At 72.1% G+C, this 52,208-nt stretch carries 48 protein-coding genes and 2 pseudogenes; 14 read left to right on the top strand and 36 right to left on the bottom strand.

Features of this window, described 5'->3' with window-relative positions; all coding sequences use genetic code 11:
- Positions 1 to 242: pseudogene (locus ABT336_RS10240) on the top strand (hypothetical protein); the annotation flags it as partial.
- Positions 243 to 539: 297 nt separating this feature from the next.
- Positions 540 to 881: an RNA polymerase-binding protein RbpA gene (locus tag ABT336_RS10235; protein ID WP_350896208.1), complete on the top strand. Its 342-nt coding sequence runs from the start codon at positions 540 to 542 to the stop codon at positions 879 to 881.
- Positions 882 to 956: 75 nt separating this feature from the next.
- Here the strand turns inward: ABT336_RS10235 and ABT336_RS10230 are convergent, their stop codons facing one another.
- From ABT336_RS10230 to kdd, 9 genes and pseudogenes are all read right to left on the bottom strand, one after another.
- Positions 957 to 1,508, bottom strand: coding sequence for an FxsA family protein (locus ABT336_RS10230; protein ID WP_350896207.1), 552 nt, complete (start codon positions 1,506 to 1,508; stop codon positions 957 to 959).
- A gap of 57 nt (positions 1,509 to 1,565) precedes the next feature.
- A complete protein-coding gene (locus ABT336_RS10225) occupies positions 1,566 to 2,363 on the bottom strand; it encodes a polyprenol monophosphomannose synthase (RefSeq protein ID WP_350896206.1) in 798 nt (265 codons plus the stop codon).
- Between the two features lie 53 nt (positions 2,364 to 2,416).
- Positions 2,417 to 3,967: pseudogene (gene lnt, locus ABT336_RS10220) on the bottom strand (apolipoprotein N-acyltransferase).
- Positions 3,968 to 4,382: 415 nt separating this feature from the next.
- A complete protein-coding gene (locus ABT336_RS10215; protein ID WP_350896205.1) occupies positions 4,383 to 5,714 on the bottom strand; it encodes a glutamate mutase L in 1,332 nt (443 codons plus the stop codon).
- A complete protein-coding gene (gene kal, locus ABT336_RS10210; RefSeq protein WP_350896204.1) occupies positions 5,711 to 6,103 on the bottom strand; it encodes a 3-aminobutyryl-CoA ammonia lyase in 393 nt (130 codons plus the stop codon). Before kal ends, ABT336_RS10215 begins: the two co-directional genes overlap by 4 nt.
- On the bottom strand, positions 6,100 to 6,858 hold the full coding sequence (gene kamE / locus ABT336_RS10205; protein WP_350896203.1) for a lysine 5,6-aminomutase subunit beta: 759 nt from the start codon (positions 6,856 to 6,858) through the stop codon (positions 6,100 to 6,102). The genes kal and kamE overlap by 4 nt, the downstream gene beginning before the upstream one ends.
- Positions 6,858 to 8,420, bottom strand: a complete 1,563-nt coding sequence (gene kamD, locus ABT336_RS10200) for a lysine 5,6-aminomutase subunit alpha (RefSeq protein ID WP_350896211.1) — start codon at positions 8,418 to 8,420, stop codon at positions 6,858 to 6,860. Before kamD ends, kamE begins: the two co-directional genes overlap by 1 nt.
- 23 nt (positions 8,421 to 8,443) lie before the next feature.
- Positions 8,444 to 10,045, bottom strand: a complete 1,602-nt coding sequence (locus ABT336_RS10195) for an amidohydrolase (protein WP_350896202.1) — start codon at positions 10,043 to 10,045, stop codon at positions 8,444 to 8,446.
- A gap of 4 nt (positions 10,046 to 10,049) precedes the next feature.
- Positions 10,050 to 11,111: an L-erythro-3,5-diaminohexanoate dehydrogenase gene (gene kdd, locus ABT336_RS10190; RefSeq protein ID WP_350896201.1), complete on the bottom strand. Its 1,062-nt coding sequence runs from the start codon at positions 11,109 to 11,111 to the stop codon at positions 10,050 to 10,052.
- A 131-nt stretch (positions 11,112 to 11,242) separates the two neighbouring features.
- Here kdd and ABT336_RS10185 point away from each other — a divergent pair, with 131 nt between their 5' ends.
- Positions 11,243 to 12,628: a KamA family radical SAM protein gene (locus ABT336_RS10185; protein WP_350896200.1), complete on the top strand. Its 1,386-nt coding sequence runs from the start codon at positions 11,243 to 11,245 to the stop codon at positions 12,626 to 12,628.
- A 170-nt stretch (positions 12,629 to 12,798) separates the two neighbouring features.
- Here the strand turns inward: ABT336_RS10185 and ABT336_RS10180 are convergent, their stop codons facing one another.
- Positions 12,799 to 12,993 (bottom strand): CsbD family protein, encoded by a 195-nt coding sequence (locus ABT336_RS10180; RefSeq protein WP_350896199.1) that lies wholly within the window; start codon positions 12,991 to 12,993, stop codon positions 12,799 to 12,801.
- A 208-nt stretch (positions 12,994 to 13,201) separates the two neighbouring features.
- Between ABT336_RS10180 and ABT336_RS10175 the strand changes: the two genes are divergently transcribed.
- Complete coding sequence (locus ABT336_RS10175; protein WP_350896198.1) at positions 13,202 to 13,792, top strand: histidine phosphatase family protein; 591 nt, start codon at positions 13,202 to 13,204, stop codon at positions 13,790 to 13,792.
- Here ABT336_RS10175 and ABT336_RS10170 read toward each other — a convergent pair.
- Positions 13,743 to 14,243 (bottom strand): Lrp/AsnC family transcriptional regulator, encoded by a 501-nt coding sequence (locus tag ABT336_RS10170; RefSeq protein WP_350896196.1) that lies wholly within the window; start codon positions 14,241 to 14,243, stop codon positions 13,743 to 13,745. The two genes, ABT336_RS10175 and ABT336_RS10170, sit on opposite strands and share 50 nt — an antisense overlap.
- Positions 14,244 to 14,343: 100 nt before the next feature.
- Positions 14,344 to 15,486 carry an acyl-CoA dehydrogenase family protein gene (locus ABT336_RS10165; protein WP_350896195.1) on the bottom strand — a complete coding sequence of 381 codons (1,143 nt, stop codon included), beginning with the start codon at positions 15,484 to 15,486 and terminating at the stop codon, positions 14,344 to 14,346.
- Positions 15,487 to 15,594: 108 nt separating this feature from the next.
- Between ABT336_RS10165 and ABT336_RS10160 the strand changes: the two genes are divergently transcribed.
- On the top strand, positions 15,595 to 16,515 hold the full coding sequence (locus ABT336_RS10160; RefSeq protein WP_350896194.1) for a 5'-3' exonuclease: 921 nt from the start codon (positions 15,595 to 15,597) through the stop codon (positions 16,513 to 16,515).
- A gap of 43 nt (positions 16,516 to 16,558) precedes the next feature.
- On the opposite strand, the gene ABT336_RS10155 is transcribed toward ABT336_RS10160, so the two are convergent.
- Positions 16,559 to 17,455 carry an MHYT domain-containing protein gene (locus ABT336_RS10155; protein WP_350896193.1) on the bottom strand — a complete coding sequence of 299 codons (897 nt, stop codon included), beginning with the start codon at positions 17,453 to 17,455 and terminating at the stop codon, positions 16,559 to 16,561.
- A gap of 216 nt (positions 17,456 to 17,671) precedes the next feature.
- The gene (locus ABT336_RS10150) at positions 17,672 to 20,443 is read right to left on the bottom strand and encodes a DEAD/DEAH box helicase (RefSeq protein WP_350896192.1); all 2,772 of its coding nucleotides are present in this window, start codon (positions 20,441 to 20,443) and stop codon (positions 17,672 to 17,674) included.
- Between the two features lie 77 nt (positions 20,444 to 20,520).
- Between ABT336_RS10150 and ABT336_RS10145 the strand changes: the two genes are divergently transcribed.
- Complete coding sequence (locus ABT336_RS10145) at positions 20,521 to 21,288, top strand: HAD family hydrolase (RefSeq protein ID WP_350896191.1); 768 nt, start codon at positions 20,521 to 20,523, stop codon at positions 21,286 to 21,288.
- A gap of 69 nt (positions 21,289 to 21,357) precedes the next feature.
- A complete protein-coding gene (locus tag ABT336_RS10140) occupies positions 21,358 to 22,089 on the top strand; it encodes a TetR/AcrR family transcriptional regulator (protein WP_350896190.1) in 732 nt (243 codons plus the stop codon).
- A 16-nt stretch (positions 22,090 to 22,105) separates the two neighbouring features.
- Here the strand turns inward: ABT336_RS10140 and ABT336_RS10135 are convergent, their stop codons facing one another.
- The 7 genes from ABT336_RS10135 to ABT336_RS10105 form a co-directional block, all read right to left on the bottom strand.
- Entirely contained in the window at positions 22,106 to 23,029 is a 924-nt protein-coding gene (locus ABT336_RS10135; RefSeq protein WP_350896189.1) for a diacylglycerol kinase family protein, read from the bottom strand.
- 46 nt (positions 23,030 to 23,075) lie between these two features.
- Positions 23,076 to 24,200 (bottom strand): baeRF2 domain-containing protein, encoded by a 1,125-nt coding sequence (locus ABT336_RS10130; protein ID WP_350896188.1) that lies wholly within the window; start codon positions 24,198 to 24,200, stop codon positions 23,076 to 23,078.
- Between the two features lie 126 nt (positions 24,201 to 24,326).
- The gene (tatC, locus tag ABT336_RS10125; RefSeq protein WP_350896187.1) at positions 24,327 to 25,295 is read right to left on the bottom strand and encodes a twin-arginine translocase subunit TatC; all 969 of its coding nucleotides are present in this window, start codon (positions 25,293 to 25,295) and stop codon (positions 24,327 to 24,329) included.
- Between the two features lie 15 nt (positions 25,296 to 25,310).
- Positions 25,311 to 25,640, bottom strand: a complete 330-nt coding sequence (gene tatA, locus ABT336_RS10120; RefSeq protein WP_350896186.1) for a Sec-independent protein translocase subunit TatA — start codon at positions 25,638 to 25,640, stop codon at positions 25,311 to 25,313.
- Between the two features lie 196 nt (positions 25,641 to 25,836).
- Complete coding sequence (locus tag ABT336_RS10115) at positions 25,837 to 26,079, bottom strand: hypothetical protein (RefSeq protein ID WP_502891147.1); 243 nt, start codon at positions 26,077 to 26,079, stop codon at positions 25,837 to 25,839.
- Positions 26,080 to 26,140: 61 nt separating this feature from the next.
- Positions 26,141 to 27,133: a helix-turn-helix transcriptional regulator gene (locus tag ABT336_RS10110; protein ID WP_350896184.1), complete on the bottom strand. Its 993-nt coding sequence runs from the start codon at positions 27,131 to 27,133 to the stop codon at positions 26,141 to 26,143.
- Entirely contained in the window at positions 27,130 to 28,128 is a 999-nt protein-coding gene (locus tag ABT336_RS10105; RefSeq protein ID WP_350896183.1) for a helix-turn-helix transcriptional regulator, read from the bottom strand. The genes ABT336_RS10110 and ABT336_RS10105 overlap by 4 nt, the downstream gene beginning before the upstream one ends.
- Before the next feature lie 235 nt (positions 28,129 to 28,363).
- Between ABT336_RS10105 and ABT336_RS10100 the strand changes: the two genes are divergently transcribed.
- Complete coding sequence (locus tag ABT336_RS10100; protein ID WP_350896182.1) at positions 28,364 to 29,449, top strand: DUF3866 family protein; 1,086 nt, start codon at positions 28,364 to 28,366, stop codon at positions 29,447 to 29,449.
- A gap of 162 nt (positions 29,450 to 29,611) precedes the next feature.
- Here the strand turns inward: ABT336_RS10100 and ABT336_RS10095 are convergent, their stop codons facing one another.
- The 7 genes from ABT336_RS10095 to arc form a co-directional block, all read right to left on the bottom strand.
- Positions 29,612 to 29,806: a hypothetical protein gene (locus ABT336_RS10095; protein WP_350896181.1), complete on the bottom strand. Its 195-nt coding sequence runs from the start codon at positions 29,804 to 29,806 to the stop codon at positions 29,612 to 29,614.
- Between the two features lie 61 nt (positions 29,807 to 29,867).
- On the bottom strand, positions 29,868 to 31,226 hold the full coding sequence (pafA, locus tag ABT336_RS10090) for a Pup--protein ligase (RefSeq protein WP_350896180.1): 1,359 nt from the start codon (positions 31,224 to 31,226) through the stop codon (positions 29,868 to 29,870).
- 185 nt (positions 31,227 to 31,411) lie between these two features.
- Complete coding sequence (gene prcA / locus ABT336_RS10085; protein WP_350896179.1) at positions 31,412 to 32,236, bottom strand: proteasome subunit alpha; 825 nt, start codon at positions 32,234 to 32,236, stop codon at positions 31,412 to 31,414.
- Positions 32,237 to 32,297: 61 nt separating this feature from the next.
- Complete coding sequence (gene prcB / locus ABT336_RS10080) at positions 32,298 to 33,137, bottom strand: proteasome subunit beta (protein WP_350896178.1); 840 nt, start codon at positions 33,135 to 33,137, stop codon at positions 32,298 to 32,300.
- Positions 33,138 to 33,260: 123 nt separating this feature from the next.
- The gene (locus ABT336_RS10075; RefSeq protein WP_350896177.1) at positions 33,261 to 33,473 is read right to left on the bottom strand and encodes a ubiquitin-like protein Pup; all 213 of its coding nucleotides are present in this window, start codon (positions 33,471 to 33,473) and stop codon (positions 33,261 to 33,263) included.
- A gap of 102 nt (positions 33,474 to 33,575) precedes the next feature.
- Positions 33,576 to 35,093, bottom strand: a complete 1,518-nt coding sequence (gene dop, locus ABT336_RS10070) for a depupylase/deamidase Dop (protein ID WP_350896176.1) — start codon at positions 35,091 to 35,093, stop codon at positions 33,576 to 33,578.
- Between the two features lie 175 nt (positions 35,094 to 35,268).
- Positions 35,269 to 37,050 carry a proteasome ATPase gene (arc, locus tag ABT336_RS10065; protein WP_350896175.1) on the bottom strand — a complete coding sequence of 594 codons (1,782 nt, stop codon included), beginning with the start codon at positions 37,048 to 37,050 and terminating at the stop codon, positions 35,269 to 35,271.
- 391 nt (positions 37,051 to 37,441) lie between these two features.
- Between arc and ABT336_RS10060 the strand changes: the two genes are divergently transcribed.
- A complete protein-coding gene (locus ABT336_RS10060; RefSeq protein WP_350896174.1) occupies positions 37,442 to 37,735 on the top strand; it encodes a ferredoxin in 294 nt (97 codons plus the stop codon).
- 123 nt (positions 37,736 to 37,858) lie between these two features.
- On the opposite strand, the gene ABT336_RS10055 is transcribed toward ABT336_RS10060, so the two are convergent.
- From ABT336_RS10055 to ABT336_RS10045, 3 genes are all read right to left on the bottom strand, one after another.
- Positions 37,859 to 38,431 carry a hypothetical protein gene (locus ABT336_RS10055; protein ID WP_350896173.1) on the bottom strand — a complete coding sequence of 191 codons (573 nt, stop codon included), beginning with the start codon at positions 38,429 to 38,431 and terminating at the stop codon, positions 37,859 to 37,861.
- Positions 38,432 to 38,525: 94 nt separating this feature from the next.
- A complete protein-coding gene (locus ABT336_RS10050) occupies positions 38,526 to 39,548 on the bottom strand; it encodes a tRNA (adenine-N1)-methyltransferase (RefSeq protein WP_502891146.1) in 1,023 nt (340 codons plus the stop codon).
- A gap of 4 nt (positions 39,549 to 39,552) precedes the next feature.
- Positions 39,553 to 40,635: a site-2 protease family protein gene (locus tag ABT336_RS10045; RefSeq protein WP_350896209.1), complete on the bottom strand. Its 1,083-nt coding sequence runs from the start codon at positions 40,633 to 40,635 to the stop codon at positions 39,553 to 39,555.
- A 160-nt stretch (positions 40,636 to 40,795) separates the two neighbouring features.
- On the opposite strand from ABT336_RS10045, the gene ABT336_RS10040 reads away from it, so the two are divergent.
- The 5 genes from ABT336_RS10040 to ABT336_RS10020 all read left to right on the top strand — a co-directional run bounded on the left by ABT336_RS10040 (position 40,796) and on the right by ABT336_RS10020 (position 47,340).
- A complete protein-coding gene (locus tag ABT336_RS10040) occupies positions 40,796 to 41,710 on the top strand; it encodes a RecB family exonuclease (RefSeq protein WP_350896172.1) in 915 nt (304 codons plus the stop codon).
- A gap of 76 nt (positions 41,711 to 41,786) precedes the next feature.
- On the top strand, positions 41,787 to 43,007 hold the full coding sequence (locus tag ABT336_RS10035; RefSeq protein WP_350896171.1) for a sensor histidine kinase: 1,221 nt from the start codon (positions 41,787 to 41,789) through the stop codon (positions 43,005 to 43,007).
- Positions 43,004 to 43,690 (top strand): response regulator, encoded by a 687-nt coding sequence (locus ABT336_RS10030; protein WP_350896170.1) that lies wholly within the window; start codon positions 43,004 to 43,006, stop codon positions 43,688 to 43,690. The genes ABT336_RS10035 and ABT336_RS10030 overlap by 4 nt, the downstream gene beginning before the upstream one ends.
- A gap of 333 nt (positions 43,691 to 44,023) precedes the next feature.
- Positions 44,024 to 44,791, top strand: coding sequence for an ABC transporter ATP-binding protein (locus ABT336_RS10025; RefSeq protein ID WP_350896169.1), 768 nt, complete (start codon positions 44,024 to 44,026; stop codon positions 44,789 to 44,791).
- Positions 44,791 to 47,340, top strand: coding sequence for an ABC transporter permease (locus tag ABT336_RS10020; protein ID WP_350896168.1), 2,550 nt, complete (start codon positions 44,791 to 44,793; stop codon positions 47,338 to 47,340). The genes ABT336_RS10025 and ABT336_RS10020 overlap by 1 nt, the downstream gene beginning before the upstream one ends.
- A 179-nt stretch (positions 47,341 to 47,519) precedes the next feature.
- Here the strand turns inward: ABT336_RS10020 and ABT336_RS10015 are convergent, their stop codons facing one another.
- The 5 genes from ABT336_RS10015 to ABT336_RS09995 form a co-directional block, all read right to left on the bottom strand.
- Complete coding sequence (locus ABT336_RS10015; RefSeq protein WP_350896167.1) at positions 47,520 to 48,164, bottom strand: HAD family hydrolase; 645 nt, start codon at positions 48,162 to 48,164, stop codon at positions 47,520 to 47,522.
- Positions 48,165 to 48,330: 166 nt separating this feature from the next.
- The gene (locus tag ABT336_RS10010; RefSeq protein ID WP_350896166.1) at positions 48,331 to 49,092 is read right to left on the bottom strand and encodes a neutral zinc metallopeptidase; all 762 of its coding nucleotides are present in this window, start codon (positions 49,090 to 49,092) and stop codon (positions 48,331 to 48,333) included.
- Between the two features lie 206 nt (positions 49,093 to 49,298).
- Positions 49,299 to 50,429, bottom strand: a complete 1,131-nt coding sequence (locus ABT336_RS10005; RefSeq protein WP_350896165.1) for a calcium:cation antiporter — start codon at positions 50,427 to 50,429, stop codon at positions 49,299 to 49,301.
- Positions 50,430 to 50,479: 50 nt separating this feature from the next.
- Entirely contained in the window at positions 50,480 to 51,403 is a 924-nt protein-coding gene (locus tag ABT336_RS10000) for an ECF transporter S component (RefSeq protein ID WP_350896164.1), read from the bottom strand.
- On the bottom strand, positions 51,400 to 52,208 hold an 809-nt coding region (locus ABT336_RS09995; RefSeq protein ID WP_350896163.1), incomplete at its 5' end, for an ATP-binding cassette domain-containing protein. The genes ABT336_RS09995 and ABT336_RS10000, both read right to left, overlap by 4 nt.

The raw sequence follows: 52,208 nt of genomic DNA, 5'->3' as shown, positions 1-52,208 counted from the left end.
CGTCCGCCGCCCGCGCCGACGCCGACACCGCCGCCGCCCGCGCCGACGACCTCACCGCCCAGGTGGAGGCCGCCCGGGACGCCGTGGCCGCCGCCCAGGCCCGGCACGCCGACCTGGAGCAGCGGTTACGCGCCGCCCACGCCGACCGGGACGTCGCCGAGCGGCGGGCGACGCAGCTGGCCGACCAGGTCAGCAACCTCGCCTCGGCGTTGGCCCGGCTCGGCGCACCCCCACCCCGCTGACCCCACCCCGTGACCTGCGGCGCGTCGTCGGGGGATCCGCCCCGCACGGTACGGTCCAGCGGCTACGATGCGTCGACACCGAGGAACACCCGACCGGCCCCGTCAGCGACGACACCGGCGCGTCGGCGGTGTCGCACGAGCCCGGCCGGGGACGAGCCCGCCGGGCGACTCGCGCGGCCGGTTACCCTTGCGGGGGCGCGGTCCGTCGCGGCCACCACCACCCGGGGGCGGGAACAACCCGGCGACCACGGACCGTTACACGATAAGACCAGCACCACGAACGAGGGGAAGTCGATCATGGGCGAGCGCATGCTGCGCGGAAGCCGTCTGGGCGCGGTGAGCTACGAGTCCGACCGCAACACCGAGCTCGCGCCACGGCAGACCCGGGAATACCTGTGCGCCAAGGGCCACCAGTTCGAGGTGCCGTTCGCCGTCGACGCCGAGGTCCCGGTCACCTGGGAATGCAAGTTCGACGGCAGCGTCGCCCGACTGGTCGACGGCAACGAGCCGGAACAGAAGAAGGCAAAGCCCCCCCGCACCCACTGGGACATGCTGCTGGAACGCCGCTCCATCACCGAGCTGGAGGACATCCTCGCCGAACGGCTCCAGGAGGTCCGCACCCGCCGCGGCCGCGCCTGAGCGCACACACCACCGACGCGCCCCCCGGAAGGACGTTCTTCCGGGGGGCGCGTCGTCGTCAGCTGGTCCACCCGCTCACCGGCGGCGCGGCTCCACGATCTCACCCTCGATCGCCGCACCCGCGTCGACCACCGGCTCCGCCACCACCGTCGCCTCCGCCACAGGCCCCTGCCCCGAAGACGCCGGCTCCGGCTGCGGATCACCCCGGTACACCCGCACCTTCCGCGGACCGAACAGGTCACCGGCCACCATCGACGACACCCGCCGCTCCGCCGCCCGCTGCACCCCCGCCCGGGCCGCCGACCGCACCGGCGGCACCAACAACACCACCCCCACCAGCGACGTGAACAGACCCGGCACCGCCAACAACAGGGCACCCAACAACCCCAACAGCCCGTCGGTCACCTGCCGCCCCGGCGGCTGCCCCGACTCCGCAGCCACCCGGAAACCCCGCCACGCCCGCATACCCTCCCGCCGCAGCAACACCAGCCCGGCAAGTGACGCGGCGAACACCGACAACACCGCCCACCCGAAACCCAGCCACCGGCCCACCGCGACGAACACCGCCACCTCGGCCACCACGACCAACAGCAGCCCCAGCGGCACCAACCTCAGTCCCCGGCGCATGTCACCCCATCCGCTCCTCGGCGCGTCCCCGGCCCCTCCAGCATGACACGCCCGCGATCACGGCCACCGCACCTGACCGTCCGGCGTCCCGTGCAACCCCCGCCGCCACGCCGCCCGACGGTCCTGCACCGCCCACCCGGTGATCCGCCACAACGCCTCCACCACGATCCGGGGACTCATCTTGCTCGCCCCCCGCTCCCGCTCGGCGAACGTGATCGGCACCTCCACGATCCGCAGCCCCGCCCGATGCGCCAACCGCGACAACTCCACCTGGAACGAATACCCCTGCGAACACACCGACCCCAGATCCAACGCCGCCAACGCCGCCCCCCGATACACCCGATACCCGCCCGTCGCATCCGACACCGGCATCCCCAACGCCCACCGCGCGTACAGGTTCCCGCACCGCGACAGCAACAACCGGCGCACCGGCCAGTTCACCACCCGCGCACCGGCCGTCCACCGCGACCCGATCACCACGTCCGCGTCCCGGGCCGCCGCCAACAACCGCGGAAGATCCTCCGGGGCGTGCGACCCGTCGGCGTCCATCTCCACCACCGCGTCGTACCCGCGCCGCCGCGCCCACGCGAACCCCGCCAGGTACGCCGCCCCCAACCCCTCCTTACCGGGCCGGTGCAGCACGTGCACCCGCCCGTCGGCGGCGGCCAACCCGTCCGCCACCACCCCCGTACCGTCCGGACTGTTGTCGTCGGCCACCAACACGTGCACCGCCGGGTCGGCCCGCAGCACCCGGGCCACGATCGCCGCCACGTTGTCGGCCTCGTCGTAGGTGGGGATCACCACCAGCACCCGACCCGGCCGGCCACCCGCACCCCGTCGCACCGCCTCGGCCACCGTGCTCTCCTCCCGTCGACGCCGACCACCGGCCGGCCCGGGCACCACACGACCTAGTCGAGTCGACCGCGCCGCCGCGCCACCGCCGCGACCACCAGGACCGCACCGGCCACCACGACCAGCACCACCTCCGGCCACACCCCGACCCGAGTGGCCACGGTCCGCCCGTCACCCACCTGCATCTGCCGCGTCACCACCGCGGCGGTGTCGAACTCGGTGGCCTGGTGTACCCGCCCGTCGGGGGTCACGAACCCGGACACCCCCACCGTGGAGGCCATCAACCCCTCCCGGCCGTGCTCCACCGCCCGCAACCGCACCATCGCCAACTGCTGGCGGGCCTCGGCCACGTTGAACGTCGCATTGTTCGTCTGCACCGCCAACACCTGCGCCCCACCGGTCACCGTGTCCCGGACCAGCCCGTCGTAGGCCACCTCGAAACAGATCACGTCACCGAGGACCACCGGCCCCGACGCCACCACCCCCGGCCGGGTACCCGCCACGAAATCCGACCGCACCCGGTCGACCTGCGCACTGACCATCCGCGCCAGCTTCCGCATCGGCACGTACTCGGCGAACGGCACCGGATGCCGTTTCGTGTACAGCTGCGACATGTCGGCACCGGTGCCCGGCCGCCACAGGATCCCCGCGTTGTGCACCTGCCCGGCCTGCTCACCCAACAACACCGCACCCACCAGGATCGGCGCGCCGATCGCGTCGGCCGCCCGGGAGATCTCCGCCCCCGCCCCCGGGTTACGCAACGGGTCGATGTCACTGGAGTTCTCCGGCCACACCACCACGTCCGGTCGCGCCGCCCGCCCCGCCCGCACCTGCTCGGCCAGGTCGACGGTGGCCCGCACATGGTTGTCCAACACCGCCTGCCGCTGCGCGTTGAAATCCAACCCCAACCGCGGCACATTGCCCTGCACCACCGCCACCGTCACCCGCTCACCGGCACCCCGCCGCCACCACCAGCCCACCCACGACCGCCACCGCGAACGTCACCAACGGCGCCCCACCCACCGCCGCCAACCGCAGCATCGGCGAATCGTCCTGGCTGAACGCCAACCTCCCCCACGGGAAACCCCCGAACGGGAACCGGCCACGCACCGCCTCCTGCCCCACCCACAACACCCCGGTCACCAACGGCCAACTCCACCGCACCCGATCCACCACCGGCGACACCCACGCCACCGCCACCCCCAACACCGCCAGATAGACGGCCTGCACCACGGACAACAACACCCACGGCAGATAACCGGTGTGCAGGTTCGTCCACGACAGCAACGGCGCGAACAACGCCACCCCGGCCACGAACCCCACCGCCGCGCCCGCCCGCAACCGCCGCCGGTGCGCCGCCGCCGCGAACAACGCCACCCCCACCGGCGCCAACGGCCACCACCCGTACGGAGGGAACGCCACCAACAGCGCCACACCCGCCGCCACCGCCAACGGCACAGCCACCCGCAGCGGCAACGCCGCCCCCACGGGAAAGCCCCGACCAGGCCACCCCGCCCGCGTCCGCTCCCGATCCAGGGTAGTCACCGGCACCTCACCACGATCACCCGCCGAAGGCTACCCGCCGCCACCACCCACCGGCCCGCCACCACCCGGTGGCCACCACGACAAATCGGGGCGCGGCGTACGCCGCGCCCCGATGCTCCCAGGCCCTTCCCGGCCGGTGCGGCGAGAATGCGGCACGCCGACCTTCGGACCGACCCGACGGCAAACTGGCTGCCCCCGCCTGGCCGTTGTCTACTGGCCGTGCACCACACCCTGCCCGAACACCGGTAACCGCAGCCGGTCCGCGCCGCCCCGCCGACCCCCGTCCGCTGGACCTGGCCGCCGCAACACATCGCACCGTGTCACTCGGCCAGCGGACGAAGGGACGAAGCGAACAACAGCCGCTTCCCGTAGTAGGACTCAAAGACGGTACGTGCTGGACCCCCAGCCCTGTCAACCCGCCCCCGGCCAGTCGCACACCCGGTGCGGCGTGTCGCCCCCGCGCGTCGCCGACCATGCTCACACCGTGACGAACCGCCCCGCCACCAATGCCCGCGCCGCCCCCGGAAACTCCTGCGCCAACAACCCCGCAGCAGCCAACACACAGTCACCATCCACCACCGCCCGCGCCGCCCTCGGCACCGCCCAACCCCCCGCATGATCACCCAACACCGACCCCACCACCCCCACACCCCCCGACACACACCGCAACACCCCACCCGACCCCACCACCAACCGCACATCCCGCAGATCCCGCCCCGCCCACTCCCCCGACCCCACCCCCCGGGCATGCCGACGCACCGCCACCGTCACCGCCAACTCCGCGATCCGCCGATCCACCCCCACCTCCACCCCGTCCACCGCCAACCACCCCGGATCCGCCGCCCGCCCCCGCGCCGCCACCCCCAACACCTCCTCCTCACCCGCACCCAACAACCGCTCCCGCGCCGCCGCCCGCACCACCCCCGGCGCACTCCACCGCACCCCCAGATCCCCCTCCACCGTCCGCGCCCGCCACCACCCACCCGCCACCTGCCGCCCCGGCCCCACCGCCCGCTCGTCAGGAGTCAACACCGAATACACGTCAGTCGTCGCCCCACCCACATCCACCACCAACAGATCCCCACCCACCACCTCCGCCAACACCTCCACCCCCGACAACACCGCATCCGGCGTCGCCGCCCGCACCAACCGCACGAACCGCGACCCCCGCGACAACCCCTTCCCCCCGATCACATGCCGCAGGAACACCTCCCGGATCACCCCCCGCGCCGACGCCGGCACCAACTCCCCGATCCGCGGCAACACGTTGTCGGCCACCGACACCGGCACCCCCGCCCCCGCCAACACCCCCCGCACCTCGTCCCGCACCTCCACATTCCCCGCCACCACCGTCGGCACCCGCCACCGCGCCCGCGCCAACCGCACCGCGTTGTGCGTCAACACCTCCGCATCCCCACCATCGGTCCCCCCCACCAGCAACACCACATCCGGACGAGCCGCCCGCAACGCCGCCACCCCCGCCCCACCCAACCGCCCCGCCGCCACATGCACCACATCCGCACCCGCCGACAACCCCACCCGCCGCCCCGCCTGCGCCGTCACCAACATCTCGTAACCCACCACCGCCAACCGCAACCCACCCCCCGCCGACGAACACACCCGCCACGGCACCCCCGCCACCGGCAGACCCTCCCCCGCCACCCCCACCGCCGCCTCCAGACCAGCCATCACATCCGTACCGACCGACGTCCGCGCCGACCCCACCCCCACCACCACACCCCCGTCGACGTCGACCACCGCCGCCTTCGTGAACGTCGACCCCACATCGGCGCAGACCACCAGACTCACGACACCACCGGCACGACCACAGTGCCCGTCGCCGTCACCGCCACCACCGGCACCGCCAACACCTCAGCCGCCGACCCACCCCGATCCGGCCGCCCCCGACACACCACCCGCGCCTCGAAATCCACAGTCCGACTCCGCGACCCCACCCGCGTCACCGTCCCCACCACCTCCACCACGTCCCCCGCCCGAATCGGCGCCCGGAACTGCACCTGCGCGTACGACGCGAACAACCCCTCGTCACCGTCCAACCGGATACACACCTCCGTCGCCACATCCCCGAACAACCCCAACGCGTACGCCCCGTCCACCAGACTCCCCGCATAGTGCGCAGCCGAATACGGCACATACCGCCGATGCGTCACCGACACCCCCACCCGAGGATCCGTCACCGCCCCACCCCCCGACCCGTCACCAACGCATGCACCAGATACGACGCCACCTCACCCGGCGTCGTCCCCCGACCGAAAATCCGATCCACCCCCAACTCCCCCGCCATCGACTCGTCGAACCGAGGCCCACCCACCACCAACAACGGCCGCCGCCCCGCCGGCATCGCCTCCCGAAACGCCGCCGCCATCTCCCGCGTGTTGTGCAGATGCGCGTCCCGCTGCGTCACCACCTGCGACACCAACACCGCATCCGCCCGCTCCCGACGCGCCGCCTCCACCAACTCCGGCACACTCACCTGCGCCCCCAGATTCGTCACCGCCAACTCCCGGTAATACTCCAACCCCTTCTCCCCCGCCACCCCCTTCACATTGAGGATCGCGTCGATCCCCACCGTGTGCGCGTCAGTACCGATACACGCCCCCACCACCGACAACTTCCGCCGCAACCCCCGCCGCACCACAGCATTGACCTCCGACGCCGACAACGTCGGGAAATCCCGCTCCACCACCCGCACCGCCGACAGATCCACCAGATGACTCACCCGCCCATACACCACAAAGAACGTGAACCCGTCCCCCATCTGCCGGGCATGCACCAACATCGCCGGATCCACACCCATCCGATTCGCCAACTGCACCGCCGCACCCTCAGCCCGCTTGTCATGCGGCACCGGCAACGTGAACGACACCTGCACCATCCCGTCACCGGTCGTGTCCCCGTACGGCCGCACCACCGAACCCGCCCCCACACCCATCACACCCGCCCCCCTTCCAGAAGCTCCGTCGCCGGATTGAAATAACCCTCCTCCTGCCGCGCCACCCCGTCCAGACCCTTCCCCCGATCCGCCGGCCGCCGCATGATCCCGAACGTCCCCTCACCGATAGCCGTCAACAACGACCGCTCACCGATCCGCTCCAACAACTCCACCGCCTCCGACAACACCCGATGCGCCCGCCGCTGAACGAACCCACCCGGCGCCGGCACGAAATCCTCATGCAACCCACCCGCCGCCCCCAACACGTACCGCACGTTCTGCAAAGCGATGTCCCGATCCGACAACCACGGCGTCACCACCGCCTCCGTCATCATCCCCACCAGCAGAATCCCCTGCCCCGTCATCGCCCCCACCAAATTGAAGAACCCATCCAACAGATTCCCCCGAAACACATCCCCCGTCATGTGCTTCGTCGGCGGCATCCACTTCAACGGCGCCCCCGGAAACAACTCCCGAGCCAACAACGCATGCGCCAACTCCAACCGCAAAGAATCCGGAACATCCGGATCGATCTCGAACGCGTGCCCCAACCCCAACTGCCAGTCCTGCAAACCCGCCTCATGCGCGAAATACTCGTTCAACAACTGCGACACCGTCACCGTGTGCGCCTCACCCACCGCATCAGCAGTGGTCAGATAATTATCCTCACCCGTGTTGATGATGATCCCCGCCCGCGCATGCACCTGCCGCGAAAAACGCTGATCCACAAAAGTCCGAATCGGATTGATATCCCGAAACAAAATCCCGTACATAGAATCATTGAGCATCATGTCCAACCGCTCAAGACCCGCCAGAACAGCCATCTCCGGCATACACAACCCCGACGCGTAATTCGTCAACCGCACATACCGACCCAACTCCCGCGACGACTCGTCCAACGCCGCCCGCATCAACCGGAAGTTCTCCTGCGTCGCATACGTACCCGCGAAACCCTCCCGCGTCGCCCCCTCCGGCACATAATCCAACAACGACTGCCCCGTCGACCGGATCACCGCAATCACATCCGCACCCGCCCGCGCCGCCGCCTGCGCCTGCGGAATGTCCTCATAGATGTCACCCGTCGCCACGATCAGATACACCCACGGCCGCCGCACCGGATCCCCATGCCGCCGCACCAACCGATCCCGCTCCACCCGACGCCGATCCACCCGACGCACCCCCACCCCCACCGCCCGACGCGCCGCCCGACGCGCCACCCCCGCCGCCCGCCCCACCGGCACCTCGAACCGCACCCCACCACCCGCCGTTCGCTGCGCCAACCCCGTCACATCCCCGACCCCCTCCCGCACCAACGCATCGAACACCGGCAACGCCACCCCATGCCCCAACCCCACATCCGCCACCACCGCATCCACCAACCGGTTCACCCACGGAATCCCATCCGGATCCGCCCCCGACACCCCCGCCAACCGCAACACCGCCCGCTCCACCGACACCGTCGTATGACTCCGCGCCAACTCCACCACCGGCAGACCCACCCGACCCGCCAACTCCCGCGCCCGCCCCACCACCACCGGATCCAAACCCAACTTCCCCACCACGCCCCCCTCACCACCACGCCCGCTCACGACGCCCCCTCCCCGAAAATCACCTCACCACGCAACACCGTCCGCCGACACACCGGCAACGGCGTCGGATCCCCCACCCCCCGCAACTCCGGATCCGCCGCCACCAACACCGGCAACCCCCGCTCCACCCCCGCCGGCGTCGACCACACCGCAAACGTCGCCGGCGCACCCAACGCGATCACCCCCTCGTTGTCCAACCGCACCGCCCGCCACCCACCCCGCGAATGCGCCGCAAACGCCGCCCGCACACTCATCCGCTGCCCCGGACTGTGATGCCACACCGCCGCCCGCACCGAACCCCACGGATCCAACGGCGTCACCGGCGAATCCGACCCGAACGCCAACGCCACCCCCACCCCGTGCATCGCCCCCATCGGATTCGACGCCAACGCCCGCTCCGACCCCAACCGCGCCGCATACATCCCACCCTCCCCACCCCACAACCGATCGAACGCCGGCTGCATCGACGCCACGATCCCGAACTCCACGAACCCCGCAATCAACCGCCTACTCATCACCTCCGCATGCTCCACCCGATGCCGCGCCGCCCGCACCCGCTCCACACCCAACCGCCGCGCCGCACCCGCGAACCCCTCCAACACCGTCGAGATCGCCGCATCCCCGATCGCGTGAAAACCCCCCTGCAACCCGTACGCCGCACAATCCACCAGGTGATCCCGCACCTCATCCGCCGTCACGTACCCATGCCCACACCCACCCGGCTCACCATCCCGATAAGCCACCGACACATGCGCCGTCCGCGACCCCAACGCCCCATCCGCAAACAGGTCACCACCCGCCCCCACCGCACCCAACTCCCGCGCCCGCGCCGCACCACCCAACTCACCCCAATAGCCGTACACCTCCGGCAACCCCACACCCGACAACCCCAACACACCGGTGAAATCCTCCTCATCCGAAATCACCGGACCACCACACTCGTGCACCGCCGCGATCCCCAACGACGCCGCCCGCCGCAACGCCACCCGCTGCGCCGCCACCCGCTGCGCCCGCGACACCGACCCCCGCGCCGCCACCCGCACCACATGATGCGCGTCCCGCCGCACCCACCCCGACCCGTCGAACCCCGCCGCCGACACCACCTCCGGACACGCCGCCAACAACGACCGCGACACCAACGCCGAATGAATCGACGCCTGCGACAGATACACCCGACGGCCACCCGCCGCCCGACCCACCTCGTCGGCATCCGGCAACACCGGATCCGCCCACCGCGACTCGTCCCACCCGTGCCCCAACACCACCGCATCCGACGGCAACCCACCGGCGAACCCCGCCACCGCCGCCAACAACTCCCCCGCCGACCGCACCCCCGACAGATCCAACCCCGACAACGCCAGACCGGTGTCCGACGTGTGCACGTGCGCGTCCACGAAAGCAGGCGTCACCAACCCACCCTCCACATCCACCACCCGATCCGCCGCCGGCGCGTCCGCGTCCACCCCCAACCAGGCGATCCGCCCGTCCCGCACCAACAACGCCGTCGCACCCGGCACCGCCGGACAGTGCAACACCCCACCCCGGTACAACGTCGCAGGACCCGGGCCCGACTTCGAAAGGTTCGAGGCGTTCGTCATCACGTCAGTGTGCCGCCAAACGAGCCGCGAAGAGGGCCCGCACCCCCGGCTCCGAACGCACCAACTCCAACGCCGACTCCGCATGCCCCGGCACGTAACCGTTACCCACCAGCATCGTCACGTCCGCCGCCAGGCCCTCCGCCCCCAACGCCGCCGACGCGAAACTCGTCGCCATCGAGAAGAACACCACCGTCCCACCGTCGGCAGTGCCCAACACCGCCCCGTGCTCACACCCCGACACGTCCACACACACCACAGTCACGTCCGCCGGCACCCCCAACGCCGTCGTCACCGCCGTCGACACCCCCACCGGATCCCGCGCATCCGCCACCACCACCGCATCCGCCACCCCCGCCCGCTCCAACGCCTCCCGCTCCGCCGACACCGGCACCACCCCGACCGTACGACCGGCACCCGCCCGCCGCGCCGCCACCAACGACAACGACCCGCTCTTACCCGCCCCACCGAGCACCGCCACCGTCACCGGCCGCCCGTCACCCTCCCGACTCCGCCGCTGCACCTGCTCGGCCACCACCCGCCCCGTCAACGCCGGCGCCCCGCACACGTCCAACACCGCCAGGGACAACTCCGGATCCAGATCCGTCGGCAACGCCACCGCGATCGACCGGGCGAACAGGATCGCGTACCCCTCACACGGCACCTGCTCGCTGCGCCCGTCCCACCGGACCAACCCGTCGGTGACCGCCAACGGCGTCAACGTCAACGACACCAACGTGGCCACCCGGTCCCCGACCCGCAGCCCCAGGGGCGACCGTCGACCCGCCTCGGCGACGGTGCCGATCAACATCCCACCCGAACCCGTCACCGGGTTCTGCATCTTGCCCCGAGTCTCGATGATCTCCAGCACCTCGGCGCGGACCTTCTCCCCGTCACCACCGTGCTTGTCCCGCAACTGACGCAGGCTCGCCGCGTCCAGAGTCAACCGCTCCACCCGCAACCGCACCTCGTTCGGCCCGATCCGCGGATCCGGATCCAACCGCCAGGCCGCCTGAGGCAACACCCCCGCCGGCTCCACGACGCGGTGCAAACCCACCGGTGACGTCATGCCAACCTCCCCTGTTGCCGACGAACTGCCGCCCCGCGCTCGCGCAACGGGAAAACTTACGGCAGAATAATTCCAACGCCGAATAATTTCCAGTAGCCTACGGGCCCAGCCACGAGATCCGAGGAGGGGCCGTGACCCGGACACACCCCACCGAGACCATCCCCGGCCCCCGCGCCACCGCCCAACCCTACGAATACCGACGCACCCCGCTGATCGAACCGGACTGGACCCGCTTCCCCGGCTGGCGCGACGTCACCCGCGAGCAGTGGGAGTCCGCCCAGTGGCAACGGGTCAACTGCGTCCGCAACACCAAACAGCTCCGCACCGTCCTCGCAGACCTCGTCGACGACGCCTTCTACGCCGACGTCGACGCCGACCAACGCCGCCTGGCCACCATGTCCATGCTGGTGACACCACAAATGATCAACACGATGGTGCCCTTCGCCCCGGTCGACACCGACGCCCTCCGCGCCGACCCGGTACGCCGCTACATGATCCCGGTCGCCTCCGACCGACGCACCGACTGGCCGTCACACCCGTACGCCAGCCGCGACTCCCTGCACGAGCACGACATGTGGGTGGCCGAAGGGCTGACCCACCGCTACCCCACGAAGGTCCTCGCCGAACTCCTCTCCACCTGCCCGCAGTACTGCGGGCACTGCACCCGGATGGACCTCGTCGGCAACTCCACCCCCGCCGTCGACAAACTGAAGCTCACCCTCAAGCCCGTCGACCGCTACGACGCCCACATCGACTACCTCAAGGCGCACCCCGGCGTCCGGGACGTGGTCGTCTCCGGCGGAGACGTGGCGAACGTGCCCTGGCGCAACCTCGAGTCGTACCTCATGCGCCTGCTCGGGATCGAGACCGTCCGGGACGTCCGGCTGGCCACCAAGGCGCTGATGGGACTTCCCCAGCACTGGCTCCAGCCCGACGTCGTCGAGGGACTGGAACGGGTCGCCCGGACGGCGGCGCGGCGCGGAGTCAACCTGGCCATCCACACCCACGTCAACCACGCCCAGTCGCTCACCCCGCTGGTCGCCCGGGCCGCCCAGACCGCCCTCGACGTCGGCGTCCGCGACGTCCGCAACCAGGGCGTCCTGCTCCGTGGGGTCAACGCCACCGGCCGGGACCTGCTCGACCTCTGCTTCGCGCTCCAGGGCGAGGCGGGGATCCTGCCGTACTACTTCTACCTGTGCGACATGATCCCGCACGCCGAACACTGGCGGGTCCCCGTCGGGTACGCCCAGCAGCTGCAACACGACATCATGGGCTACCTGCCCGGATACGCCACCCCGAGGATCGTCTGCGACGTCCCCTTCGTCGGCAAACGGTGGGTGCACATGCTCACCGACTACGACCGGGAACGTGGGATCTCCTACTGGACCAAGAACTACCGCACCTCCATCGAGTCCGACGACCTGGTCGCCCTGGAGAAGCGGTACGCCTACTACGACCCGATCGACACCCTGCCCGAGGCGGGCCGACGGTGGTGGCAGCAGCACCGCGACAACTGACCTGATCCTCGAACAAAGCCCTTCGGCGTAGCCGGAGGGCTTTGAGGTTTTTCTGGGTGACCCGGAGGGTCACACCCCCTAGGCCTTCCTAGGACACTAGGGGATGGGAGGTGTGCGGGACGGCAGCGGGGCCCGGAGGATGTCCTCCGGGCCCCGCTGGTGCGCTCGGGTCAGCTCTTGAAGGCGTCCCGGACGTTGCGGCCGGCGTCCTTGACGTGCTCGCCCGCCTGCTTGGCCCGGGCCTCGCTCTGCTGGGCGGCACCCTCGGCCTGCATGCCCTCGTTGTCGGTCGCCTTGCCGATCCGCTCCTTGGCGGCGCCCGTCAGCTCCTCCGCCTTGTTCTTCGCCTTGTCGGTGAAGCTCATGTCGCCTCCTACGGTCCGCCCGCATCGGGGATCAGATGTCGATGCACCACAGGTTCCCCGGCGGGGGGTCACCGGAAACCTGCCGTTCGTCCCCCGGGCGGTGCGAGGGTGGCCACGCCCACGGGGGACGGTGCGGACAAGCACAGGTCGTCCCGCGTCCTAGGAGACTGGATCGATTCCCGTCCCGGGGGCTGGTTAGCCTGGGCCCATGGGGCAGATCCTGTTGATCCGGCACGGGGAGACCGCCTGGAGCGCCACCCGCCGGCACACCTCGTACACCGACCTGGACCTGACCGAGGAGGGCCGACGGCAGGCCCGCGCCCTGCGGACCCTGCTCGCCGGACGCCCCTTCGCCGCCGTGCTGGCGAGCCCCCGCCGACGGGCGCTGCACACCGCCGACCTGGCCGGACTGACGGTCGACGAGGTCGACGAGGACCTCACCGAGTGGAACTACGGCGCGTACGAGGGTCGCACCACCGCCGACATCCGCGAGGAACGCCCCGACTGGGACCTCTGGACCGACGGATGTCCCGGCGGAGAGTCACCCGCACAGGTCGGCCGTCGCCTGGACCAGGTCCTCACCCGGGCCGTCGGTCACCTGGGTCGTGGCGACGTCGCGCTGGTGGCACACGCCCACAGCCTGCGGGTGGCCGGTGCCCGGTGGATCGGCCTGTCACCCCGGGAGGGCTGTCGGCTCCGGCTGGACACCGCCACCGTGAGCGTCCTCGGCCACGAACACGGCCGGCAGGTCATCCTGCGCTGGAACCACCCTCCACCGGACGGGGACGCGACCTGGTGACCGGTCCCCCGGTGATCCGGGGCGGGCGCCCCTCGTACGGGGTGGAGAGCACCACAGTGGTCCGGGTGGTCACGTTCGCCTTGGTACGGATCTCCTGCAGCACCCGCTCCAGGTCCACGGGGCTTGCCACCCGGACCAACAGGAGATAGAAGTCGTCCCCGGCCACCGAGTAGCACGAGTCGATCTCCGGCAGGTGGGCCAGCCGTTCCGGGGCGTCGTCGGGTTGGGAGGGGTCGAAGGGCCGGATCGCCACGAACGCCGTCAACGGCAGGTCCATGGCCTCGAACGAGACCCGGGCGGCGTACCCCTTGATCACCCCACGCTGCTCCAGCCGACGGACCCGCTGGTGCACCGCGGACACCGACAGCCCCACCCGTTCGGCCAGGTCGGTGTAGGACAGGCGGCCGTCGGCGGTCAGCGCGGTGACGATGGCGCGGTCGATCTCCTCCACGGCGTGCAACCTACCCGCAAAAGCGCTCCCACGCGACGGCCCGGGGCACCGACGGTGCCGGTGGGTGACCGGGGGCACCGTCGGCAGTCGCGGAGTGCTGTCAGTCCCGGGCCAGGGAACGGGCGATGACCAGGCGCTGGATCTGGTTGGTGCCCTCCACGATCTGGAGCACCTTGGCCTCCCGCATGTACCGCTCGACGGGGTGGTCGAGGACGTACCCGGCGCCGCCGAGCACCTGTACCGCGTCGGTGGTCACCCGCATCGCCACGTCGGTGGCGAAGAGCTTCGCCTTGGCCGCCTCGATCGAGTACGGGCGACCGGCGTCGCGCAGCCGGGCGGCTGACAACAGCAGGGCCCGGGCGGCGGAGATCTGGGTGGCGTGGTCGGCGAGGGTGAACCCCAGCCCCTGGAAGTCGATGATCGCCCTCCCGAACTGCTGTCGCTGCCGGGCGTAGCCGACGGCGTAGTCGAGGGCCGCCTGGGCGAGGCCGACGGCGCAGGCGGCGATGCCGAGCCGACCGGCGTCCAGGGCGGACATCGCGATGGTGAACCCGCTCCCCGCTCCACCGATCAGCCGGTCGGCGGGGACCCGGGCGGCGTCGAAGACCACCTGGGCCACCGGTGACGAGCGCAGGCCCATGGTCCTCTCGGCGGTCTGCGGGTACAGACCGTCGGTGGCCCGGTCGACGAGCAGGCAGGAGATCCCCTTGGGACCGGGCCCGCCGGTCCGGCAGAAGACGTTGTAGAAGTCGGCGACCCGGGCGTGGGTGATCCACGCCTTGGTGCCGGTGACGGTGTAGGTGTCGCCGTCCTGGACGGCCCGGGTGGTCAGGGCGGCGGCGTCGGACCCGCCCTGCGGCTCGGAGAGGCAGTACGCCCCGAGCAGTTCCCCGTCGAGCATGTCCGGCAGGAGTTTGCGCTGTTCGTCGGTGCCGAACCGGGCGAGCGGATAGCACGAGAGGGTGTGCACGCTGACCGCCTCGGCCACCGCGAGCCACCGGCCGGCCAGGATCTCCAGCACCTGGAGGTAGACCTCGTAGGGCTGGGCTGCGCCGCCGTGCTCCTGCGGGTACGGCAGACCGAGCAGGCCGGCGCGGCCCAGGGTCCGCAGCACCTCGCGGGGGAACTCGGCCCGCTCCTCGTACTGCGCGGCCCGGGGGGCGAGTTCCCGGTCGGCGAGTTCGGTGGTGAGGTCGAGCAGGTCGTGGGCTTCGTCGGTGGGCAGGATCCGGTCGACAGTCACCGCACGAGCTTAACGGCCGTTCGGGTGCCGGCCCACCCCCCGGGTACGCAGTCTGACGGGCCGTGCGCCGTGTCCGGCGGTGTCGGCGGGTTGTGCGAGGCTGACGGTGTGGCAGACCGACCCCTGTTGCTCGTCGACGCGCCGAGCCTGTACTTCCGCGCCTACTTCGGGATCCCCGAGTCGGCGGCCCGCACCGCCGACGGCCAGCCGGTCAACGCGGTACGCGGGTTCCTCGACATGCTCGCCCAGCTCGTCCGTACCCGCCGACCCGACCGGATGGTCTGCGCGTTCGACTACGACTGGCGACCCCGATGGCGGGTGGACCTGCTGCCCTCGTACAAGGCGCACCGGGTCGCCGAAGCCGGCGGTGAGGTGGTCCCGGACACGCTGAGCCCCCAGGTGCCGATGGTGACGGAGGTGCTCACCGCACTGGGGATCTGCGCCGTCGGGGCGGACGGTTACGAGGCCGACGACGTCCTGGGCACCCTGGCCACCACGCAACCGTCGCCGGTGGAGGTGGTCTCCGGGGACCGGGACCTGTTCCAGCTCGTCGACGACGCCCGGCGGGTGCGGCTGCTCTACGTGGGTCGTGGGGTGGCCAAGCTCGACGACTGCGACGACGCGGCGGTCCGTGCCCGGTACGGGGTGCCTGCGGCGGCGTACGCGGACTTCGCGGCGCTGCGCGGGGATCCCAGCGACGGCCTGCCCGGGGTGTCCGGGGTCGGCGAGAAGACCGCGGCCCGGCTGCTCGACAGATACGGCGACCTGGACGGGATCCTCGCCGCGCTCGACGACGCCGGGTCCGGATTCGCTCCGGGGCTGCGCGCCAAGCTCGTCGCCGCCCGGGGCTACCTGGCGGTGGCACCGACGGTGGTCCGGGTGGCCCGGGACGTGCCCCTGCCGGAGCTGGCCACCGCGCTGCCGGCGGAGCCGGCCGATCCGGATCGGCTGATGGAGCTGGCGCAGCTGTGGAATCTGGCCGGGTCGTGTCGCCGGCTGGTGGACGCGCTCACCGACGCCGCCCGGTGACCCCGGTGCGACCCCGGCACCGGTTGCCGGGGTCGCACCGGGGTCAGCTCTGCGGCGGGGGCGGGTTGCGGCGGGACGGGAACTGGGCGCCCGGGCGGGCCAGGCTGGACCGGTGGCGGAGCCCGACCGGGTCCGGTGCGGCCTGGGGCGGCTGGGCGGCTGCCTCCCGGGCCTGCGCCGAGCGGGCGTCCAGGTAAGCCGCGGCGGCCCGGTCCTCCTCGGTGGGCGCGGCGATCAGCGCGTACACCAGGCCGATCACCACGAAGATGACGGCGAGGACGATCGGGGCGAGCAGGGTGCTGACCGTGGTGCCGCTGACCTCGCCGGTACGCGGGTGCAGGTGCACCGACAGGGCGCTCATCCCGGTGAAGTGCATCCCGTTGACCGCCACCCCCATCACCAGCGCGGAGCCGAAGATGGCCAGCGGGCGCCGGACGGTCATCGCGAGCCAGAGCGCCGCCGTGGCGGCCACCACCGCGATCACCACCGACATGACCACCCGGGTGGTGTCGTAGCCGAAGGTGCCGTTGAGCTGCATGGCCGCCATGCCGGTGTAGTGCATCGCGGCGACCCCGGCGCCGGCGAAGAGCCCGCCGACGAGGACCTTCGGCACGGTCAGCCGGCCGGAGCCGACGATCAGCAGGCCGATCCCGACGGCGACGACGGCGATCACGGTGCTCGCCAGGGTGATCGGGATGTCGTACCGGATCCGGGTGCCGGGTACGGCGAACCCGAGCATCGCCATGAAGTGCATGGACCAGATGGCGGTGCCGCCGAGGGCCCATGCGCTCAGCAGGCCCCACCAGAGGCGTTCCCGGCTGGTGCGGGCGGTGCGGATGCGTCCCGCGCAGACGAGGCCCAGCACCGACCCCAACACCGACAGCGCGTAGCTGAGCGCCGGTGTGATCCACCCGTATTCGAAATGACTGATCTCCGCCACGACGGCCCTTTCCCACAATGACGGCACGTGTTTGCCGGCCGCGCGCACATATGATCGCCGCCGCCCCGACCAGGCACAACAGCACCCCCTCGGTTATCCGGGGGGTGCTGTTGTGGTGACGCAACGATGCGTCGATTCTGCGGTGGGCGGGGGTCAAGGACTTACTTATGGGGATGTGCCGGAAAAGCGTCGGGGCGAAATGTCGGTGCCGGTGCCTCAGGTGGCGGCGTGGTAGGCCAGGACCCCCCGGTTGACGGCCGCGATCGCCTGCCGGGCGGTGGCCCGCAACTGCGTCGAGGCGCCGCCGGAGTCGGAAATCTGACCGAGGAGGTCGACGACCTGCCGGGCCCAGCGGACGAAGTCCCCGGCGGGCATCTCGCCGTCGACCTGGTGGCCGCTGGCCAGTACCTTCGCCAGCGTCTCGCCTCGGGCCCACCGGTAGATCGGCCAGGCGAACCCCAGGTCGGGTTCGCGGGTCACGGCCAGCCCCCGTCCCGCCTCGTCGGCCTCGATGCCGCTCCACAGCTTGAGCGTCTCGTCCACGGCGTCGGCGACGCCGCCGCGTGGCAGCGACGCCCGCTCGTCGGTGTCGCGGCGGGCCTCGAAGACCACCACCGAGACGGCCGAGGCAAGCTCCGCGGGGGACAGTCCGTCCCACACCCCGGACCGGAGGCACTCGGCGACCAGCAGGTCCGCCTCGCTCCAGATCCGCCCCAGCATCCGTCCCGCGTCGGTGACCGTCCCGTCTGCGGTGAGGTACCCCCGCCCGGTCAGCAGGGCGACGATCAGGTCGAAGGTGCGGGCCAGCGAACCGGTCCGCCCGGCGACGCGCTGGCGCAGCTCGTCGGTGTCCCGTTCGAGGCGACGTCGGCGTTCCGCCCAGCGGGCGTGCTCCTCCCGGTCCGGGCAGGCGTGGCAGGGGTGTCGGCGCAGCTCGCCACGGAGCTGGGTGAGCCGGTGGTCCTCGCCGTTGCCCCGGCCCCGGCTGCGGCGGCTGCCCCGCCGGTCCAGACCGGTGGCGCTGATCTGCGCGGCGAGGTCGCGTCGGGCGGCCGGGAGGCGGTGGTTGAAGTGCTTGGGAACCCGGATCCGGGCGAGGACCTCGGCGGGGGTGGTGAAGTCGGCGGGGGTGACCCGTCCGGCCCACCGGTCCTGGGTGAGCACCAGCGGTCGCGGCTCACCGAAGCCCCCGGTGGCCGGGTCGAGGACCACTGCCAGGCCGGCCCGGCGTCCCGAGGGGACCCGGATCACGTCACCGACGCGCAGCCGTTCCAGGGCGGTGACCGCCTGGGCCCGGCGCTGGTGCTGTCCCTCCCGGGCCAGGGCCCGCTCCCGGTCACCGATGGCCACCCGGAGGGCGAAGTACTCGTCGAAGTTCCCGTGGTGGCACTCGGCTTCGACGCCGTACGCCTCGACGGTCTCGGCGTTGCGCTGCACCTGCCGGGCCAGGCCGACCACCGACCGGTCGGCCTGGAACTGGGCGAACGACGACTCCAGCAGCGCCCGGGCCGGCTGCGCCCCGACGCTGCCGACCAGGTTCACCGCCATGTTGTACGACGGCCGGAAGCTGGAGCGCAGCGGATAGGTCCGGGTGGAGGCGAGGCCTGCCACGTGCCGGGGGTCGGTCTCCGGGGACCACACCACCACCGCGTGTCCCTCGACGTCGATGCCGCGCCGCCCGGCCCGCCCGGTGAGCTGCGTGTACTCCCCCGGGGTCAGGTCGACGTGGGCCTCCCCGTTGTACTTGACCAGCCGTTCGAGTACGACGCAGCGGGCCGGCATGTTGATGCCCAGGGCCAGGGTCTCGGTGGCGAAGACCGCCTTGACGAGGCCCCGGACGAAGAGCTCCTCGACGATCTCCTTGAAGGCGGGCAGCATGCCGGCGTGGTGGGCGGCCAGGCCGCGTTCCAGGCCGTCGAGCCACTGCCAGTAGCCGAGCACCGTCAGGTCCTCGCCGGGGATGGCGGTGATCCGGGACTCGACGACCTGGCGGATCTCGGTGCGTTCCTCCGGGGACGTCAGGCGCAGCCCGGCGGCGAGGCACTGCTGCACGGCGGCGTCGCACCCGGCCCGGCTGAAGATGAACAGGATCGCCGGGAGCAGCCCCTCCCGGTCGAGGCGGTCGACGATGTCCGGGCGCAGCGGGCCCTTCCAGCGGGGGCCGCGCCGGCCCCAGCCTGCCCCCCGCCCGTCGGCGACCTCCAGTCGACGCAGCGTGTCGCGGGTGTAGCGGAGCAGTTCGGGGTGGACGTCGTGTTTGCGGGCCGCGTCGGCGTCGTGGAACAGGTCGAACATCCGCTTGCCGACGAGCATGTGCTGCCACAGGGGCACCGGGCGGTGCTCGCTGACCACCACGGTGGTCTCACCGCGTACGGTGACCAGCCAGTCGGCGAACTCCTCGGCGTTGGAGACGGTGGCCGACAGGGAGACCAGGGTGACCGACTCGGGCAGGTGGATGATCACCTCTTCCCAGACCCCGCCGCGGAACCGGTCGGCGAGGTAGTGCACCTCGTCCATCACCACGTACGCCAGGCCGTCCAGGGTGCTCGACGCGGCGTAGAGCATGTTGCGCAGCACCTCGGTGGTCATCACCACCACCGGAGCGTCGCCGTTGACGGCGTTGTCCCCGGTGAGGAGGCCGACCTGGTCGGCACCGTAGCGCTCCACCAGGTCGTGGTACTTCTGGTTGGACAACGCCTTGATCGGGGTGGTGTAGAAGCACTTGCGCCGTTGCCCGGCGGTCGCCTCCGCCGGGGCAGGCCCCGACAGCGCCAGGTGGACGGCGAACTCACCGACCACCGTCTTGCCCGCCCCGGTCGGGGCGCAGACCAGCACCCCGCTGCCCCGTTCCAGGGCCTGGCAGGCCTCCCGCTGGAAGTCGTCGAGGTCGAACCCCACCCCCAGGGCGAACTCGTGCAACGCCGGAAACTCGTTGGCCTGCGCGGCGCGACGGCGCGCGGCGGCGTACCGCTCGGCGGGGCTCGACATGGCACCAAGATTAGTGCGTCCCGTCTCCGGCGGCCCCTCAAGGCCGTCCGGCGGACCCCACGAAGGGGGTCGGTAGGGTGCACGGCGTGTCGGATCATGCCGAACCACCCTCGTCCCGCGCCACCGAGCCGTACCGTCGCCCCGTCGCGGCGGTGCTCTTCGACTTCCACGGCACCCTCGCCCAGGTGGAGGAGGCGCACGAGTGGGTGCTGGCCGCCGCACGGGAGTGCGGGGCGACCCTGGACCGGATCAAGGCCACCTCGCTGGCGGATCGGTTGGTGACGGCCGGACGTGCGGGCGGTCCCCTGCCCGCCCGGGTGCCGCCCCGACTGGCCGAACTCTGGGCCGACCGGGACCTCTACGAGCACGCGCACCGGGCCGCGTACACCGGGTTGGCCGAGACCGTCGACGCCGGGATCGAGGGGTTCGCCGAGGCGCTCTACGACCGGGTCCTGCGCCCCGACGGGTGGGTGCCGTATCCGGAGACCCGGCCGGTCCTGGCCGCGTTGCGGGAGGCCGGGGTGCGGGTCGGGGTGGTCAGCAACATCGGGTTCGACGTCCGCCCCCTGTTCGCCGCCTGGGACCTCGACGGCCTCGTCGACGCGTACGCGCTCTCCTACGAGGTGGGGCGCTGCAAGCCCGACCCGGGGATCTTCCTGCGCGCCTGCGGGATGCTCGGGGTGGACCCGGAGGAGACGGTGATGGTCGGGGACACCCCTGCCGACGCGGGGGCGGTGGCGGCCGGATGTGCGGTGCTGGTGCTGCCGGCCGTCGGGCCGGGCCGACGCAGCGGGCTCGGCGCAGTGCTCGACCTGGCCGTTCGCCCGCCGACGGCGGAGGGTTAGCGGCGCTAGCGTCCCCCTGTGAGCGGTGTTGGCCAGCACTGCTTTCATGATCGCGTTATCGTCGCTGTCATGATCAGCGCCGCTCCGTCACGGGACCGCATCGTCCGGGCCGCAGCCGCCCTGCTCGTCGAGGGTGGACGGGCTGCGGTCACCACCCGGGCGGTGGGGCGGGCCGCCGGTGCGCAGGCCCCGACCATCTACCGGCACTTCGGCGACATGCGGGGCCTGCTCGACGCGGCGGCCAGCTACCGGTTCGCCGAGTACCTGCACGCCGAGGCCGCCGACGGCCCCGCCGGGGACCCGGTGGACGACCTCCGCCGGGGGTGGGACGTCCAGGTCGGATTCGGGGTGGCGGAGCCGGCCTGCCACGCCCTGATGTACGGCGACCCCGACCCCGGGCGAACCTCCACCGCCGCCCGGGTGGCCGCCGACATCCTGCACCAGCTGGTGCAGCGGGTCGCCGAGGCGGGACGGCTGCGCACCGCCGTGACCGGGGCGACAGCCGTCCTGCACGCCGCCGCCTGCGGGATCACCCTGGCACTGATCCGCACCCCGCCGGTCGACCGGGACCACGGGCTGTCCACCCGTACCCGGGAGGCGCTGCTCGCCACCCTGGTCACCGACTCCGTCGCCGCCCGCGCGCTGGCCACCCGAGGGGCCGACCCGGCCCGACACGCCGTCGCCCTGCGCGCCGCGCTGCCCGGTCTCACCCCGCAGCGCTTCACCCCGGCCGAGGCCGGCCTGCTCACCGAGTGGCTCGACCGGCTCACCCACCCCGCCGACCCGCCCGCGTCCCCGTGACCGCCGCACCGCCCCCTCAGCACAGCAGGCGCAGGGCACCCGGGACGGCGGTCACCGTGACGGGCAGGTCGAGGGCGCGTTCCCCGTCGACGTAGGTGGTGATCCCCTCGGCGGCCAGCTCCACCGTCCGGGCCCGGTAGGTGTGCACCAGCTGATGCTCCACATGGGTGCCCCGGTACAGGCGCGGCTTGACCCGCAGCAGGGTCCTCCTGTCGAACCGGCCGCCGACGACGACGTCGAGCAGCCCGTCGGTCAGGTCGGCGTGCGGGCAGATCCGCATGCCGCCGCCGTAGGAGGTGCCGTTGCCCACCGCCACCAGCACCGCCTCCACCCGCTGTTGCACCCCGTCCAGGCGCAGTGTGTAGCGGCGGGGCCGGAGTCGGGCCAGCTCCGCGAGGATCGCCAGGTCGTACCGGCGGGGTCCGCTGGGGAACCGCATCCGGTTGGCCCGTTCGCTGACGATCGCGTCGAATCCGGCGGCGAGCACCGTCGCGAACCACCGACCCGCGCCGTCGGGGCACGTCATCCGGGCCAGGTCCACCGGCCGGGTCCGCCCGGCACGCAGCGCCGCGACGACAGCGTCCGCCGCCGCCCGGGGATCGGCCGGCACCCCCAGATCGGCGGCGAGGTCGTTGCCGGTCCCCGCCGGCACCATCCCGAAGGGCACCCCGGCTCCGGCGACCGCCTGCACCGCGCGGTGCACGGTGCCGTCCCCGCCGACAGCCACCACGGCACCGGCCCCGGCCGTGACGGCGGCCCGGCACTCGGCCTCGGCCGCCTCGGCGGTCCGGGCGGTGAGCACCCGCACCGGGCGGTCCACGGCACCCAACCGACGCACCAGGTCGGGTAACAGGTCACGATGTCGGCCCCGGCCGGCCGACGGGTTGAGCAGGACGGCCACCGGGGCGTCGGCGCGGGACAGTCGGTCGGCGTCGGTCACGGCCAGCACCGTACCGCCGACCGACCGTCCACGGGGGGGCCGGTGATCAGGCGGTGGGCGTACTCGCGTCGGCGTAGCGCAACACCGCGCCGATGTCGTCACGCAGCGGCACCTGCTCCCGGTCGACCAGGACCAGCTGGGTTCCGGTGCCGACCACTGCCCGCAGCAGCGCCGCGTCCGCGCGTACCTCGACCGGGTCCTGGACACCGGCGGCGCGCAGCTCGGCCGCCTCCACCGCCAGGGCCATCGGGTCGTCAGGGGCCACCCAGAGCCGCTCGGTCGAGTCGGGAACGTCGGCCATCAGCACGGTGTCGGCCTGCCCCCGGCGCAACACGTCCACCACCGCCGACAGGCCGGCGCTGGCCCCGTCGTCGGCGCGCTGCGCCCGGAACCTGTCGACCACAGCCCGGGTGTACCGTTCGGCGACCTCGGTGACGGCGGTGTCGGTCACCTCGTCGAGCCCCGCCGGGTCCGCCCCCGGACCCCGGGAACCCAGGTCGGTCCGGACGGTCCGCTCCTGCCAGCGGACCGGGAGCTGCTCGACCACCTGCTGGGCCGCCCGGACGTCACCACCGACCACGATCGCCTCGGCGTCGACGGTCTCGGCCAGGTCGGCCGCCGCTGCGGCGACGTCACCGGCGTTACGCCGCCACGACTCCTGCGCTGCCTGCTGGAAACGGCTGTGCGACCAGCCACCGGCGTTGACCTTGCGCAGCGGCCACTGTTCGCCGCCGTCGACGGTCTGCTCCCGGGGGGTCCCGCCGACGCACCGCCCGGACAGGTCGGCTCCGGTCCGGTCGGCGAGCACCTGGACGTAGGGCACCTGCCGGCCCCGCTGGGCGACCAGCGGCATGGCGTGGGGCAGCGGCCCGTACGCGGCCACGTCGACAGGGGGCGGCGCGGCCAACGGCTCGACGAGCACCACCTCACCGTCACGGGCGAACATCGCCAGTCCGTGCCGCCCGGCCAGGAAGGGAGGTTGCCGCAGCGTGGTGTCGAGCGCGTCCAGGGTGGCCTGGTCGGCCCCCTCGGCGGTCAACTGCTCACGTAGGGCCCGCCAGCGCAGGTCGACCTCGTGACCGGCGTTCTCACCGGTCCGGCTGGCGTCGAGGTAAACCGAGGCCCAGGGGCCCGGCTCGGCGAACAGGGGACGGAGGAAAGCAAGCTCCATGACACACCTTTCGTCGGGTCCGTGGATCACCTCCTACCCCGACAGGGGGCGATCATCACGGACCTGCCGAAAACCGCTACGACCCGCTCCGGTGTTCGCCGGCGGGTCGTAGCGGTACGCGGGCGGTCAGGTCACGTCGTCGTACCGGCGCTCGATCGACGTCGGTGGGGTGACCGGATCCGGTCGGGCGATCGACTCGGGCGCGGCGACCGGGGCCGAGGCCTCGACGCGCTGACCCGCCGCTACCGGCTCCCGGTCGACGTCCAGGGGCGAGGCCGCGTCGTCGTCGACACCGGCGTACATCTCCTTGCCGCGCCCCTTGCGTCGGTCGTTGAGGAACGCCACACCCACCGCGACGAAGTAGAGCAGGCACAGGCACAACGCCAACAGGATCATGCCGAACGGACCGGGGTCGGGGGTGGCCACCGCCGCGAAGGCGAAGCAGATGAACACCACGACCCGCCACCAGCTGAGCAGTCGGCGGGCGCTCACCACCCCGGTGAAGTTCAACATCAACAGGGTGAGGGGGAACTCGAAGGCCACCCCGAACAGCAGGATCATGTTGGTGACGAAGGAGATGTAACGGGTCACCTCCAGTTGGGAGTCGGTGCCTGTGACACCGGCCTCCAACAGGAACGCCAACCCCTTGTCGACAACGAAGTACGCCAGCAGCGACCCGGCGGCGAACAGCGGGGCCGCGATGGCCACGAAGACGTACGCCCACTTGCGTTCGTGGCGGTGCAGACCCGGGGCGATGAACGCCCACAGCTGGTAGAGCCAGACCGGCCCGCCGAGGATCAACCCGACCCAGAGGGCGATCTTGAGCTTGAGGACGAACCCGTCCGCCGGAGAGAGCATCAGGAAGTTCTGACACTCCCCGTCGACTGTCATCCCGGGGAGTCGGCAGTACGGCTGCGCCAGCAGGTCGAACACGTCCTGGGCCACGACGAACCCGGCGATCAGCCCGACCGCCACCGCCAGGGAGGCACGGAACAGGCGGGTGCGCAGCTCACGGATGTGCTCGATGAGGGTCATCGAGCCGTCGGAGGCCCGCTCGAAGGTGCTCGGGCCGCGCTTCTTCAGGGCGAAGGCCACGGTGAGGCCCTTCGGTCAGTTGTCGCGGGTGCGCTGCACCGGGTCGACGACCGGGGGCGCGTACGGCTGCTGCTGGGGGGCGGCGTACTGCTGCTGCTGCTGCGGATTCTGCGGGTGGAACGGCTGGCCCTGCGCGGGCGGCTGCTGCTGCAACGGCTGGTAGCCGGCCTGCGCGTCGGCCTTGTCGGCCAGGTTGTCGTCGTCACGCAGGCTCTTCGTCTCGGCCTTGATGATCCGCAGCGACCGGCCGAGCGACCGGGCCGCGTCCGGCAGCCGCTTCGCGCCGAAGAGAAGGATCAGCACAACCACGAGAACGGCGATGTGCCACGGCTTCAGGGCGTGCATCGGAAGCTCCAGTCGCTCTGTGTCTCCACCAGGGTGGCTCGGCGACCATCGTACGTGCGAAACGGGGCCGTGCCATCCGCCGGTCGGGGTGGTTCGTCCCGGCCGGTGAAGTCTCGACCACGGTGGGATCTCCCGTCAACCACCTGCACCGCCCGGTGGGCAGCGACGCCGACCCCGCCCGAGGGGGTGCCGACTGTCAGCCACCCCGCTTGGCGTTGATCACGGCGATGCGGCGCTGGGCGGTGACGACCTTGTCCTGGAGCACCTCGGCCCGCTGTTGGAGCGCCTCGGCCGACACACGCAGCGCCTCCGCCTCGGCCGCCCGTCCCTGCAGGGTCGTCGCCGCACGGCGCAACCCGTTCAACCGGAGCAGCACCGGACGGGCGACCAGGGCCAGCACGACCAACGCGAACAACACCACCGCGAGCACGATCCACATCACCACCGGGTCAGCCTACCGACCGACGGCGGTCGGCGCCCGGCAGGCCGGGGCCCGCGGTTCACCCGGCGGCGGGAGCGGGCAGGTCGGTGTACGCGTCGAGAGCCGCGACGGCCTGGGCGCGTACCTGCTCGACGAGCTCGTCGGGGGCTACCACCGTGACGTCCGACCCGAGGCCCAGCACGAACCGGCGGGCCCAGCCGAGGTCGGTGACGCGCATCGAGACCAGCCACCGGTCCCCGTCACCCCGCTCCACCCGCTCGCAGGGGTAGTACTCGGTGATCCACCGCCCGCCCCGACCCACCCGCAGGGTGATCAGCGGCAGGTCGGGGGCGGGGCGGAACACCCCGTCGGTGAGATCGGTGCGACGGGCCTGCGACGGGACGGCGGCCACCTCGTCGAGTTCGGTGAAGGCGTCGATCCGGTCGGCCCGGAACAGGCGTACCGCCTCGGCCCGACGGCACCACGCCTCCACGTAGGCCCGGCCCTCGACGGAGAGCATCCGCAGCGGGTCGATGACCCGTTCACTGGTCTCGTCCCGGGCGGCGGTGTAGTACGTGATGGTCAACGCCCGACCCCGCTGCACGGCGTCGCGCAGCTCACGGACCCGCTCGTTGTCACCGGCCAGCCGGACCGCCACCGGGGCGCCGGCCAGGTCACCGACCGCATTCTCGATCTTGGCGAGAGCGCGTTCCACAGCGTCCCGGTTGGCCACCCCGGGGGTCTCGGCGAGCATCCGCAACGCCACCACCAGGGCCAACGCCTCGTCGGGGGTCAACCGCAACGGCCGGTCGATGCCCGCGTCGTAGGTGATGGTGACCCGGTCACCGTCGAAGGCCATGTCGATGAGGTCACCGGGGCCGTAACCGGGCAGCCCGCACACCCAGAGCAGCTCCAGGTCCTCACGCAGCTGCCGCTCGGTGACGCCCAGGTCCCCGGCCGCCTCGGCGATCTCGATACCGGGCCGGGCCAGCAGGTAGGGCACCAGGTTCAGCAACCGGGCGAGCCGGTCGGCGGAGGCCCGGGAGCCACCCCGGGCGGACGGGCGGGTCACCGGACCCCTCCGGCGGGCGCCAACTCGGCGTGCCGGGCGACGATCTCCCGGAGCCGGTGCACGACAGCGTCGCGGACCTCGGGAGGGTCGAGCACCCGCACGTCCGGGCCGTACCCGACCAGCTGACCGGCGAGGGACTCCGGGTCGGCGTACGGCAGGACCAACCGGTCGCCCTCCGGGCCGCTGCCGGACTGCACCGCCCAGCGCCGCAGACCGGCGGCCCGTCCGGGGGCGACCAGCACCGTCGCCCGACCGGTCCGCTCCACCGGCCCCGACCAGCGGGCCACGTGACTGATCAGATCCACCCCGACGGGCGGCTGGTAGGCGTCCGCCTTCGCGGCAGTGCGGACCGCGCCGACCATCCGGGACAGCCGGAAACACCGGGTCGCGTCCCGGTCCAGGTCGTGTCCGACCACGTACCAGCGGCCCCGCCAGCAGACCACCCCCCACGGCTGCACCCGGCGGCGGGTCGGTGCGTCCCGGTCGGGCGCCCGGTAGTCGAAGCTCACCTCACGCCGGTCCCGGGCGGCGGTGGTCAACGGGGCGAACGCGGGGTCGACAGTCACCATCGGTTCCAGGCCGAGGGTGGCCTGCGGGTCCACGTCCACCCCGGCCGCGCGCAGCTTCGCCAACCCGGAGGAGGCGGCGGCGGAGAGCCCGGCGTGCTGCCACAGACGGGCGGCGATGCCGACGGCGGCGGCCTCACCCGGGTCCAGCGGGATGTCGGGCAGGGCGTACTCGCGGGGGGCGATCCGGTAGCCGGGCTCGGCGTCGAAGACGCTCGCCGTCCCGGTCTCCAGGGGTACGCCCAGCTCCCGCAGCTCGGCCTTGTCCCGCTCGAACTTGCGCTGGAAGGCCTCGTGGTCCTTCGGATCGTCGGGGTCGTGCTCGTATCCGGGCACTGTCGCGGCGATCTGCGCGGCGGTCAGGAACCGTCGCGTGGACAGCAGGCAGATCACCAGGTTGACCAGGCGTTCGGTGCGGCTCCGAGACACGGCCCAAACGCTAGCAGCCCACCCGCACCCCCCACACACCCCACCGCCCCCTCCCCACCCCCCTGCCGCCCCCCCTGCCCCCGCCCTGCCGCCCCCTGCCGCCGCCGTCCTGCTGCGTCGATCAAGGGGTTTGCGTCAGATCGGAGCACGTCTCTGACGCAAACCCCTTGATCAACTCTGGAAGGGTCCGCCCCGGGGCCGGTGTGGTGGGTGGGACCGGCTAGCGTGCCGGGCTATGGTGCGATGGCGGTCCGGTACGGTCACGACAGTCCGCCGGCAGTGGACCGGGGCGACGGAACTCGAGGTACGGCTGGCCGACGGGACCCCGATGCGGGCCCTGGCCTACCCCCACCTGGTGGGCCACCCCGAGCCCGGGGACCGGGTGCTGCTCAACGCCGCTGCACTGCTGATGGGGCTGGGCACCGGCGGGTACGCCCTGGTCGTCGCGCTGCCCGACCGACTGCCGGCCGACCCGCCGCAGGTGGTCGACTCCCGCGACGCCGGACACCTGGTCAAGGCCCGCTACACCCCGTTGCAGCCGATCCTGCTCGGGGTCGACGAGGAGGCCTCCCCGCACCGGGAGGTGCTGGCCGCCGCCGACAGCCTCGACGGGATGCCGGTGGTCACCGCCGACCTGCACTCGGCGCTGCCGGCCGTCCTCGCCGGCATCCGCGCCGACGCCCCCGACGCCCGGGTGGCGTACCTGCTCACCGACGGCGGGGCGCTGCCCGCCTGGTTCTCCCGCACCCTGGACGGACTCCGCGACCACCTCGTCGGCACTGTCAGCGTCGGGCAGGCGTTCGGCGGCGACCTGGAGGCCGCCACCCTGCACACCGGGCTGCTCGCCGCCCGACACGTGCTGCACGCCGACGTCGCGATCGTCGCCCAGGGGCCCGGCAACCTCGGCACCGGAACCCGGTGGGGATTCTCCGGCGTGGCCGTCGGGGAGGCGGTCAACGCCGTCGCCGTGCTCGGCGGCTGGGCCGTCGGCTCCCTGCGGATCTCCGACGCCGACCCGCGCCCCCGGCACCAGGGGGTGTCCCACCACAGCCTGACCGCGTACGGGCGGGTCGCCCTCGCCCCCGCCGACCTTGTCGTCCCCGAGGGGCTCGAACCGGCGCTGGCCGCGCAGGTCGACGCCGCGCTCGCCGGGCTGACCGACAGACACCATGTGGTACGCGTCCACACCGACGGGCTGGACGCCGCCCTGCGCGCCGTACCGGTGACCCTGTCCACCATGGGCCGGGGACTCGACGCCGACCACGCGTACTTTCTGGCCGCCGCTGCCGCCGGCCGCCACGCGGTGGGCCTGCTCGGCTGACCGGGACTGCCGACGGCGGCGCGGGCGCACACCGGGTAGGGCGGGACGGCGGCCGGCCCGGCGGCAACGGCAGGCGATCGGGGCCACGGCGAGGAGCCTGGGGCGACCACGACGGGGATCCGCCGGGCGGCTACCGCCGGGAGCCTGCGGCGGGCGGGCGGCTCAGACCAGGAAGACCAGTGCCAGCCACCCGCCGACCATCGCCGCCAGGGCGACCGCCAACACCCAGGTGGGGACCGTGTACTCACCACGGCGGTTACGGGCGATCTCGTCGCGGATCCGCTCCCGACGACGGTCCACCCAGTTGCGGGGCTCGACGTCGTCACCGGGGCGGTCCGGAGGCTCAACACTCGTCATGACCCGACCAGCGTACCGGTGGTCGGTACGACGTCCACCGGTACGCCCGCTCGTCGTCGGCTCACATGCTGGCGATCAGCCGCTCGACCCGCTCGTCGTACGCCCGGAACGGGTCCTTGCACAGGACGGTCCGCTGCGCCTGGTCGTTGAGCTTGAGGTGCACCCAGTCGACGGTGAAGTCCCGGCGCTTCTCCTGGGCGTGCCGGATGAACTCGCCCCGCAGCCGCGCCCGGGTCGTCTGCGGCGGGGTCTCCTTCGCCTCGAAGATCTCCGGGTCGGTGCTGACCCGGTCCACCTGACCGCGCCGCTCCAGCAGGCCGTACAGGCCCCGTCCCCGCCGCAGGTCGTGGTAGGCCAGGTCCATCTGGGCCACCCGGGGGTGCGACAGCGGCAGGTCGTGCTTGCGCTGGTACCGCTCGATCAGCTTCAGCTTGGAGACCCAGTCGATCTCCCGGGCCACCGGGTCCAGGTCGCCGGTCTCCACGGCGCGCAGCACCCGACCCCACAGCTCCACCACCCGCTTGGCGGTCTGGTCCCCGCCCCGCCGCTCGACGAACTCGGTCGCCTTGGCCAGGTACTCCTGCTGGATGTCCAGGGCGCTGACCTCCTTGCCGGAGGCCAGTCGCACCTTGCGTCGCCCGGTGATGTCGTGCGACACCTCCCGGATCGCCCGGATCGGGTTCTCCAGGGAGAGGTCCCGCATCACCACCCCCGCCTCGATCATCCGCAGCACGATGTCGGCGGTGCCCACCTTCAGCAGGGTGGTGACCTCGTTCATGTTGGAGTCGCCGACGATCACGTGCAGTCGCCGGTACCGTTCGGCGTCGGCGTGCGGCTCGTCGCGGGTGTTGATGATCGGCCGGCTGCGGGTGGTCGCCGAGGAGACCCCCTCCCAGATGTGCTCCGCCCGCTGGGAGAGGCAGTACACCGCTCCCCGGGGGGTCTGGAGCACCTTGCCCGCCCCACAGATCAACTGGCGGGTCACCAGGAACGGGATCAGCACGTCGGCCAGCCGACCGAACTCGCCGTGCCGGGACACCAGGTAGTTCTCGTGGCAGCCGTACGAGTTGCCGGCCGAGTCGGTGTTGTTCTTGAACAGGTAGATCTCGCCCGCGATGCCCTCGTCGTGCAGCCGCTTCTCCGCGTCGACGAGCAGGCCCTCCAGGATCCGCTCACCGGCCCGGTCGTGGGTCACCAGGTCCACCACCGAGTCGCACTCCGGGGTCGCGTACTCCGGGTGCGACCCCACGTCCAGGTACAGCCGGGCCCCGTTACGCAGGAACACATTGCTCGACCGGCCCCACGAGACCACCCGCCGGAACAGGTACCGGGCGACCTCGTCGGGCGACAGCCGACGCTGCCCCCGGTAGGTGCAGGTGACGCCGTACTCGGTCTCGAGGCCGAAGATTCGCCGCTCCATGATGTGACACTAGCCGCCCGAGGCCCCGGATGGGCACTGCTCGCCCCCGGGGAAACCGCCCACACCGCCCGGACGACACCCCGAACGGGCGGCGTCGGCCCCGTCGACCGTCCACTTCGCCGCGACCGTCGGCGACGGCGACGGGCCGGAGGGGATCCCCTCCGGCCCGTCGTTCCCGCGACCTGCTACTTCTGCGGCGTCTCGCCGTCCTGCCCCTCCAGGTCGGCGGAGCCCGCCGACGAGGTCGGCTTCCCCGCCTCCTGAGTCGGCGTCGGCGGCGTGTCCGCCTTGCTCGACACCGTCGGCTCCGCGTCGCCGTCGAGCAGGGCGGTCAGCGCCGCCCCGGTGACCCGGCGGAAGGTCCGTCCCACCCGGCGTCGGTCCAGCACCGCCACCTCGAGCTGTTCGGCGGCGATGGTCCGGGCCGCGCCCTGCTCGCCCCCGACGCTGCTCAACGCCTGCACCGCCACCTTGACCGCCTCGCCGAGGGACATCTCCGGGCGGTGGTGGGACTTCAGCACCCCGGTGATCGCCTCGGCCTGACCGCCCATCGCCATCCGGCCCGGCTCGTCGTTGACCGACCCGTCGTAGGTGAGCCGGTAGAGCTCGTCGTCGGCGGCGCTGGCCCCGACCTGCGCCACGCAGATCTCCACCTCGAACGGCTTGGACTGCTCGGTGAAGATCGTGCCGAGGATCTGGGCGAAGGCGTTGGCCAGGGCGCGGCCCGTCACGTCCCGCCGGTCGTAGGCCAGGCCGTTGAGGTCGGCGGTACGGACCCCGAAGCGGCGCAGGTTCTCGAACTCGTTGTACCGGCCGACGGCGGCGAAGCCGATCCGGTCGTAGATCTCACTGACCTTGTGCAGGGCGCTGGAGAGGTTCTCCGCGACGAAGAGCACCCCGTCGTCGTAGCTCAGGACCACAGCGCTGCGGCCCCGGGCGATGCCCTTGCGGGCCAGCTCGGAGCGGTCGCGCATGATCTGCTCGGGCGAGGCGTAGAACTGCATGGCCACGGCGGCGGTTCTCCTTCAGGGCACGTGGGTGACGACTGGTTGCGGTGGACGGCGGCGGGCGTCAGCCGCCCGGGTTCTCCCGGCGGGCGGTGACCACGCTCTCGGCCAGCGCGGAGATCTCCTCCTCACCGAGGCGGTGGGTGCCCCCGGCCGTCGCGGTCATCACCACCGGGTAGATCCGGCGGATCAGGTCCGGCCCGCCGGTGGCCGTGTCGTCGTCGGCGGCGTCGTAGAGCGCGTCCACTGCCAGCCGGACTGCCTCGTCGACGGTGACGCCCGGCCGGTACCGCTTCTTCAGCGCCGACTTGGCGAAGATCGATCCGGAGCCGACCGCGTCGAAGCCGTACTCCTCGTAGGGGCCGCCGGTGACGTCGAAGCTGAAGATCCGGCCCGCCCGGGTCGGGTCGGTCGCGGCGAGGTCGTAGCCGGCGAAGAGCGGCACCACGGCGAGGCCCTGCATCGCCGCGCCCAGGTTGCCCCGGATCATCGCGGCCAGGCGGTTGGCCTTTCCGTCGAGGGAGAGCATCGCGCCCTCGATCTTTTCGTAGTGCTCCAGCTCCACCTGGAACAGTCGCATCATCTCCAGCCCGATCGCCGCCGAACCGGCGATACCGACCAGGGAGTACGCGTCGGCCGGGTGGACCTTCACCATGGTCCGCTGGGCGATCATGTTGCCCATGGTGGCCCGCCGGTCACCGGCCAGCACCACCCCGTCCGAGGCGGCGATGGCCACGATGGTGGTGGCGTGCGGCGACAGCTCGGCGGCCGTCCCGGGCGGTAGCGGCCGCCGTCCGGGCAGCATCTCGGGGGCGACCCGGCTCAGGAAGGTCGTGAAGGAGGACGTCCCCGAGTCGGTGAACGCAACTGGTAGACGCCCGGATGGATCGAAAGCCGCTGCCACGTGGTTCCTCTCAGGTACGTGATCGCCCCGGCCGGCCGCGCAGATCTGTCACGGCCCGGCCAGGACCACCGTTGCAGATGAAGCAGACTATCCCGCGCACCCGCCCGGCGCGATCATCGAGTCTCACTCGCCGCCTTTTTGGACGTAACCCCGCACGAACTCCTCGGCGTTCTCCTCCAGGACGGAGTCGATCTCGTCGAGGAGGTCGTCGACGTCCTCGGTGATCTCGGCGTGCCGCTCGGCGACCTCCGGGTTCGCCTCGGTGGTGACGTCCTCGATCTCCTCGGTCTCCCGGGACCGGCCCGACTGGGACTGCCCGCCGTCACGAGTGGCCATCTGGTGCCTCCTGCATGGTCGCTGTCACCTGCACGGTCTCCTGCGATGAACTTACCTCGCGGGAGCCGGTTGAAGACCCCCGCGAACGCCGCCGACGGGCCCTCAGCCGCCCGACAGCGACTCCAACAGGTCCTTGGCGCTCTCGCACCTGTCGAACAGCGCACCGACGTGCTGACGGGTGCCGCGCTCGGGCTCCATCATCGGAACCCGCACCAGCGACTCCCGCCCCACGTCGAAGATGACCGAGTCCCAGCTCGCGGCGACCACCTCGGAGGCGTACTGGCCCAGGCACCGGCCGCGGAAGTAGGCCCTGGTGTCCTCCGGGGGCTCGGTCATCGCGGTCCGGGTCAGCTCGGCGTCCAGCAGCGTCCTCATCGAACCGCGCTGCACCAGCCGGTGGTAGAGCCCCTTCTCCGGCCGGACGTCGGAGTACTGCAGGTCGACCAGTTGCAGCTTGTGCGAACCCCAGGAGAGGTTCTCCCGCTCCCGGTAGCCCTCCAGCAGACGCAGCTTCGCCACCCAGTCCAGCTCGTCGGCGCAGAGCATCACGTCGCGGCCGAGCCGGTCCAGGACCGCCTCCCAGCGGGCCAGGACGTCGAGGGTCTGCTCGTCGGCGTCCGCGCCGTACCGCTCGTCCACGAAGGAACGGACCCGCTCGTAGTACGCCCACTGCACGTCCAACGCTGTCAGTCGACGACCGTCGCGCATCCGCATCCGGTGGGTCAGCGACGGGTCGTGGCTGACCGCCCGCAACTCGCCCACCGGATCGGCGATGCCCAGGTCCGGGGTGAGGGCCTTCTCCTCGATCATGGTGAGGATCAGCGCGGTGGTGCCGAGCTTGAGGTACGTGGAGATCTCCGACAGGTTCGCGTCGCCGATGATGACGTGCAGGCGTCGGTACTTGTCGGCGTCGGCGTGCGGCTCGTCCCGGGTGTTGATGATGGGGCGCTTGAGGGTGGTCTCCAGCCCCACCTCCACCTCGAAGAAGTCGGCCCGCTGGGAGATCTGGAAACCGCTCTGCCCGCCGTCCTGACCGATGCCCACCCGCCCGGCACCGGCCACGATCTGCCGGGTGACGAAGAACGGCGTCAGGTACGCGACGATGTCGGCGAACGGCGTCTGGCGGCGCATCAGGTAGTTCTCGTGGGCACCGTAGCTGGCACCCTTGTTGTCGGTGTTGTTCTTGTAGAGGTGGATCGGTTGGGTGCCCGGGATGGTGGCGGCCCGCCGGGCGGCCTCGGCCATCACCCGCTCCCCCGCCTTGTCCCACCGGACCAGGTCGAGGGGGTTGGTCACCTCGGGCGTGGAGTACTCGGGGTGGGCGTGGTCGACGTAGAGCCGCGCACCGTTGGTGAGGATGACGTTGGCCAGCCCGAGGTCCTCGTCGGCGAGCGCCTCCGCCGGGTCGTACACGGCGCCCGAGTAGGTGAAGCCCCGGGCGTCGCGCAGCGGCGACTCCTCCTCGTAGTCCCAGCGGGCCCGGCCGCCACGGTTGAGTTCCGGGCGCGCCCCGTAGGCGTTGACCACCTGCGAGGAGGTGACCATCGGGTTGGCACCGACCTGACCGGGCACGGAGATGCCGTACTCGACCTCGGTGCCCATGATCCGTCTCACGCTCATCGAAATACCCGTTCCGCTCGCCCGACCGGTCCCCCGTCATGTCGAGCGTAGTCCGCGCGGGACGCGATGGTGAGGTGGCGGCCGGACGGCGGGTCGCCGCCGCCGGGGTCGGCCGGTCCTGCCGGTACGCGCGAGGCCCGCGACGCGATGCGTCGCGGGCCTCGTCGGTGTCGACTCAGAGGTACTGGCCGGTGTTGCTGGCGGTCTCGATCGACCGGCCGGCCTCCGCGCCCTTGCCCCCGGAGACCAGCGTACGGATGTAGACGATCCGTTCGCCCTTCTTGCCGGAGATCCGGGCCCAGTCGTCGGGGTTGGTGGTGTTGGGCAGGTCCTCGTTCTCCCGGAACTCGTCGACGCAGGCGTCGAGCAGGTGCTGCAGACGCAGCCCCTTGCGCCCGGAGGTGAGGAACTCCTTGATGGCCATCTTCTTGCCCCGGTCGACGATGTTCTGGATCATCGCGCCGGAGTTGAAGTCCTTGAAGTACAGGACCTCCTTGTCACCGTTGGCGTAGGTGACCTCGAGGAAGCGGTTCTCCTCGGTCTCCGAGTACATCCGCAGCACCACCGCGTCGATCATGGCCGCGACGGTGGCCTGCGAGTCGCCGCCGTGCTCGGTCAGGTCGTCGGGGTGCAGCGGCAGCCCGGAGAGGATGTACTTGGAGAAGATGTCCTTGGCCGCCTCGGCGTCCGGACGCTCGATCTTGATCTTGACGTCGAGCCGACCCGGACGCAGGATCGCCGGGTCGATCATGTCCTCCCGGTTGGAGGCGCCGATGACGATGACGTTCTCCAGCCCCTCCACCCCGTCGATCTCGCTGAGCAACTGGGGGACGATGGTGTTCTCCACGTCCGAGGAGACCCCGGATCCCCGGGTCCGGAAGATCGAGTCCATCTCGTCGAAGAACACGATCACCGGAGTGCCCTCACCGGCCTTCTCCCGAGCCCGCTGGAAGATCAACCGGATGTGCCGCTCGGTCTCGCCGACGTACTTGTTGAGCAGCTCGGGACCCTTGATGTTGAGGAAGAAGCTGGTGTGCCGCTCCTGACCCAGCCGCTCGGCGATCTTCTTGGCCAGCGAGTTGGCCACCGCCTTCGCGATCAGGGTCTTGCCGCAGCCCGGCGGGCCGTACAGCAGGATGCCCTTGGGCGGACGGAGCTGGTGCTCCCGGAAGAGATCGGCGTGCAGGAAGGGCAGCTCCACCGCGTCGCGGATCTGCTCGATCTGCGACTGGAGGCCACCGATGTCCTCGTAGTCGACGTCGGGCACCTCCTCTAGGACCAGCTCCTCGACCTCGCTCTTCGGGATCCGCTCGTAGGCGTACGCCGAGCGGGGCTCGATCATGAGCGAGTCACCGGCCCGGATCGCGCTCCCGATCAGGGTCTCGGCGAGGTGGACGATCCGCTCCTCGTCGGAGTGGGAGACCACCAGGGCCCGGTCGGACGAACCGCCGGAGGGGTTCTCCAGCAGCTCCTTGAGCATCACCACCTCGCCGACCCGTTCGTAGCCGAACGCGTCGACGACGTTGAGCGCGTCGTTGAGCAGGACCTCCTGCCCGCGTTGCAGCTCGGTGCCGTCCAGCGAGGGCGAGACGGCGACCCGGAGCTTGCGCCCACCGGTGAAGATGTCCACCGTGTCGTCGTCGTGCCGCGTCAGGAAGACGCCGTAGCCGCTCGGCGGCTGGGCGAGCCGGTCGATCTCCTCCTTGAGCGTCACGATCTGCGCGCGAGCCTCCTTGAGGGTGCTCACGAGCCGGTCGTTGTTCTCGGTCAGCCGCGCCAACTGCGCCTGGGTGGCCGTCAGCCGCTCTTCGAGCTGACGGACGTGTCGGGGGCTTTCGGTCAACTTGCGCCGCACCAGAGCGAGTTCCTCTTGGAGAAACGCGACCTGCGTGGAGAGATCGTGGGCCTCCTTCTCCCACCGTGCGGCGCGCGAGTCCGCGTCGTCACTGCGTGCCACGTCCCACCTCCCCGGGGGGCTTGAACGTACTTGCCTAACACTAGCCGCTGTGAGGCCGATTCGGTCCCACGCAACGCCCTCGTCACTGAACCTTGATCGCCACGACCCGTCCGGGGGCCGCCCGTCGGCACCCCGGCACCCGGGGACGGGCCGGGCGGACACCCGGCCCACCACCGGGGTTGACCTGGGGCGGGGCCGACCGGGACAGAGTCGCGGCGACGCCGGACCCCGACGGCCGGAGGCCACCGGGGGTGGCGAGGGAGGGAGTGACGGGTCCCCGTCACGACCGGGTCGACCGACCCCTCCCGGCGCGGGAAGGGGCCGACGGGGCGGGGGGCCGGGCTCGGGGTACGGTCGAAGTCGTGGAACGCGAGAAGATGGGGGTGCGCCGGTGACCGAGGTCGCTACCGACCAGTTGCAGGTCTGGGTGGACCAGGACCTCTGCACCGGCGACGGGCTCTGCGTGCAGTACGCGCCGGAGGTCTTCGAGTTCGACGTGGACGGCCTGGCCTACGTCAAGGGTCCCGACGGTGAGCTGCGGCAGGCTCCGCAGAGCCGGGTGGCCGTCCCCGAGCACCTCCGACTCGAGGTCATCGACTCGGCGAAGGAGTGCCCGGGCGAGTGCATCCACGTGGTCCGGGGCGGCGACGACGTCGAGGTGGCCGGCCCCGACGCCCAGGACTGACCCCCGACCCGTCCGACCGTCACCGGTCCCCGCCGACCCGGTCCCGTCCGCCCGAGGTGGTCACCCCGGGCGGACGTTCCCTCGGACGGGCCCCTACAGCAGTGGGCGGCCGTTCGACGGCCCCTACAGCAGTGGGCGGCCGACCACCGAGGCGACGAGCCGGGCGAAGTCCTCCAACCGGGCGATCTGCCCGGCTCCCCCGTCGTCGAGGGTCTTGCCGAACCGCAACGCGTCGTGCCGGGGCGTACCGACTGTCTCGTCCCCCGGTGGGGCCTCGTCGAGCGAGGTCAGCAACAGGTACACGTCGACGCTGTCGACCCGGATGGCACCGGTGTCGGTGCGGGTCAGCCGCCGACGGCAACCGACCTCGGTAACCGTGGAGACCGGCACCACCCGCAGGGAGGAGGTCATCGCACCGGCCGGACCCTCCCCGGGCGGGACGTCCTCGCCGTGCCACAGGATGAGTCGGCTGCCGTCGCAGACCACCACCTCCTGCCACACCCCGTTCACCTCGTTGACGAAGCGTTCCAGGGTGAAGCCCAGCACCGAGGCGCCCTGGAGCACCCCGCCGAGCGCCTCCAGTGCCACGTCGGGGTCGCGCAGGTAGGCCCGGGTCGCCGACTCCAGGTCCTGGTAGGGCGACCAGTCCGGGAACACCGCCGGCACCTCGCCGCCGTCGAAACCGGGCAGGTTCATCGGATGACCTCCGCCACGCCGGTGCGCGGGAAGTGCCCCTGCCCGCCGGGTCGGATGACTCGCTCGGTCGACACGTCGACGCCCAGGCTGGCGGTCACGGCCGGTCCAGCTCCACGGCGGGGTCGGTAGCGGTGTCGGCACCGTCGCGGGCGATCGCGGCCTGCCGGGCCGCGTCCGCCTCGCGCAACGCCTGACGCCGCTGGACGTACGCCTCGGTGCCCTTGCTCGGCTTGCGCCGCCGGGGCGGTGCGGTGACCCCGGGGGCGAGCTTGCGGGCGGACACCAGGAACGCGGTGTGGGCGATCATGCGGTGGTCGGGGCGGACGGCGAGCCCCTCGGCGTGCCAGTCCCGGACCATGGACTCCCAGGCCCGGGGCTCGGTCCAGCCACCCCGTTCCCGTAGCGCCTCCACCAGCTCGGACAGCTGGGGGGTGGTGGCGACGTACCCGATGAACACGCCGCCGGGCAGCAGCGCCCGCTCGACCATGTCGAGGGTCTCCCAGGGGGAGAGCATGTCCAGGATGATCCGGTCGAAGCCGGTCTCCGGGCAGTCGGCGACGTCCCCGACGTGCAGGTGCCACGCGGGGTGGGGCCCGGCGAAGAAGCTCTCGACGTTGCGGCGGGCGATCTGGGCGAAGTCCTCCCGGACCTCCCAGGAGTGCAGCTCCCCCTCGGCGCCGACGGCGCGCAGCAGGGAACAGCTCAACGCACCGGAACCGGCACCGGCCTCCAGGACCTTCGCCCCGGGGAAGATGTCGCCCATGGCGACGATCTGGGCGGAGTCCTTCGGGTAGATCACCTGGGCGCCGCGCGGCATGGAGAGCACGTAGTCCGACAGCAGCGGACGCAGGGCGAGGTACGCGGTGCCGCCGCCGGAGGTGGTGACCACGCTGCCGTCCGGCAGGCCGATCAACGCGTCGTGTTCCAGGATGCCGCGATGGGTGTGGAACGCCTTGCCCACCTCCAGGGTGACCGTGTGCATCCGCCCCTTCGGGTCGGTCAGCTGCACCCGGTCGCCGGGCCGGAAGGGGCCACGGTGCACCGGTGTCAACGCCGGGGCGGGGCCGGACACCGGGGTGCCCGGATCGGTCGGGGTCGCAGGGGGGTGAACGGTCACGTGTTCAACTTCCGTGAGGTTTCGGGTTCCGTCGTGGTTCGAGAAGCTGCGCGAGGTCGGCGATGTGCAGGATGCCGACGACATTTTCACCTGCCGTCACGACGTACTGTGCGGCCGGGTGGGTCTGCACGGTCTCCATCACCCGTTCGCCGTCGAGATCCACCGGCATCGTCGGCAGTCCGGACAGCGAACGGGCCACCGCGTCGACAGCCAGCCAGGGTCGACGCTCCGCCGGCACCGCGGCGGCGGCCACCGGGTCGACCACCGCCAACGGCCGACCGGCCGAGTCGGTGACGGTGAGCGCCGTCCCGGGGGACTGGGCGTCGCGGCGGCGCTGCGCCTCGGCCAGCGGGGTGCCGCTGGGGACCGGCAGCAGCGGCTGGGCCAGTCGGGTGAGGTCGATCAGCGGGAAGCGCCGACTGACCCGGGCCACCCGGATCGACTGCCCGGCGCCGCGCCAGAGGGTCAGGGCGACGAGCAGCATCAGGGGCAGCGCGAGGGGGGCGAGGACCCCGCCCACCACCAGCAGGGTCACCGCCACGGCGGTGCCCGCAGCGACCGCCCGTCCGATCCAGCCGGCGACCTCGGTGCCGACGTGCCGGTCCCTGGTGACCGCCCAGACCGCCGCCCGCAGCGCCCGGCCGCCGTCCAGCGGCAGGCCGGGCAGCAGGTTGAACACCGCGACGATGACGTTGCTCACCGCCAGCTGGAAGGCGAGCTGGTTGAGCACCGTCCGGTCGGGCAGGGCGATCGTGGCGGCGGTGGCGGCCACCCCGAGCACCGCCGAGACCGCCGGGCCGGCGAGGGAGACCAGCAGGTCGACCCGGGGGTTGGGGGCGTCGCGGTCCATCTCGGTGTAGCCGCCGAGCAGTTCGAGGGTGATCCCGCGTACGCCGATGTGGTAGCGGCGGGCGGTGAGGGCGTGGCCCAGTTCGTGCAGCAGCACCGAGCCGAGCAGCGAGACCACGAACCCGAACCCGATCAGGTAGCCGCTGAGCTGGGACAACCCGAGTTGGTGGCGGACGAACTCGCCGTACACGACGGTGACCAGCAGGGCCAGCAGCAGCACCGAGGCGTGGAGGTACAGCGGGACGCCGAGGACCCGGCCGACGCGGAGTCCGCTCTGGTGGTCACGACGGCGGGAGGTTTCCGATCTCTGCTGCACCTGCTCGATGCTACGGACCGACGCCCGGGGCCCGACGTCCACGGCGCGCCGCTGTCACACCCGTGCCCTACCCTTTGCGGACATGACGGCGGAACCGGTGATCATCGCCCAGCCCCCGGCCACGACGGAGGTCCCGGCCACGGTCCGGGCCTCGCTGTCGCCGTCGCGGGCTGCGGACTTCAAGACCTGTCCCCTGCTCTACCGGCTGCGCAGCATCGACCGGCTACCGGAGCGCACGACCGTGGAGCAGGCCCGCGGCACGCTGGTGCACGCCGTGTTGGAGCGGTTGTTCGACCTGCCGGCGGCCGACCGGACCCCGACGGCGGCCGGGGACCTGGTGGCCCCGCAGTGGGACCGGCTGGTCACCGAGGAACCGGAGCTGGCCGACCTGTTCGACGGTGCCGAACCGCAGGCCGGCGAGGATTTCCTCAGGTCGGCCACCGCACTGCTGGAGGGCTACTTCACCGTCGAGGACCCGCGTCGGTTGGAGCCGGCCGAGCGGGAGGCGTTGATCTCCGCCGTGGTCGACGACGAGCTGTTGATCAGGGGTTACCTGGACCGTCTCGACGTGGCACCCGACGGCGCGCTGCGGGTGGTCGACTACAAGACCGGCGGGGCGCCCCGGGAGGCGTTCGAGGCCCGGGCGTTGTTCCAGCTGAAGTTCTACGCGTTGGTGCTGTGGCGGACCCGGGGGGTGGTGCCCCGGGTCCTGCGCCTGCTCTACCTGCGCGACGCCGAGGTCTGCGACTACACCCCGGACGCCGAGGAGCTGGCCCGCTTCGAGCGGACCGTGGTGGCGTTGTGGCGGGCGATCGAGCAGGCCACCGAGCGGCAGGACTTCCGTCCCCGGCCGAGCCGGCTCTGCGACTGGTGCAGCCACCAGGCGCACTGCCCCAGTTTCGGCAACACCCCGCCGCCGTTCCCGGTGACGGCGGCCCCGGCGGGACCGCTGCCCGACGCCCGAACCGCTGCCACCGAGGCGGTTCCGGAGGAGTGAGTCTCCTTCTCACGGATGAGGACGGAGTCACCGTCGGCGACGATCACTTCGCGGTGTGGGCGGTTAGCGTCGCGGTATGACCGTCACGCCCCGGCAGTTCCTGCGCCGGCATCCGCTCGCCGCGGATGCCGGCCTCGCCGGGGCGTTGGTGCTGTTCGACGTGGTGTTCACCCTGGTCGGCCCCGAGGATCTGTGGGTGCGCCCGCTGTCGGAGAGCTGGCTGTGGAGCGTGCTGTGCGCCCTGCCGGTGGTGGTCCGGCGACGCCTGCCGGTGGTGGCGATCGGGTCGGCCCTGGCGTTCCTGGCCCTGCCGGTCTGGCTGGACCGGGTCCCGGGCACCCAGGGGCTCACCTTCGTGGTGCTGACCTACACGGTGGCGTCGAGCTGGCCGGCCCGGCGGGCGGCGGTGGCAGCGGTGGCGCTGTGGGTGCCGGTGCTGCTGCTCGTCGGGTTGGTGCCGCTCGCCAACCGGATGGGGGTCGGCAGCGCGTACCTGGTGATCAACAACCTGTTGACCGGGCTGGTGTCGTACACGGTCGGACGGGCGGTGCACGCCCGGCGGGCGACCCTGGCGGCGTTGCGCGAGAGGGCCCGGGTGGCGGAGGAGAACCAGCGGACCCTGGCCGAGCAGGCAGTGACGCAGGAGCGCGGCCGGATCGCCAGGGAACTGCACGACATGGTGGCCCACCAGGTGAGCGTGATGGGGGTGCTGGCCACCGGGGCGCGTCGGATGCTGCGTCGGGACCCGGACGCCGCGGACGAGGCGATCGCCACGATCGAGGGCACCAGCCGGGCCACACTGCGGGACATGCGTCGGCTGCTGGACGTGCTGCGCTCCGACGCGGAGCCGACCGCCGAGCTGAGCCCGCAGCCGGGTCTGGCCGGCATCGAGGCGCTCGTGGACCAGGCCCGCGAGACCGGGTTGCCGGTGACGCTGCGGGTGGAGGGCGACCCGGTGCCGGTGCCGGAGGGGGTCTCGTTGGCGGTGTACCGGATCGTCCAGGAGGCGCTCGCCAACGCCGTCCGCCACGCGGGTGCGGCCACCGCGCAGGCCCTGTTGACCTTCGGCGACGGCCACCTCACCGTCGAGGTGACCGACACCGGCCGGGGGGCGGCCCCGACGGCGATCGGGACGGGGCACGGGCTGGTGGGGATGCGGGAGTGGGTGGGGCTCTACGGTGGGACCCTGCACACCGGCCCCCGGACCGGCGGTGGCTTCCGGGTGTACGCACGGATCCCGGTGGAGCAGACGGACGAGGCTCCGGCAGGGGCGGGCAGGGACGGGGAGACGAGATGACCGATCAGGTGACGTCGGGGCGACCGGTCCGGATCCTGCTCGCCGACGACCAGCCGCTGTTGCGTACCGGGTTCCGGATGGTGTTGGGGACCGAGGACGACCTGGACATCGTCGCCGAGGCCGGCGACGGGGTCGAGGCGGTGGACCTGTCCCGTCGGCTGCTGCCGGACGTGGTGTTGATGGACATCCGGATGCCCCGGATGGACGGGGTGGCGGCCACCCGGGCGATCGTCGAGGCGAAGCTGCCGGTCCGGGTCCTCATCCTGACCACGTTCGACCTCGACGAGTACGTGGTGGGGGCGCTGCGGGCCGGGGCCAGCGGGTTCCTCGCCAAGGACGTACCCGCAGAGGACCTGGTGGCGGCGATCCGGACGGTGGCCGGGGGCGACGCGGTGGTCGCGCCGCGCATCCTGCGGCGGTTGTTGGACCGGTTCGCCGGGGCCCTGCCGGATCCGTCGTCGGGGCCACCGAAGACCCTCGACGGGCTGACCGAACGGGAACGGGAAGTGCTGGTGCAGGTCGCCCGTGGCCTGTCCAACGCCGAGATCGCCCGGGAGCTGTCGGTCAGCGAGACGACGATCAAGACCCACGTCGGACACGTGCTGACCAAGTTGGGGCTTCGTGACCGGGTCCAGGCTGTGGTGCTGGCGTACGAGTCGGGTCTGGTCCGGCCGAAGGCGTGACGGTGCCGCCGCAGCCGACGGCGGTGCGCGGCGGTGCCGGACCGGAACCGGCGTCGGAGGGTTGCCGGGCTGACCTACGGTGATCAAAGGCGGTCGAGGGAGGTGACTCTCCCCGGCTGCCGGGACGGCCGCACCACCGTGCGGCAGGCAGCGGGCGGCCGGACCGTCAGGGACAACCCTGAGCCGGCATCGGGGCCGACCCGCAGCGGAAAGTCCGCCCCGTTTCGGCCCTGGGTCGGACTTCTCGGCCGTCCGCAGGCCCGAGGATGAAACAGGCTGCGCCGCCCGGTGCGACGGCGCGGATGACCGTGAGGAACAGCAGAGGGAGATGACGTGACCGCGACGGTAGGGAGCCAGGCGCAGACCGCCGCCCGGGCGAACGACGTCTGGAAGGTGTACGGCAGCGGGGAGGCGCAGGTCGCCGCGCTACGGGGAGTCAGCGTCGAGTTCGAACGCGGTCGGTTCACCGCGATCATGGGGCCCTCCGGGTCCGGCAAGTCGACGTTGATGCACTGCCTGGCCGGGCTGGACTCGGTGAGCCGGGGCACGGTGACCATCGGGGACACCACGGTGACCGGGCTGAACGACGCCGGGCTGACGAAGCTCCGGCGCGACCAGGTCGGCTTCATCTTCCAACAGTTCAACCTGTTGCCCACCCTGACGGCCAGGGAGAACGTCCTGCTGCCGCTGTCGATCGCCGGGCGCAAGCCGGACCCGGACTGGTACGACACGGTGATCGCGACGGTGGGGCTCGCCAACCGGCTGGACCACCGACCGGCGCAGTTGTCCGGCGGTCAGCAGCAGCGGGTGGCGTGTGCGCGGGCGCTCGTGGGCCGCCCCGAGGTGATCTTCGCCGACGAGCCGACCGGCAACCTGGACTCCCGTTCCGGGGCGGAGGTGCTGCGGTTCCTGCGGAACTCGGTCCGTGAACACGGGCAGACGATCGTCATGGTCACCCACGACCCGACGGCCGCCGCGTACGCCGACCGGGTGGTCTTCCTGGCCGACGGACAGATCGTCACCGAGTTGATCGAGCCGACCGCGGACACCGTCCTGGACACGATGAAGAAGCTGGACACCCCCACCGAGGTGGACAGCTGATGCTGCGGGCGACTCTGAAGAGCCTCTTGGCCCGGAAGGTACGGCTGATCCTTTCCGGCCTTGCCGTGGTGCTGGGCGTCATGTTCGTCTCCGGTGCGTTCGTCCTGACCGACACCCTGAGCCGCACCTTCGACCAGGTCTTCGCCGACGCGTACGCCGAGGTGGACGTCAACGTGGCGAGCAAGCCCAACGTGCAGGTCTCCGAGGCGGAGGGGGCCCCGGTCAATCCGCCGTTCCCGGCCGAGACGGTGCAGGAGATCCGGGCGGTGCCGGGGGTGGCCGACGCGGTCGGGCTGGCGCTCGCCGACGGGGCCCGGCTGATCGGCGGCGACGGGAAGGTGGTCGGCTCGTTCGGGCCACCGCAGCTCGGGCAGAACTGGATCGGCGAGTCCGACGTGGTCCAGCTGCGGGAGGGGCGTGAGCCGCGCGCCGACGACGAGATCGTGATCAACGCCGGGTTGGCCCAGGCCGGGAAGGTGAACGTCGGCGACCGGGTCGGGGTGCTCACCCTGGAACCGAGGCGGGACTTCACGGTGGTGGGGGTCTTCGGCTACAGCGGCGGACGGGACTCCATCGGCGGATCCAGTGAGATCCACTTCACCACTGCGGTGGCGCAGGAGCTGATGCTCGGCGAGACCGGCACCTTCAACAGCGTCTCGGTCACCGCCGCCGACGGGGTGTCGGACACCACCCTGCGTGACGACCTGGCCGCCGCCCTCGGCGACCGGTTCGTGGTGAAGACCGGCGAGGAACTGTCGAAGGAGATGTCGGCGGCCTTCGAGGAGGGGCTGACCTTCTTCAACCGGATCCTGCTGGGGTTCGCGGCGGTGGCGCTGCTGGTCGGGACCTTCCTGATCCTCAACACGTTCTCGATCATCGTGGCTCAGCGCACCAAGGAGCTGGCGCTGCTGCGGGCGGTCGGGGCCAGCGGGAGACAGATCATCGGCTCGGTGGTGCTGGAGGCGGTGGCAGTGGGTCTGCTCGCCTCGGTGTTCGGCCTGGCGGCCGGGGTCGGCGTCGGTGCCCTCCTGGCGTACCTGTTCGGGCAGTTCGCCGGCGGGCTGGAACTGGCCGGGATCGGGGTGCCGGTGAGTGCCGTGGTCGGCGCGTTCGGCGTCGGCCTGCTGATCACCGTGGTGGCGGCGCTGCTGCCGGCGCTGCGGGCCGCCCGGATCCCCCCGATCGCGGCGATGCAGGACGTGGCCACCCCGGACCGACCGCTGACCAGGGTCACCGTCAGCGGAGCGGTGATCACCGGCGCCGGTGCGATCCTGCTGGCGCTGGGGTTGACCGACAACGCGGGCGGCAGCGCCCTGGCGGTCATCCTCGGTGGGGTGCTGGCCACCTTCATCGGGGTGGCGTTGCTGACGCCGCTGCTCAGCCGCCCGGTGGTCGCCCTGCTCGGCGCGGTCTTCAGTTTCACGGTGCCGGGCAAGCTCGGCCGGCTCAACTCCGGCCGCAACCCGCGTCGGACCGCCATCACCGCCGCCGCCCTGATGGTCGGCATCGCGCTGGTGACCGGGGTGACGGTGATCCTCGACTCGGCCAAGAGCAGCCTGAGCGGGCTGGCCCAGGACAACCTCCGGGCCGAACTGGTCATCGCCGGTGCGCAGAGCGGCCCCCGGCCACCGAGCTTCGACCGGGACGTGCTCACCGAGGCGGCCCAGATCCCCGGCGTACGCCTGGCCGACGGCGAGTACGGCGACATGGCAGTGGTCGACGGCCAACGGACCTGGGTCGCCGCCAGCAGCGAGCCGGCCGCCCTCCGGCAGATCTTCGGCGCCGAGCCGGTCGCCGGTGACATCGACCGGATCGGGGCGGACCAGATGCTGGTCCGGTCGGAGACGGCGACGGGGCGCGGCTGGTCGGTCGGGTCGACGGCGACGGTGCAGTTGGCCCGGGGCGAGGCCCGCACCTTCACCGTCAGCGGCATCTTCACCAGCGAGGTCTTCACCAACCCGGTGGTCCTGCCGGAGAGCGTGACCGCCGACTTCACCATCCCGAACCCGATCCAGGGGTTCGTGCAGCTGGAGTCGGGCACCGCTGTCGACGAGGTCCTGCCCCGGGTGGAGGCGCTGCTCGCCGACAGCCCCGAGGTGTCGGTGGCCGACCGGGACGCCTTCATCGAACAGCAGGCAGGTCAGCTCGACACCCTGCTGACGATGATCCAGATCCTGCTGGCGTTGGCCATCGTGATCGCCGTCCTGGGGATCGTCAACACTCTGGCGCTGTCGGTGCTGGAGCGGACCCGGGAACTGGGGCTGCTGCGGGCGATCGGGCTGCGCCGGGGACAGACGATGCAGATGATCACCGTCGAGGCGGTGGTGATCTCGGTCTTCGGGGCGCTGCTCGGGGTGGTCGTCGGCACCGGACTCGGCGCGGCAGTGGTCCGGGCGCTGCGCGAGGACGGCATCACCGACCTGGTCCTGCCCTGGACCCAGATGGGGATCTTCCTGGGGCTGGCAGCGCTGATCGGTGTGGTCGCGGCGGCGCTGCCGGCGATCCGGGCCGCGCGGATCAACATCCTGGGTGCCATCGCGCACGACTGAACCGGCACACCGAGGGCCCCCGTCGTCGCCCGGCGGGGGCCCTCGGCCGTACCGGGACTGTCGTCCGGACCGGGCTGGTCCGGACCCGTCCGCGTCGGGCCGGACTGGCTGGTCCGGACGGTCCGCGTCGGCCGGAGCGGGCCGGGCGGCCCCGCCCGACGCGGACGGGTCCGGGACGGTCAGCGGGCCCCGGTGAGCAGGGCGGCGAGCAGCGTCAGGTCGGCGGCGGTCAGGTCGGTGACCTGGTGCACGCCGTCGATCGGGTCCAGCGGGACGTGGCCCGGTACGGCAAGCACCGCCGCCCCGGCGGCGAGGGCGCTGGCCACCCCGGTCGGGGAGTCCTCGACGGCCACACACCGACCGATCGGTACGCCCAGCAGCCGGGCGGCGGTCAGGTAGGGCTCCGGGTGCGGCTTGGGAGAGACCACCTCGTCGCCGCAGACCACCACGTCGAAGGCGTCCCGGCCCAGGGTGTCCAGGGCGACCTCGACCAGACCCCGGCCGCTGGAGGTGACCAGGGCGGTCGGGATCCCCGCCGCGCGGACGGCGGTGAGCAGTGTCGACGCCCCGGGCCGCCAACGCAGGTCGGTGCGGAACAGCTCCGCGATCCGGGCGTCGAGCCACGCCGCCCCGGGGGCCGGGTCACGGTCCGGCTGACCGATGTCGTCGTGCAGGATCCGCATCGTCTGGGCCATCTGGGTGCCGACCATCGCCAGCCGACCGGCGGCGGAGAGGGTGGCGCCGCACTCGGCTGCCAGTTCGTGCAACGCGACGTCCCACAGCATCTCGCTGTCGACCAGGGTGCCGTCCATGTCGAAGAGCACGGCGGCCGGTTGGGGGCTGTTCAGCGGGTCCTCCTACGGTCGGGGCCGAGGGGACCGGCGTGCCGGTGGTGCCGACGGCCCTCCCCCGGCGGATCGGGCGGTCGGCAGCGATCCTGCCAAGCCGACGGGAGGTCCGACCGGCCGGGGCCGGTTCCGGTGACGCAGATCAACCTCCCAGCTCGCACGCGGCGAGGGAGCGATCGTAGCCCCGGAAGAAGGATCCGATGCGTTGCTCGGGGGTCCCGTGGGCACCCTGCTCGAACCACGGCTGGTCGGGGTCGTCGCCGACGGCGAGCAACCCGGCCCGGAACTCGTCGAGGTCACCCTTCTCCAACAGCAGCCGGCCCGCCCGGACGGTGTCACCCAGGTACGCCCCGGCCATGCAGTCGGCCTGCAACTCCTGCTGGATGGTGAAGGTGTGGCGCAGACCCAGACGGACCTGGACGGCGTGCGCGTACTCGTGGCCCATCAGGTAGAAAACGAACGCGTCGCCGATCTGGCGGAACGCGCCGAAGGACCAGTTCTCGTCGTAGGCGATGTAGTCACCGGCCGGACAGTAGACCGCGTTGGCGGCCGGGACGGCCTGACCGCCACAGGTCACCTCGCCGTCGCGCCGGTAGGTGATCACCCGGCTGACGGGCTGGAACCGCCGACCGGCGGCGCGGAACTGCTCCTCCCAGTACCGCTCGGTGAGCCGCTGCGCGTCGGCGACGTCCTGCCGGAACTCCTCGGGCGTGTCGGTGCCGTCCAGGGTGGTGTTCGCCGGTCCGGTCGTACCGGCCTGTGGGTCCTGTGACTGTGGAGCCCGGGGCGGCGGCTGGGCGTCGGTCCCGTCCGGCAGGGACGGGACCACGCATCCGACGCCGATCAGGGCCGCCACCAGCCCGGTGAGCGAGGCTCGGAGCCGCCGGGGCGGGGTGTCCGTCACGAGGGGGCCTCCCGAGGGCGTCGGGCGGTGGGGTGGGAGGTACCCCGACGGCCGCTCCGTCATGCCCGTCGAGTGGATCTACGCAGGTGCGGCCGGCGGGGTTCACCCGGTCCCCGCAACGGGCAGGGGCAGGTCGGTCCCCTGCCCGGGTCAGGGGCAGTCCGGCTCCCGGATCCGGTCAGGGGCAGTCCGGTTCCCGGATCCGGTCAGGGGCTGGCGGCGAGGAAGACGAACGCCCCGAGGATGACCAGGTGGACACCGCCCTGGAGCAGGGTCGCCCGACCCGGGACCACGGTGAGGACCCCGGCGACGGCGGTGAGCGCCAGCAACGCCATCTGCGTGCCGCCCAGGCCGAGCAGCAGCGGCCCCTCCAACCAGATGGAGGCGATGGCGATGACCGGGATCGTCAACCCGATGCTCGCCATCGCCGAACCCAGGGCCAGGTTGAGGCTGATCTGCACCCGGCCACGGCGGGCGGCCCGCGCGGCGGCGAGGGTCTCCGGCAGGAGCACCAACAGGGCGATGATCACCCCGACGAAGGAGGGCGGCAGGTTGGCCTTGGCCACCCCCGCCTCCAGCGTGGGCGAGACGGTCTTGGCGTCACCGACCACCGCCACCAGCGCCACCACCAACAACGCCAGGCTGGTCAGGGCGGCCCGGTCAGAGGGTGGGTCGGCGTGGTCGTCGGCGGTGAGCCGCTCTCCGTCGTGCGGCACGGGCAGGAAGTAGTCGCGGTGCCGACCGGTCTGCACCATCACGAAAAGCAGGTACAGGGCGAGCGAGGCGACCGCCGCGAAGGCCAGTTGGGCCGGGCTGAACTGGGGACCGGGACGGCTGGTGGTGAAGGTGGGCACCACCAGGGACTGGGTGGCGTGGGTGGCCACCGTCGCCAGCGCCCCGCCGGTGCCCTCGGGGTTGAACACGGCGACCCCCCGACGCAGCGCCCCGAGCAGCAGGGACAGGCCCAGGATCCCGTTGCAGGTGATCATCACGGCGGCGAAGACGGTGTCCCGGGCCAGGGCCTGCGTCTTCTCCCCGCCGCTGATCATCAGGGTGACGATGAGGGCGACCTCGATGACGGTGACAGCGACAGCGAGGACCAGCGAACCGTACGGCTCCCCCACCCTGTGGGCCACCACCTCGGCGTGGTGCACGGCGGCGAGGACCGCACCGGCCAGGAAGAGCGCTACGACAGCCACCACCGGACCGGGCAGGGTCCGGTTCCAGGTCACACCGAGCAGCACGACCGCGAGGACCGGGACCACGACGGTCCAGTAGCTCAGTCGCTCACGGAGGGTAGCGGTCACCCGTCCCACAGTGCCAGAAGACGTGATCATGTTGCGTCGAACGGCGGGGGGCCACCCGACGGGTCATCCGAGGTACGGGGTCACGCCTCGCCGGGCCGCCGTCGCGGGACAGGTGTCGGTGGCGTCGGCCGCTGCCGCCCGCCCTCCACCGCACCCGACGGCGACGGATGCGACGGCGTACCGGCGTCCGACGGCGACGGGGCCGACGGGGTCGGGACGAACGTGATCGGGGCCCCGAACGCGGCGCGGCGGGCGGCCCGGCGCAGCACCGCCAACACGGCGGGCCCGGCGAGGACCACCACGACCGCCGTGGTGATCGCCCGGCCGGTGTCCCAGCCGAAGGTGGAGGTGACGGCGGTGAACACCACGAACCGGTGCAGGTTCTCCAGCACCGGTGCGCCGGCCACGTAGGAGAGCTGGGTGTCGGCGCCGATGCTGAAGGGCCAGAACCACAGGTTCATCAACAGCCCGTAGCCGTACGCGGCCACCGCGCCGTAGCCGGCCAGGACGGCGATCTCGGCCCGGCCCCGCAACCGGGCGGGCAGCAGTCCGGCGCCCAGCCCGAACCAGGCGGCGGCCAGCATCTGGAACGGCAGCCACGGGCCGACACCTGCGGTGAGCAGCGCCGACGCGAACAGCGAGATGGCACCGAGCAGGAACCCGAAACCGGGGCCGAAGACCCGGCCGGCGAGGACGAGCAGGAAGAACACGGTCTCGATGCCGGCCGTGCCGGCCCCGAGGGGACGGAGGGCGGCGTTGACCGCGGCGAGCACACCCAGCAGGGCCAGGGTCTTGCTGTCGATGCCGCCCGAGCTGAGTTCGGCGACCACGACCGCCAGGAGCACCGGGAGCATCACGACGAAGACCAACGGGGCCTCGGTCGTCCGGGCGGTGGCCTCGGGCTGGGCGGACACGAAGAACGGCCAGGTGAAGCTGGCGAGGGCGGCGAGTGAGGCCAACGTCAGGACGACAGCCGTACGCGGGGCGACCCGCACGACGTTCACGCCCGGTCACCGGGGTCGGCCAGCGCCGTGGCGACCTGGTCGACGGTGAGCCACGGCCGGGGCGAGAGGACCTTCGCCACCTGCGGGGCGAAGGCCGGTGAGGCGAGCATGACGTCGGCGGCCGTACCGTCGGCCACGATCTCACCGTCGGCCATCACCACCACCCGGTCGGCGAGGACCGCGACGAGTTCGACGTCGTGGGTGGCCACCACCACCGCCCGACCGTCGGCCGCCAGGCGGCGCACGATCGCTGCGAACTGCCGCTTGGCGAGGTAGTCCAGCCCTCGGGTGGGTTCGTCGAGCAGGACCACCGGCGGGGCTGCGGTGAGTTGGACGGCGAGGACCAGGCCCAGCCGCTGCCCCTCGGACAGGTCGCGGGGGTGACGGTCGTCGGGCAGGCCGGGTACGAGCTGGTCGAGCAGGTCCCGGCAGGTGCCCGGGGGTGCGTCGGCCTCCCGGTCGGCCTGGGCGCACTCGTCGTGCACGGTTTCGAGGTAGAGCAGGTCCCCGGGGGTCTGCGGCACCAGGCCGACGTGTCGGCGGGCCCGGGGCGCGGACAGGGCCGACGGGTCGACGGCCCCGTCCGGGGCGGTGACGGTGACGGTGCCGCCCTGGCGGGGTCCGCTGCCCTGCACCGCCCAGAGCAGGCTGGACTTCCCGGAACCGTTGCGGCCCATCAGGGCCACGATCCGGCCCGGGTGCAGATCGAGGTCGACACCGGCGACCGCGACGGTCCCCGGGTAGCGCACCACGACGGCGCGGGCGGTCAGGACCGGCACCGTGGGCGGCGGGGGCGGCAGCGTCG

The sequence above is a fragment of the Micromonospora sp. NPDC000207 genome (genome assembly GCF_040300925.1).
Taxonomy (GTDB): domain Bacteria; phylum Actinomycetota; class Actinomycetes; order Mycobacteriales; family Micromonosporaceae; genus Micromonospora.
This window is presented reverse-complemented; position numbering and strand designations above follow the sequence as displayed.

What these genes read in the sequence shown, in the direction of transcription:
- ABT336_RS10055 (WP_350896173.1), bottom strand. Translation starts at nt 38,431, where the DNA reads ATGAACCTGCCCGGTTTCGACGGCGGCGAGGTGCCGGCGGTGTTCCCG.
- ABT336_RS10235 (WP_350896208.1), top strand. Translation starts at nt 540, where the DNA reads ATGGGCGAGCGCATGCTGCGCGGAAGCCGTCTGGGCGCGGTGAGCTAC.
- ABT336_RS10150 (WP_350896192.1), bottom strand. Translation starts at nt 20,443, where the DNA reads ATGTCGAGCCCCGCCGAGCGGTACGCCGCCGCGCGCCGTCGCGCCGCG.
- pafA (WP_350896180.1), bottom strand. Translation starts at nt 31,226, where the DNA reads ATGGAGCGGCGAATCTTCGGCCTCGAGACCGAGTACGGCGTCACCTGC.
- ABT336_RS10030 (WP_350896170.1), top strand. Translation starts at nt 43,004, where the DNA reads ATGACCGATCAGGTGACGTCGGGGCGACCGGTCCGGATCCTGCTCGCC.
- ABT336_RS10035 (WP_350896171.1), top strand. Translation starts at nt 41,787, where the DNA reads ATGACCGTCACGCCCCGGCAGTTCCTGCGCCGGCATCCGCTCGCCGCG.
- ABT336_RS10115 (WP_502891147.1), bottom strand. Translation starts at nt 26,079, where the DNA reads ATGTGGATCGTGCTCGCGGTGGTGTTGTTCGCGTTGGTCGTGCTGGCC.
- ABT336_RS10195 (WP_350896202.1), bottom strand. Translation starts at nt 10,045, where the DNA reads ATGACGAACGCCTCGAACCTTTCGAAGTCGGGCCCGGGTCCTGCGACG.
- ABT336_RS10040 (WP_350896172.1), top strand. Translation starts at nt 40,796, where the DNA reads ATGACGGCGGAACCGGTGATCATCGCCCAGCCCCCGGCCACGACGGAG.
- tatA (WP_350896186.1), bottom strand. Translation starts at nt 25,640, where the DNA reads ATGCACGCCCTGAAGCCGTGGCACATCGCCGTTCTCGTGGTTGTGCTG.
- ABT336_RS10075 (WP_350896177.1), bottom strand. Translation starts at nt 33,473, where the DNA reads ATGGCCACTCGTGACGGCGGGCAGTCCCAGTCGGGCCGGTCCCGGGAG.
- kamE (WP_350896203.1), bottom strand. Translation starts at nt 6,858, where the DNA reads ATGGGTGTGGGGGCGGGTTCGGTGGTGCGGCCGTACGGGGACACGACC.
- ABT336_RS10180 (WP_350896199.1), bottom strand. Translation starts at nt 12,993, where the DNA reads ATGAGCTTCACCGACAAGGCGAAGAACAAGGCGGAGGAGCTGACGGGC.
- ABT336_RS10095 (WP_350896181.1), bottom strand. Translation starts at nt 29,806, where the DNA reads ATGACGAGTGTTGAGCCTCCGGACCGCCCCGGTGACGACGTCGAGCCC.
- dop (WP_350896176.1), bottom strand. Translation starts at nt 35,093, where the DNA reads ATGAGCGTGAGACGGATCATGGGCACCGAGGTCGAGTACGGCATCTCC.
- ABT336_RS10140 (WP_350896190.1), top strand. Translation starts at nt 21,358, where the DNA reads ATGATCAGCGCCGCTCCGTCACGGGACCGCATCGTCCGGGCCGCAGCC.
- kdd (WP_350896201.1), bottom strand. Translation starts at nt 11,111, where the DNA reads ATGACGTCACCGGTGGGTTTGCACCGCGTCGTGGAGCCGGCGGGGGTG.
- ABT336_RS10230 (WP_350896207.1), bottom strand. Translation starts at nt 1,508, where the DNA reads ATGCGCCGGGGACTGAGGTTGGTGCCGCTGGGGCTGCTGTTGGTCGTG.
- ABT336_RS10005 (WP_350896165.1), bottom strand. Translation starts at nt 50,429, where the DNA reads ATGATCACGTCTTCTGGCACTGTGGGACGGGTGACCGCTACCCTCCGT.
- ABT336_RS10175 (WP_350896198.1), top strand. Translation starts at nt 13,202, where the DNA reads ATGGGGCAGATCCTGTTGATCCGGCACGGGGAGACCGCCTGGAGCGCC.
- ABT336_RS10100 (WP_350896182.1), top strand. Translation starts at nt 28,364, where the DNA reads ATGGTGCGATGGCGGTCCGGTACGGTCACGACAGTCCGCCGGCAGTGG.
- ABT336_RS10020 (WP_350896168.1), top strand. Translation starts at nt 44,791, where the DNA reads ATGCTGCGGGCGACTCTGAAGAGCCTCTTGGCCCGGAAGGTACGGCTG.
- ABT336_RS10130 (WP_350896188.1), bottom strand. Translation starts at nt 24,200, where the DNA reads ATGGAGCTTGCTTTCCTCCGTCCCCTGTTCGCCGAGCCGGGCCCCTGG.